Below are 57,671 nucleotides of genomic sequence, written 5' to 3'. Positions count from 1 at the left end.
CACCTAGACGGCTATCTGAGCATAAATTATAGCGACCTCGATAATAGTCATAGCCACAACTGCGACCTGTTTGACTCGAGAACGCCATACTGCCCGAGGTATCAAAAATAATCATCACCCGAGGCTTTTCATCTACCTCTATATTATGTTTTACGTAAAGCTCTATATCTTCGGCTATTGATTGAAATGTTGCCACGCAGCCAAGCAATAAAATTAGCATCATATTTTTCATATTATTTCCCCGCGCTCGCACTGATCATCTGCTGGCCAACACCCACCACAACTGTAATCCGATGCTTTGCTCGTGTACCATATTCTACTGTCGTGCTGATCTCAGTTAAGTTACAAACAATGCCTTTGGTATATTTAAATGACCGAGGGCAATCCAACTCTTTTGGGCCGTTATTTAAGCCTCGCATGACATTATCCGTGCCATGCATCCCATCAAATGTATTATTCTCAGCTAATTCAAGTTGATTAACTGACATCAAGAAACGGCTCTGACTATTGCGATTCCCCTCTTCTAGAATAACCCTCTGTACCTCTCCAACCAGTAAGTTCTCTGCTTGCTCACGCTCTTGTGCTGCATTGGTTATCTTTAAATCAATACTACTGCTACTCATTAAGGTCACAGCCACTGCAGTCACTGCAACAATCATGATCATCGCGGTTACCAGTACAATGCCACTTTGATTCTTTATATTCGCCATGCCATAGTCCCATTAAGTCTGATGGTGGTAGAAAAAACAGTACGTCGATAATTATCTGAAAAGGTATGCGTTCTGCGGTCAGCATCAAAGCCTAATGTGTAGGTGCGACTATTTAACTTCAAGCCAGGGTCCGGCTCTAGCGCTCTTACAAGCAGATAAATTTGCACGGTTAAAATACCATCATCATTTTCCCAGTTTGATGCTGTCATATCAGGCGTACTTCGATACGTGTCAACCCGAAAATCACCATTGGTGTCCAACCCAAAAACCAATCTAAAATCTTCGATACCTTCCATGACTGGCTCTTGGAACATTCCGCTAGCAGTTAAGCGTAGACGTTTCAAAATAGGAATATCTCGCTTAATATTATTTATGGTTATTTCCTCAGTGGTTAGGTAATAAACATGATGGCTATAAGGCCATACTGTTGAATTTACCGTCGGTACGTTTATGGGGCTTGCACCAGAAACAAATTCTGCTCGTTCTTGATCTGCAATAAAATAAAATCGATTACGGTTAATATCTTGGGCCTTTCCCCCATCAATAGTAACTGGATTTCCTTCTAATAACTTCAGTTGAATCACATCGGTATTTTTAACGCTGTCTCCAATACAATCTAACACGTTAGAGCCATCTGACACCTCTGCATACACAGGTCTAAAGTTTGTAGGGGTTTCATCAGGGAAACTGCCATTATTTAGCCCGCCGAAACAATCATTGTTTGGGTTTGCAACACTTTCAACATTTTCCTCAGTAAACCCCTCATCATAAAAGGTTCCCCAAAACCCGATTTGTTCAATATCGCGTTGCAAAATAGATAACGCTAACCGACCTGTTTCTTGCATTTCACCGATTGCCATCGTATCCCGGGTTGTCACCTTCATACTTACATAAGTGGCAATAACCCCTCCTAAAATCAATACCCCAATGAACATAGATATCATTAACTCAAGCAGAGAAAACCCATTCTTTTTCATTAAATCCCCCTCGCAAAAACAAAGCTATTCAGCACAACCAGTCGACGTTGATCATCATTTGTGCCGCAGTTTATCGCTTTAGTTTCATCCGTTGCCTTCATTTTTTGTCTGCCGCGCCATGACACAATCACTTCAACATCAAAACCTCGACCTTGGGTCCCTGCCGATAACTGAGGATTAATACACACCGTTGTGTCATCCAAGGTACCGGTATTCTCTCTCGCCCTAATCGCTAATTTCCATTGCTCTAAATCTAGCGCAGCAATTGCTGCACTCGAACACTGCGCACCAAAACAACGTCGTTGCGCATTTAATGGGGTCTGGCTTGTGAATGTTAACTTATAATTACTCGACAATTGCACTGAATCATTGACTCTGATCCTCTGCATAATATCATTTGCTAGCGCGACGGCTGCCGCTCGCTGCATAGAATCGAAACTCGCTTGTTTGGCTTTTGCTTGCAGCGCTACTGCGCCCAATAACCCAAAACTCAGTACCATAAATGCAATGAGTACTTCCAATAGCGTAAAACCTTTTTGACGGCTGTAAGAGGGGACCATTAAAAAACCTCAGGTGAAAATCTTTGCTATATTAAGAATAAAATATTCTAAATATAACTCAATAACCAATTCTCTGAACGGTCAAAATCTCAGATGAACGGATTGCCTATGAAGCAGGCGGCTATAAGACGAGGGAGGAAGTGTATTTAATCTTGGCTGATACTAAAAACCGCAAAGGAACATGATAGATTAACAACCGTTAGATGAGACCTTTAAGGTCTTTTGCTGCGCGTCGGCTTACAGGTAAAAGCTCAGAAAATCCTTTTAATTTTAGTAACAACCCAGATGATGATGACCTCAGGGATTCAATTGCATTGCGCCGTACTAATGTGTTTCGATGTATCTGAATAAACGCTTGAGGGTAAGTCGCTAGTAAGCTTTTAAGACTTTCATCAATAACTGCCTCTCCTCCTTTAAACCAAATATGGGTGTACTTATCTTCCGCTTTGGCAACCATTATCTGAGCAACATCCACCGAACGGGTTTGTCCTGCCAGTTGATATTGGATTTTCGGAGAATAAAATCGAGACATAACAGCTTCTAACTGTTCAAACTGTACAGGCTTTACCAGAAAGCCTGATGCAAACACGTGAAACGCATCTAATGCAAATTCAGGGTGAGCCGTTACAAAAACAATCTTAATATTATGATTCGAATCACTTAAGCGCTGAGCCACTTCTAAACCACTCAACCCTGGCATATCAATATCAAGCAATAGTACATCCGGGTTTTCTTGATTCACAAGCTCTAACACTTGCGCTCCATGCTCCGCCATACCACAGCAATCAAAGCCAGAAAGATTACCCATTAACCTTTTGGCTCTTTGTCGCGCTAGTGGTTCATCATCTGCAATTAAATACTTCACAGCTTCACCTGTTGAGGAAGAGTTAGAGAGGCAAAATAACGCTTATTTGCTTGTTTTATTTCGAGTTTTGCTTCTGGACCATAATGCAAATCAAGGCGTTCTTTTATATTGCGTTGTGCCATACCTTGCCCTTTATGTTTGGAAACATCAGTACCTATCGTATTACTGATGGTAACTTTTACGGCATGGTCGAATGCTTCAACTGAAATGCTTATTTCACCGCCGGCGATAAGTCCTTCAATACCATAATTTATTGCATTTTCAACTAAGGGTTGAACTGTTAAAACTGGCACCAAAATATCGGGTATAGTAGATGGAAGAGACCAATGGACTGACATTTTATTTCCAAAACGCCACCGCTCAAGTTCAATATACTTCTTTGATAATGCAAGTTCTTCAGTAAGCGGAACTAGCTTATTAGGATGCATAGCCCATTGCGATAAATTTGCGAGCGTTAATACTGCTTGCTCAGCGGAGTCTGAGTCTTGTTGTGTAAGTTCTGCAATCGTATTTAAACTATTGTAAAAGAAATGCGGTCTGATCCTAGCATGTAAAGCATCAAGTTCTAATCTAGATAAAGTAGCATACGTGGTAATTTTATCGCGAAAAATAGCCATGAAATGCAAAAATAAAAAAGTAACAAATAGACAAATTGCGCTATTCTTGGCAATAAAAGGCCAATCAAGAAACTCTGCAGATGTCACCTCAAATACGGCAACACTTAAGCTTAATAGGAAAGTGATTACTTGGAATACGATGACAATAACGCTGTATTCGAAAATACCTGAATATCTATTTAAGTAATGCTGTAGCAACGAAAGTACAGTAAAACCAATAGCACTTACACAGTGAACAAATAAACTTATTATGCCCAGCCGAACCCAAATAGATTCATAACTCATAGGAGAAAAGGCCAGTAATAATGCCAGAGTCTGCGAGGCGACTAGCATAGCCAGTACACCCCGTTCAGTGACTATAGCAGGGAGCAATCCATTGGTTAAATCAGGTGATTTAAACATGGCTGCATGCTTAGTTAACGCAATTCAATCGGCACAGCAAATACAACATTTTCTTCTTCACCTGGGTTCTCAATGACAGTTTCCCCCCCAAGTTCTTTTAAACGTGTAATAACCTGCTGAACTAACACTTCAGGTGCTGATGCCCCCGCAGTGACACCCACGCTGCTAATGTTATCAAACCAACTTTCACTCATACTGCTCGCATCATCAATCAAGTATGACGTCGTGCCCATTTTATCTGCAAGTTCACGTAAGCGATTTGAGTTCGAGCTATTTTTTGCACCAACAACCAGTAACACGTCAACTTTATCAGCTAAGTCTCGTACTGCATCTTGACGATTTTGAGTTGCGTAACAAATATCATCTTTACGCGGGCCATGTATATTAGGAAATTTACACCTGAGTGCATCAATCACATCCGCGGTGTCATCCACTGACAAAGTAGTCTGACTACAATAAAATACATTGCTCGGGTCTTTTATCTCTAATGCGTTCACATCTTCTGGTGTCTCTACAAGGTAAATACCACCATCATCATTGGCATACTGCCCCATAGTGCCCTCGACTTCTGGGTGACCGTGGTGGCCTATCAAGATACACTCTGTGCCCTTACGACTCGCTCGTGTTACTTCCATATGAACTTTAGTCACTAACGGGCACGTTGCGTCAAATACCTTAAGCTCACGTCGTTTTGCTTCTTGACGCACTTGCTGAGAAACACCATGTGCACTAAAAATAACAATGCTATCGTCTGGTACCTGGTGTAGCTCTTCCACAAATACAGCACCACGCGCTTTCAGGCCATTCACAACATATTTATTGTGAACAACCTCATGGCGGACATATATCGGGCTTTCAAAAATATCTAGTGCTCGCTCCACGATGCTTATTGCACGGTCTACACCTGCACAAAAACCTCTTGGGTTGGCTAGTAAGATATCCATTAGTTGCTTACCTCAAGAATATCAACTTCAAACGTCACCTTTTGACCTGCCAGTGGGTGATTAAAGTCAACAGTGACTGACTCGCCAGCCACTTCACGTACGAGCCCTGGCAAATCGGTACCATCTGGTTGAGTAAATGCAATGATACTGCCAACCTCTGCGGGTGTATCAGCTCCGAATTTACTACGGTCAACATAATAAATATTATCCGGGTTTGGTTGACCAAACGCATCGTCAGGCTCTAAATCAAATGACTTACTGTCACCAACAACCAAACCCAATAAACATTTTTCAAAGTTTTCGGTCAAGCTGCCATCGCCCATAAATAACTTTGCAGGCTTATTATGCACTTTAGTCGAATCAGCAGCAGAGCCATCCTCAAGCTTTATCGAAAAATGAAAAAGCACCTCAGACTGAGACCCTATCACTTGTTCACTCATGCTTTTTTCTCCTGAGAAGAGTCACCTTTAAAGGCATCAAATAATAATAGACCAGCACCACCTACAATTGCCATATCAGCAATATTAAACGCCGGATAATGCCAGTTTTGGTAGTAAAAATGTAAAAAGTCAATCACGTAACCATGGACAAGCCTATCGACCAAATTTCCTATCGCACCAGCCAAAACTAATGAGTAAGCACCACACAAAACCCAGTTATTTGCCGGTAATTTGCGTAGCCAAAATAGCAATAACGCACTAATTGCCACTGCAATAAAACTTAAAAACCAACGTTGCCACCCACCCGCTTCACTTAAAAAACTAAACGCAGCACCGTAGTTGTGCATGTAGGTAAAATTAAAAAATGGCAGCAACTCGATTGACTCATAAAGTTTCATACTATCCATTACTGCAGCTTTGGTAACATAGTCTACTGCAAAGAGCAGTAGACTTAGCCATAACCAAACTAAACCACTTTTTTGAGTTGAGTCGGTCACATTATACTCCTATGCAAACTGACGCTGTTCGCCGTCACCTTCAACGTTAGTAATACAACGACCACACATATCAGTATGTGTCTCGTGACTACCCACATCATCGCAATAGTGCCAACAACGCTCACACTTTTGAGCGTCGGTTGCAGCAACAGTGATAAACAAGCCATCGATTTCAGAGGCAATTGCATCTTCCGGTTTGTTACTCGCAGGTGCCATAGTCACTTTCGACGTAAGTAATACAAAACGTAGCTCATCACCTAGCTTTTGTAGTCCACTCGCTAAATCGCCATCAGTGTAAAGTGTCACTTCAGCCTGCAACGTCGCGCCAATGACTTCTTCTTTACGTGCACTCTCTAACACACGGTTCACTTCATCACGCACAGCAAGTACACCTTGCCAATATTCATTGCTTAACTGTCCTTCAGAGGCATCGTTAAGGCCTTCATACCATACATCAGTAAATACAAACTGGCTGCGCTTACCTGGTAATGCCTGCCAAATTTCTTGTGCCGTAAAGCTCATGATTGGCGCCATCCAACGGGTCATTGCTTCGGCAATATGATAAAGTGCTGACTGACATGAACGACGTGCATGGCTATCACTCTTTGCTGTGTACTGACGGTCTTTAATGACATCTAAGTAGAATGAGCCAAGCTCACCTGTACAGAAATTCATTAGCTTCTGAGTCACTACCAACATTTGATAGTTATCATAAGCTTCCAAAATTTCGGTTTGCAATTGCGCAGCTCTTGATACAATCCAACGGTCTAGCTCAACCATATCATCAATTGCCACTAAATCTGTCTCAGGGCTGAACCCGCTTAAATTCGACAATAAATAGCGACTCGTGTTACGAATACGGCGATAACGATCAGCTGAGCGTTTAAATATTTCATCTGATACCGTCATTTCTGCGGTGTAATCCGTTGATGCCACCCATAAGCGTAAAATATCTGCGCCAAGCTTGTTCATAATGTTCTGTGGAGAAATAACATTACCTAAAGACTTTGACATCTTACGGCCGTTTTCATCAACAGTGAAACCATGAGTCAGAACTTGTTTATATGGTGCATGACCATTAATAGCAACAGAGGTCATCATTGACGACATGAACCAGCCTCTGTGCTGATCTGAACCTTCAAGATATAGATCTGCTGGGCCTGTCAGCTCTTCTCGTGCATCCACTACACATGCATGTGATACACCAGAATCAAACCACACATCTAAAGTGTCTTGCACTTTCATATATTGCTCAGCGTCGTCACCTAACAGCGTTGCCGGATCTAAGTCATACCACGCTTGAATACCTTTGCCTTCAACTAAAACAGCAACTTGCTCAATAAATTCTTCAGTATTTGGGTGCAAAGCGCCAGTGTCTTTATCTACAAATAGTGCAATTGGCACTCCCCACGTACGTTGACGAGAGATACACCAGTCAGGACGCCCTTCAACCATGTTTGCAATACGGTTTTCGCCCCATTCAGGTAGCCATTGTGTCTTAGCGATTTCATTTAAAGAGTCTTGGCGTAAGTTAGCCTGATCCATACTCACAAACCACTGCGGTGTTGCTCGGAAAATAATTGGTGTTTTATGGCGCCAGCAATGTGGATAGCTATGCTGCAACGCATGGTGATGCATTAATGCGCCTTTTTCACTCAGCACTTCAATCACACTCGCATTAGCCTTAAACACGTGTTGACCGCCAAATAATGGCGTATCAGGGAAATAAACACCGTTTGCGCCAACTGGGTTTGCAACTTCTAACCCATACGCTAAACCAGCGCTGAAATCCTCTTGACCATGGCCAGGTGCTGTATGCACAACCCCAGTACCCGAGTCGGTAGTTACATGCTCAGCGACAATTACTGGCACATCGAAGTCATAAAATGGGTGTGCAACACGCAAGTTCTCAAGGGTTTGACCTTTAACATACCCTAATACGTGAAAATGGTTAAAGCCAAAACGGTCCATTGCATCTTTGACTAGCTCAGATCCTAAGATTAGACGTTGAACTTTACCTTCATCTTCCACTTGAACAAGTGCATATTCCAATGCCTCATGTACAGCAACCGCACGGTTTGCCGGTAATGTCCATGGCGTCGTAGTCCAAATCACGGTGCCTACACTGCCTTCACCTTCATGACCTTCGGCTAAATCAAACGCAGCTACTACCGCAGCTTGGTCTACAAAGTCAAACTTTACGTCAATCGCCGGAGATTGTTTATCTTGGTATTCAACTTCTGCTTCAGCCAATGCCGAGCCACAGTCAGTACACCAATGCACAGGCTTTGCACCTTTATGCAAATGACCACTTTTAATGATACGACCTAACACTCGAATTGCATTTGCTTCAAAGTCAAAGTTCATCGTCAAATAAGGTTTGTCCCAGTCACCAAACACACCTAAGCGTTTAAAGTCAGCTTTTTGACCTTCGACTTGCTTTTGCGCATAAGCACGGCATTTCTCACGAAACTCGGCAGCGGTCACTTTTTTACCAGGCTTGCCCACTTTTTTCTCTACCTGTAGCTCGATTGGCAGACCATGACAGTCCCACCCAGGTACATACGGCGCATCAAAATCAGATAGTGTTTTCGACTTAATAATAATATCTTTAAGGATCTTATTTACCGAGTGACCTAAGTGAATATCACCATTCGCGTACGGAGGGCCATCATGCAAAATAAATGGCTTCTTACCTTTTTTCGCGCTGCGGATCTGACCGTATAAGTCTTGTTCGTACCAAGTTTTCAACATTTTTGGTTCGCGTTGCGCTAAGTTACCACGCATTGGAAACTCAGTTTCCGGTAAATTCAGAGTGTGTTTGTAGTCGCTCATTTATCCTAGTTTCCGTATCGGCTACTTAAAATTAAAACATTGCTTAGCGTCAGCAACATCTGTTGCTATTTGCGCTGTTAACTGCGGCAATGTATCGAATTTTTGTTCATTGCGGAGCTTTTTAACCAGCTCCACTTGCATAAAATGTCCGTAAACATCTTGATTAAAATCAAACAGGTGTACCTCTAACAAGGCCTTGGTGCCATTTAGCGTTGGTTTTGTACCAACATTAGCCACACCTTTGTACTGCTTGCCATTTAAATTGACCCGAACAGCAAAAACCCCTTGTACGGGGATCACTTGTCGCTTTAACGCTATATTCGCAGTGCGAAAACCAAGTTCTCTGCCTTTTTTCCAGCCATGGATAACTCGGCCTGCAATGGTATATGTGTGGCCTAACATTTGATGTGCAGTATCTAAGTCGCCTTTTGCTAGCGCAGCTCTTATCAGAGTACTACTTACCCGACAATCATCGCGGCGTAAACTGGCCGTGCTTTTTACATGCATCGAGACGGACTCACCAATCTCTTTAAGCATATTAAAGTCACCTCGACGTGCATGACCAAATTTAAAGTCATCACCTACCGTTAAAGCCTTCACTCCAAGCTTTTCAACTAATATGTGCTGAACAAAATATTCTGCACTTTGCTGAGCAAATTGTTGAGTGAAACTCACACAAATCACGCGATCAATATCGAGCTTTGCTAACAAAGCCAACTTATCTCTTAATCGAGTTAGCCTTGCCGGTGCTTTATCTTTGGCAAAAAACTCTTGCGGCTGACGCTCAAATAACATAACTGTACTTGGCAAATTGTAGCGCTTAGCGTCTTGTACAAGGCCTTTTAAAACCTCGACATGTCCCAAGTGCACACCATCAAAGTTACCTATCGTTAACACACAACCAAAGTGATGGGGTCGAATGTTATGGATGCCTCTGATCAGCTGCATTACGTCATAGCCTTAATTGCGTGAATCTTCAAAGTGCCCGATTATACCCAAGTTGCCTAAAAATGCGAACTTCTGCATGATTAAGCACGCACATCTTTTATCGTTCTTAGCCTGACACCAAATACAAACATCAGAAGGAAATAAACAAACATCGCCAACACCAACAATCCAACCAGTAGCATGACTTGTTCAGGCAGTAACCATGTATGCCATAAGTATTTACTACTTACATACCATACACACCCGGCCATTATACTCGCTGATACGATACATTTGGCCGCAAACCAGAGTGTAAAGTTCGACATCACAAATACCCCCTGTAGTTTCAACTTTCGATATAAAAGGTAAGCATTACAACTGGCTGAAAGTGATGTTGCCAATGCCAGCCCCAAATAGCCAATAAAAGGAGCCAGAGCAATGTTAAATAGCATATTTAATACCAGTGTGATGATACCTATTTTCACTGGTGTTTTGGTGTCTTGGCGTGCATAAAACCCGGGCGCGAGTACTTTGATCAACATAAAACTCACAAGCCCTACCGAGTAAGCCACAACGCCAAGGCTCACAGCCTTAACATGATCTATCTCTGTGTCGGAAAATGCACCATGATCAAACAGAACAGTGATAATTAGGGGGCTTATCACCATTAACCCAGTCATTGCTGGGAAACCTAAGAAAAGCACAAAACGCACTCCCCAGTCTAAGGTAACTTGAAAATCATCCACCGCGTCATTAGCATGCAACTTTGATAAGGCTGGTAAAATCACCGTGGCGATCCCAATACCAAACAAGCCTAATGGAAACTCAATTAAACGATCTGAGTAATACAGCCATGCAATAGACCCTGTAACCAAAAGCGACGCTATTACCGTATCTAATAGCAAGTTAATTTGGCTAATAGAGACACCAAACATTGCTGGCAGCATCAGTTTTCGTACTTTTGTTACTTCAGGTGAATGCCATGCAAAGGTCGGCTTTTGCAACATTCCTAATCGAAACAGAAATGGGATTTGAAAGAGTAGCTGAGCCAAACCACCTACAAATACCCCAATTGCTAACGCATAGGCACCATTTTCAAACATGTCATGTAATAAAATAGCACAGCCAATAATTGCAATATTAAGAAGTACAGGTGTAAATGCCGCTGCAGCAAAGCGATTGTATACATTAAGTATCGCACCACTTAACGCAACTAAACTAACAAAAAATAAGTAGGGGAAAGTGAACTTTAACAATGTACTGGCAAGTTCAAACTTTTCAGCGTTTTCTCCACCATGCCACCAATCGATAAACCAACCCGTCCCAAACAACGCCGCAATTATTGGAGAGCCAATGACCCCAACTAACGTAACACACAGTAAAATTGTGCCTAATGTTCCCGCTGCTTGGCCAACAAATACCCTTACTTTATCATCACCATGCTGCTCTTTAATTTCAGATAGCACTGGGACAAACGCTTGTGCAAACGCTCCTTCCGCAAATAGCCGACGCAAAAAGTTAGGGATTCTGTTAGCAAATAAGAATACATCAGCAGCTAATCCAGCTCCAAGTAAATTAGCAACTACTGCATCTCGAATTAAGCCCATAACCCTTGAAATCATCGTCATGGCGCTTACTATCATGCCTGATTTAAACAACCCCTTCGCCACATTTAACTCCAAAAATAAAAAACACGTAAATTATGCCATAGTCTTTTGCTTATGTTGATATCATCAACTTGAGCTTTGCCTGAATTAGAAAAATTTCTATATCTAACACTAGGTGTAAGAATCAAGATTTGATACACTACGGGCATTAATCACTGGATGCGAGAAACTCACACCGTATTTTTGTGGTTCATGTGCCTGTTAAAGTTGATCGCCAAACGCTAAAAGCCAAGGTTTTCGTCACTACAGGTTACAATTACGAAGAGACAAAGGTCGTGGTGGTCAATATATGTTGACTTTTGCCAATAAAACAGGCATATTCCTCGGCCATTAAATTAAGCTTATTTTAAGATTGTTAGGAGCACACCTTGGCTAACATCAAGTCTGCAAAAAAACGCGCTATCACTAGCGAAAAACGTCGTCAACACAACGCAAGCCGTCGTTCAATGATGCGTACTTACTTCAAAAAAGTACTAGTTGCTATTGAAGCTGGTAATAAAGAAGCTGCAACTGAAGCTTTCGCTGCCGCTACACCAATTCTAGACCGTTACGCAGCTAAAGGTCTAATTCACAAAAATAAAGCAGCTCGTCATAAGAGCCGTTTAAATGCAAAAATCAAAGCTCTATAATCTTTGATTTTATTGTGAATTAAAAAACCGACGAAAGTCGGTTTTTTTGTACCCGGTATTTAAGTTAACTCAAGTTCTGGATAAAACTTCTTCAACATTGCCGCAATTTTCTTTGGTGAGAAAGGTTTAACCACAAACCCCTTCGCCCCTCGCTCAATCGCATCTTTAACATTATCTACGGTTGAATGCGCAGATACCATAACGACATTAATATCAGCATTAATTTGATTTAGCTGGGCAATAATTTCCTTTCCATCACCATCAGGCAATTCAATATCCAAAAATACAATATCAAAGTGCTGTTCTTCACAGGCCTTGATACACTGGGTTGCGGTAGACGCCTCCCTAACGTGGTCAATACCTAAATGCATGAGTGTTTGGTGCAAAAAACTACGAACTGTTCCTACATCATCGACTATTAAAATTGAGATTTGCTGTTCCATTATCCTTTCCCGTAGGCTGCCAAACTAAAATAAGCTATTATAAACATAATAGATCTATTATAGAGTCCTGCAACCAAAAGGCCATACACAGGTATGTCAAAGCAAGCAAAAAAACAATCTTTACTCGGGCAAACGCAGCGTAAACAGTCAACCCGTAAACCTGCAAAGAAAAACAAAGCACCAACGCCTTCAGCACAAACGTCTATCGCTTCAGACGTCCCCTCTTCCGACGTTAAGAGTAAGAAAAAAATATGGGTTGGTTTATCGCTTGTGACGTTACTCATTATTCTTTTTCCTAAACCTCAACTGATAACTTACGAAAAGTTAGGGTTAGTCGCACAAAGTATCTACTGGTCAGGTTTGCCTGGGTATGATCCTGTCCTTTTAGACTCAAAGCTCCACCCCCGCTCAGCATTACATCAAAACATTCTTTACTTATGCGTTGATAAAAATAACCCATCTACTTGTCAAAGATACCAAGTCATAGAACAAAAAGGGGTTATTCCCGCACTTCTTAAACTCATTTTAGATTAAAAAAACTAATCTGAAATATATAAAAATAATCGCTTGATGCATGATTAAAGGATCACCATAATGGCGCTCCTTTAATCAACTATGGAAAACCAAACAGACCATGCCCAACGAGTTCAACTGGCTCTTAAACACCATCTTGCTATTATTAGGCTTTGGCGCCTTTTTTATCAATCATTTAACTTTATTACGTGTTGCCGCAGTAGCAGCGTGTAGCCTGTTGTTTCTTTCGTTTAGTCTGGACTTGGTAAATACCAGTGTTGTTTCTAATTTAAGCCTCATACTAATTAATACATTTTATCTATTTAAAGTGTATACATTCGGACAACTAAATCTAAGTCAGTAGTCAAGCGCTGTGAACTAGGTTAAAATTATGGCCATACTCACCTACCAAAGGGTTTTGTATGGCTATGACCGATGAAGAGCTGTTTTTAGCGTCAATGGGAGATGTGACTCCTTTAGCTCATGACAATCAGGCTGAGTTAAGCAAAATAAAAGCCCAGCCGACAATTTCTCAATTAGAGAAGCGTAAAGCTGCTGAGCAAGAATTAGCGTTTGATGTTAACTTCCTCTCTACAGAGTATGTGGATTTACTTGACCCATACGATTTAATAACATTCAAACGACAAGGTGTACAAGAAGGCGTATTTAAAAAGCTGCGCTTAGGGAAATACCAGATCGATGCCACAATTGACTTACATGGCAAACGCTTCAATGAAGCAAGAAAGACGCTTTTTGAATTTATCCTCGATTGCCATAACAATAATATTAGAGTGTTATTGCTGCGCCATGGTATTGGGCTAAAAAGCAAACCAACCCCTGCAATCTTAAAGAGCTACATTAATAAGTGGTTACAAGAAGTGCCGCAAGTATTGTGCTTTCATTCTGCACTGCGTTGTCATGGTGGAAGCGGTTCAACATACGTATTACTGAAAAAAAATGACGAACAAAAAACACAAACCAAAGAAATCTATGCAAAGCGTTAAGTCATTACCACTTAACGCTCAATGCCTATTTATTCCGTCATGTAGCTTGAGTAAATAAAGCAGAAACACCTAGCAGCACAACCGATAATACGACTAATGATAATTTCACCCCACTATGATTACTCTTCATCATCTACACCTTATTATTATTATATTTGATCACACCACATTACTGAATGTAATCAATTCTCTCAAGCTGTTTTTTTATACAGCAAATTAATTTTATTGTAACGGCATCAATAGCCTAAATGCTTGTCTACCGTATTCATTAATGCATTTTTATTGACACAAGCAGTAATATTGTAAACTATCTGCTCACACACAGAACTCATACTCGTCACTGCTGCGCAATGAGGCGTCAATGTAATTAATGGATGTTGCCAAAAAGCATGTCCACTTTCGAGCGGCTCATGATTAAACACGTCGAGTGTTGCTCCAGCTAGTTTTTGGTTATCTAATGCCCAGAGTAAGTCTTCTTCAATAAGATGCTCTCCCCGCGCAACATTTATCAATATGCAATGGTTTGGTAATTGCTCAAACACTTTTCGATTTAAAATACCCGTCGTTTCAGCTGTCAATGGTAATAAGCACACCAAATAATCGAGTTCAAATAAAAATGTCTGGAGTTCATCGATACCTGCAAAACAGTTGATACCACTAATATTTTTTTTCGTTCTAGACCATGCGCTCACTGAGAAATCATTCGCTTTAAGTTTCCTAGCTGCAACTTGCCCCAACTCCCCCAACCCTAAAATGCCAATATGATTATGCTTGAAAGCACGCTTAGGTTTCCAAACCGTTTGATATTGCTTATGTGCATACTCACGTATTCGTAACTTGTGCGCCATTACATGACCCAGAATATACTCAGCCATATCATCAGCCAGATCAGTATCAACAATACGTGTTACCTCTACGTGCTCTGGAATTCGCTGCAATGCGATGCCATCTACGCCTGCACCATAAGACTGCACCACTTGTAAATTTGGCAGTCGATCCCAGATTGATTCTGGGGCATTCCAAGCTATTACAAACTGTACCTTGTCTAAATTTGAACAATTGGGCCATTCATGTATTTCGACACCTGGTAAAGAAGTTCGTAGATTTTGCATTAATTTCGTATTGTCTCGACCTTCAACACACACAAGTACTGACATGTCACCCTCTCTCTATTAACAAAATTTTATTGTAATCAAACCCCCCTTTTATTCATAGTGTGTCAGATATGACAACTGTCATATAACTGCCAGAACATTGCAACAAGGTTGTAACAAGATGTTTTTACTCTGTGCTTACAGTGTACACAACGAGAGTTCACAATGATCAGTGTCGATAAAGTCATCGAAGCAAATTTACCACAACTTGAAAACTCCCCAAAAGTGAAAGGCTTAGTAAAAAAAGGGTTAGGCTATTTACTCCACGAACAAGAATTCATTGCTTTTGCTGATGCATACCCGCACTTGCAGGGAATTGAGTTTGTCGAACAAGTTCTAGATGAACTCGATTTTGACGCCCGATATAAGCCAAAACAGATAGAACATATTCCAAGTGAAGGTAGCATTGTCATTGTCGCAAACCACCCTATTGGCTCCTTAGATGCATTAGCGCTGATCCGTGTTATAGCCAAAGTGCGACCAGACCTAAAAGTCGTTGCCAATCGAATGCTTATGTCGGTTACACCTATGCATTCGTTACTGTTACCCGTCGATAACTTATCTGGAACCAGCCGTCGTACTGAACTTGCCAATATTCAGCAACACCTAAATCAAGAGGGTGCATTACTGATATTCCCAGCAGGTGAAGTGTCTAGATTAAGTGCCACCGGTATAAAAGATTGCAAATGGAACTCTGGTTTTTTGCGCATAGCTAAAAAAGCGAACTGCCCAATCTTGCCAATTTTTATAAAAGCCAAGAATAGTCCGCTGTTTTACGGCACTTCCCTTATTTACAAGCCTCTAGCAAGTTTGCTTTTAGTAAAAGAAATGTTTAAGCAACGCCAAAAATCATTAGAGTTTGAAATTGGTGCGAGTATCCCGCCTGAATCTTACTTAATTGAGAATTTAAAAGATAAAGAAATTGTCAGTCTCATTCGAAAACAGCTTTATCGACTCAATAGCAAAAAATCAGTACCGCTAAAAACGCAGACCCCGATCGCGGTCCCTGAGTGTAAAAAAGAGTTAAAAAAAGCCATAGAAACCTGTGAGTTGTTGGGTCAAACCCAGGATGGAATGCAAATCTACTTATACAATTACCAAGGAAGCTCCGTTATTTTTAGAGAACTCGGTCGACTTCGAGAGATTGCATTTCGTGCAGTGGGTGAAGGCAGTGGGAAAAGACGCGATATAGACCGATATGATATGCATTATCAGCATTTAGTCCTGTGGGATACCGAGCAACTAGAGTTAGTTGGTGCCTATCGCCTTGCCAGTGCTAAACACATAATCGAAGAGCACGGTCAGCAAGGTTTATATACCGACAGCCTGTTTAGTTATACTGAAAAAATGCAACCATACTTTGAACGAGGCTTAGAGTTAGGCCGAAGTTTTGTGCAACCAAAGTATTGGGGTAGGAAAAGCCTTGATTACCTTTGGTATGGCATCGGTGCTTTTGTAAAACGCTACCCAGAGCATCGTTACCTTTTTGGTGCTGTCAGTTTATCAAACTCTTTACCTGATGAAGCAAAAGCTATGTTGGTTTACCATTATCAACATTACTTTTCGCGCCTAGCAAATCATGCCCAACCGAACAATGAATACACCTTATCAAATGCACAAATGACGCATTATAAAAGTTTATTTCATGGTTCAGACATCAAAGAAGATTTTGCAGAGCTCAAACATATTCTCGCCAATATGGGGGCTCAAGTTCCCACGCTATTCAAGCAATATACTGAAATTTGTGACTATGAAGGAGCTAACTTTTTAAGTTTTAGTATTGACCCAGATTTTAATAACTGCATAGACGGATTAGTCTTAGTCGACTTAGAAAAACTTAAACCCCAAAAAGCAAAACGTTATTTAGGGGAGTAATGACAGTACTATGGGGTGAGCAGAGGTTATATATTTCACTTCTGCTCAATCACATAGTCACTGCGCCCATATTGAGTGTCTGCCCCAACTTCGCAATGTTCTGTTACATTTTTCGGTTTTTTGAATGAATAAATAAGTAGTGTTAACTGGTCTTTGTATATTAAGCTGCCCCTAACTCAACTACTCACATAACTATGCTCAAATATATAATACAATTAGGTTTATTAGTTTTTACGTTCACCGCAGTATCGACATATCAAGAACTTGGTATGTTAAAAGAAAATGGAAAAACGAGCGCGCCTTTCTTCTCTTTACCCAAACTCGATGATCCGCAACAACGGATTGACTTAACATCTATTAAAGGAGAACAAACTGTTGTGTATTTTTTCGCACCTTGGTGCAGCATCTGTAAATACAGTATGCCAAACCTAGATAAGCTCTATAAAAATAACGAGCTCAATGCCATTGCGATAGCACTTGATTATCCAGATATACAGAGTGTTCACCAATTCTCTGAAGCGTTAAGTTTATCAATGCCTATCTTATTGGGCGATAGTACTACCGCACAAAACTTCAAAGTAAAGGCTTACCCAACTTACTATGTAATTGACGAAAACCTCAAAGTGGTAGAGCGCTCTGTCGGTTACTCTAGTGAACTCGGTATTAAAATCAGACTGTAAGAAACTGTAGCAACACTCTACAGTTTCTTACCCAAACCTAAAACACTTATACACTCCATTTGGTTACACTGCTGCTGATATTCATTGTTGATTCACTTTTTGCACAGGGACCAAAATAATGTTCAAAGTAACGAATGCTAAGCTCTCACTTGCGCTTTCCCCCATCGTCATATGTATGGCACTCCCAAGTTACGCGGCCGAAGCCGACCAAACTTCTATGGAGCATATTGAAGTATTTTATAAACGCAGTAGTGTTACCAGTGAAATAACCGAAAACACTGAAAAACTAGTCACTATGCCTGGTGCAATGGGTGACCCGTTACGTGCCGTATTCTCTTTACCTGGAGTAGTTGCTGCTGGAGGCTCGATGAGTGAACCTGCGGTACGCGGTTCATCCCCAAGTGATAATATATTTGAAGTCGATTTTATGCCTGCCGGATATATTTTTCACGATTTTGGCAGTTCCATTTTCAACCGCCACATAATTCAAGATTTCCAACTCTACTCTGCTGGGTATGGTACAGGTTATAGTAATGCCACCGGTGCCGTGTTCGATGTGACTTTACGTAATCCAAAGTACCAACCCATTACAACAACTCTTGACTTCACCATGTTTAATGCTGGTATTTTTGTCGAAGGCCAAGCAACCGACAATACCGCCTTTTACTTCTCTGCTCGAAAAAGTACATTACCCTTATTTTTTTCCAAGGGCGAGGAGCTTGAAGATGATGATGGAAAACCTTCAGGGGTAACCATTAATGAGGCACCGGATGACCATGACTATCAGGGAAAATGGCTATGGGATATCAATAACAATAATACACTTACTTTCAATTTCACAGGCGCTGAAGATTCTGCCGCAGCAGGCTTTAATGAGCGAGCCCAATTAGCACAAAAGACCCCTGAATTCCAAGGTGATGCCGTATATATCCGAGAGTTCAATAGTCAAAATTTACTCTGGGATCATTACAACAAACGTTTTCATTTAAGAGTTGCGGTTGGCGCCTTAGATCACTCAGGCCGACTGGAGTATGGTAAACGTGCTAGCTTAAGTAACGGTTTTTTTGAGCAAGAGTCTGAAAAACAATTTACTTACAAAGCCCAATTAAACTACCGCATTAACAAACAACATCGGCTAATTACTGATATGGCTTATTTTGATAATGAAACAACATACAGCTATGACTCTTTTCAATACCTCTGCACAGAACTTGACCCTGATTGTGACATAAAAAAAGGTGAACGTATTACTGGTAAGCAGAAATTTGGGGTCGACTCCGGTTTTATCGGATTGACACACGTCTGGCAAATAGGAGACAAATGGCAAACTGAATTAGGTGGTCAATGGCAACACAATAAGTACACCGATGAAAGTTTTGTATCTCCTCGGCTGGCGATAAATTATTACGTAAGTGATCAAAGCACCATATCTGCCAAATTGGGCCGATATAACCGAATGCAAGATATTGATCATATCGCCCCAGATGTTGGTAATCCTAATCTTAAATCTCAAACCGCTAACCATGCAACTTTAGGATTTAGTCAACAACTAGACAACGAATGGTCATGGTCTTTAGAAGGGTATTATAAAACAATGACCAACTTACCGTTGGCCATTGACGTACACGCGCAAGATGCACACCTTCTTTATAGTAACCAAGTTGAAGGTCAGGCATATGGGTTAGACTTACTAATTAACAAGAACAAAACAGACAATTGGTATGGTTGGATTTCTCTTAGCTATGCAAAAAGCGAGCGGACCGATACACGCCACCATATTACCAAAGACTATTACGCAGATACACCAGTGGTATTTAATGCTGTGTTACAGTATGAAATCAATGAATTATGGCAAGGTGGATTCAACTTTACAGCACGCAGTGGCCAAGCTTATACGCCGATTGTCGGTGTCCGTGAAAACCCTGACTTTGATAACCGCTTTCTACCGGTCTACGGTGATGCATTCTCCGAGCGGCATGACCTATATCATCGCCTAGATATTCGTTTTGAGCGTAAAACAGAAGTATTCGGCCTAGATGGTAAATTAATACTTGAATTGATGAATGCGTATGGGCAAAAAAATGTCAGCAGTATCGACCTAGATTATGACCGAGTTAAGTCGGTAAACGACCTTTATATTGAAGAAGAGGAAGACGACTTTGAAATACGTCCTTCTATTGGCTTTAGCGTCACATTTTAATTTAGGCATCTAGCATGACTATCGTGTCAGGGTTTTAATCTCAAAACCCTGACACATTTACTATTACGGCAAATTCATAAAATCGATTGCGCCTATCGATAAAACTGCCTTTCACATTTATGAAAAAACCTTACACTGTATCCAAGTCAACAAGAATTTATATAAGAGAGTATGAAGCTATGTTTACAGTGATTTTTGGCCGTGATGGCTGCCCATTTTGTGTCCGAGCTAAAGAAGTAGCAGAGCGCTTAAAAAATGAACGTGACGACTTTACCTATCGCTACGTCGATATTATTAAAGAAAACGTCAGCAAAGCGGATTTAGAAAAGTCAGCAGGGAAACCTTGCCCTACTGTACCTCAAATTTTCATTGGTCAAACCCATATTGGTGGATTTACCGATTTTGAAGCCTATGCTAAAGCAGAATTAGGCCTGTATAATTAAAAGTTACGAACTTACCGCACATCAAGCAAAATTAGGGAGTTCGTAAACCTGATGTTAAATACCTCAAACAGGGTTGATTAAAAAACATACAACATCAAGCACATATAAATTAGTTCTAATTTATACAAGCATTTGCTAGTCTTTTCCTATACAATGCGCGCCTCTTTAAAATCGTTGAGGCGCATTAATGTCAGAACCAGTTACGTTTAAATCTTTAGATCTTTCTCCTGCAATTTTAAAAGCAGTCGAAGAGCAAGGATATAAGACACCATCTGAGATCCAAGCTCAATGTATACCGTTATTGCTAGAAAGAAAGGACGTACTGGGACTAGCGCAGACGGGTACAGGTAAAACTGCAGCATTTGCATTACCATTATTAAACAATATTGACCCGGCTACGAAACAGCCACAAATTTTGGTGTTAACACCAACTCGCGAACTAGCCATTCAGGTGGCTGAAGCGTTTGAACAATATGCTAAATTTACCAAAGGTGTTGAAGTACTCGCACTTTATGGTGGTCAAAGCTATGGTATCCAACTAAGTGCTTTACGCCGTGGTGCACAAATTATTGTTGCTACGCCAGGCCGCTTAATTGACCATATTAACCGTAAAACAATCAACTTATCTGATCTTAAAGCGTTAGTATTAGATGAAGCTGATGAAATGTTACGCATGGGCTTTATCGATGATGTAGAAAACATCATGGAAAAGACACCTGAAAACAAGCAAACTTGTTTGTTCTCAGCAACAATGCCTAAGCAAATACAATCTATCTGTTCTAAGTACTTAGATAATGCTGAGCAAGTTCATATCTCAGCTCGCAACTCGACAGTATCATCTGTAGAGCAGGTTTTTTGGCGTGCAAGCGTACACAAAAACAAAGCGATTGTTCGCTTTTTAGAAGCTGAACAGTATGAAGGTGCAATTGTTTTCGTTCGTACTCGTAACGATACAGTTCAACTTGCTGAGCTACTTGAGCAACAAGGTTTTTCTGCTGCACCACTTAATGGTGACATGAACCAACAAGCGCGTGAGCGCACTGTTGAGCGCCTTAAGAGTGGCTTACTAGACATCGTTATCGCAACAGACGTTGCTGCTCGTGGTCTGGATGTAGATCGCTTAAGCTTAGTTATCAACTACGATATTCCACAAGACAGTGAAGCTTATGTTCACCGTATTGGCCGTACAGGTCGTGCTGGTCGTACAGGTAAAGCCATCTTATTTGTGAAACATAATGAGCGTTACTTACTACGTAACATCATGAAACACACCAAATCAGAAATTGCAGAAGTTGAATTGCCAAGTGCACAAGTCGTTGAAGAAAAGCGCATCGCTGCACTTCAAACTAAGCTAACGAATGCGCTTGAACATAAAGATATTAACTTCTTCAATGAAGTTGCCGCAGGACTTGCAGAAAAGCTTGAACTTTCTCAAGAAGACCTTGCTGGTGCAATGCTTTGCTTGGCACAACAACAAACACCTCTGAAAGTTGAAGATATTAAAATTCAACAGCGTGAGCGTCGTGACCGTGATGACCGTCGTGACAACCGTCGTGGCGAACGTAATGACCGTCAAGGTCGTGAACGCAATGGTCAAGGCCGTGAACGTAATGGTCAAGGTCGTGAGCGCTCAGAACGTGGTCCTCGTAATAGCAGTCAAGGCCCTATGGATACGTACCGTATCGAAGTAGGTCGTGATCATGGTGTTCAGGTTAAGAACATTGTTGGTGCCATTGCGAACGAAGCAGATATCTCTAGCAAGTTTATTGGTGATATCCGTTTATTTAACGAGCACAGCACCGTGCAGTTACCTCAAAACATGCCAAGTGATGTATTGAACCACTTCAATAACGTTGTTATTTGTAAACGTCCTATGAAGTTGACTAAGAGCACACACAGTGCTGACCAAGGTGGTTCTGAGCGTCGTAATGACCGTGGTGGTGACCGTAAGCGCCCAAGTGCTGATAAACGCGCCCCTCGCCGTGACAGTGAAAATAAAGAACGTCGTTCTGTTAGCTTTAGCTAATAATATTCACTTCGATAAAAAGTCGCTTTCATAGCGGCTTTTTTGTTTCTTCTCCCCATGCCCATGATAACTTTCTAATATATCTCATTACCTTCGAAAATCTTACCAGCCTAGCACTCAGCGTACTTTATGCTACAGTTAGGGCTGTTATTTTTTGGGCTAAAGAATTATGCTTGCGATATACCGAGCTTATCATTTCATTTTAAAGTGTATTGTCATATTTATCGGCATACCTAACCCATTGCTGCATCGTAATAGAGACGGCCTCACTACCGCGATAAGCGCACTCAAACTTAAAAAAAGTAGTAATGTATTACTTGTAACGGATCAAACATTACACCAACTTGACATAACCAAAACGATTATCACAGCCCTCCATAATCAACATCTTAATGTAACTATATATAACCAAGTTTTACCAAACCCCACGATTGAGAATGTTGAAACAGGTTTTACGCTATATCGACATAACAGATGCCAAGCAATCATTAGTGTTGGTGGGGGATCCGTGATTGATTGTGCCAAGTTAATAGGTGCTAAAGTGGCAAGGCCAACAACGCATGTTAAAAAATTCAAAGGATTATTTAAAGTATTGAAGCGCCTACCGCCCAATATTGCAATTCCAACAACGGCCGGTACCGGTTCAGAAACAACCGTTGCGGCGGTCGTTAATGACCCACTCACTCGTACCAAGTATGCAGCCACCGATTTTGCTCTTGTTCCCCATCATGCGGTTATGCTGCCAGAACTGACGATTAGTTTGCCTCCTCACATAACGGCTACAACAGCTATGGACGCATTAACACACGCAATTGAAGCATTGTTAAGCATAAACTGTATGTCGTTCAGCGAGCAACGTGCATTGGCAGCCTGTGCACTCATATTTGAAAACTTACCAAAAGCATATACCAGCCCTAACAATATTGATGCTCGAGCATCTCTTCTTGAAGCTTCATTTTATGCGGGCCAAGCATTTACTAGAACGTCTGTTGGCTATGTTCATGCTATTTCCCATCAACTGAGCGCATGCTATAACACACCACATGGTTTGGCCAATGCTGTATTACTCGTTCCTGTACTTGAGTGGTATGGCCCTCGCGTACAACGACAATTGGCCCAAATAGCGAGGTACTGTCAACTAACATCAATTGACTACCCGATTGAACGTCAAGCAGAAGACACGCTAACAAAAATAAAACAATTATTGGCGTATTGTCAGATCCAAAGTTGTTTTACCGAAATAAATATACTCGACATTGAAAAACTCACAAGAAGTGCGCTTGCAGAAGCTCACCCTGATTACCCCGTACCATTTTTCATGGAAGCTGATGAATGTGAGGGTATTATAAAGCAAGTCACTGCGACAACTTAAAGCGCTCAATTAACTTAATGATAGAACTAGCAAATTGACTTAATGATTCACTATTTTTAGCCATATGCTGCATCTCATCTGCGTTTTCTTTTGCCGTACCCTGCGCTTCACTCATCACAACTTCTATCTTCTGGCAATCCGTTGCTTGATTTAACGCCGCATCCGTTACGCGAGTGCTCATATCCACGACTTCTGTTAATGCCAACTCAATCTCAACGCTTGCAGCCGATAAAGCCTCACTTTGCTCTACACTGACCCCAACTTCTTTGCGCCCTTGTATAATCACTTGCAATGCTGTTTCTGTATCTTGCTGCAAAGTATCAATCATCTGGTTGATCTCTGTCGTTGATGATTGCGTTCGAGATGCTAACGTGCGAACCTCATCTGCAACGACTGCAAACCCACGGCCTTGCTCGCCAGCACGGGCTGCTTCAATTGCCGCATTTAATGCCAATAAATTAGTCTGCTCTGCAATCGATACTATGGTATCTAAAATGCTTCCTATATTTTGACTATGCTCAGATAAGCGTTCCATCACAGTTACCGCATCACGCATTTTTTCACTTAAAGCAGTCATATGCTGCTTGTTATTGTTCGCTATGAGACTTACTCGCGTGCCTTGTTCATTTGCCGTTCGAATACCCGTTAAGCTTGAATTTGATTCATCGCTGACCAATTGCGCACTGTTTGAAATAGAGCTGCTTAACTCAGCAGCATTATCCATCCGCTGCATTTGTGTCATCGCATTACCGGCAATCAAATTACTCCTAACTTGAGAAGATTCAGACAAAACTTCAAGTTCATGAACTTCTGACTTGATAGCCTCCAGTAAACCTTTTAAGTTATTTTTAACGGTGTTTATATTATCTATTAGCGCTCCAAATTCATCATCTTGTCGTTTTTTAACTTCTCTAGAGAAGTCTCCATCGGCTAAATACCCCAGCATTTTATTCACAGCAGCCAAAGGCCCTAGCATCGCCTTTGTCGTGTATATGGCAATAAACACAGCCAAACTTACAAATACCCCAGCTAACAACAAGGTCACTCTTTGCGCTTGCTCTATTTTTTCCTGCGCTATGTTCTCATAAAAAATAAACTGGGATTTTGCCGCCATTTGCAATTGCTTTAACGATTGTTGTGCCAACTCCATCGACTTTTCAGCATCAGCGTAAACATTTAACACATTATCTTGCGACGATAACTTTGATTGAAGCGTTTGATAGATACTTTGAGGGCCATCAAGTAACACGGTAAAATGCTGTTGAGCTTGAATAAATTCACTAAACTGTGTTTGCGTATTTAATCCGGTTGCTTGTCGCTGCAGAAATCGAAAATTATCTTCCATATTACCCAATAGAAAACGCATATCATCCTGATGCTGAGCAAGGTTGACAAGTGATAATGCCAAAATACCTTGGGCATTATTGCTCAATGTAAATAACATATCATCAATCCGAATACCGGTGCCTACAACCTCATCTCGCAGCTTAACGTTATCAGTTTCAATCAACTCTAAATCAAGCATAGCGCTACTGGCTTGCTCATAACTTTGTTGCAATTGAGAAAACTGGCTATGATACTCGGTGAGCTGTGCTATTACAGTTAACTTTGCCTTAAATAAAGCATTTCCGTGTTGTTCTAGTAATGAAATTTGTTCAATTGCTGCTTGAATAGGTTGACTAAACTCTGTCCGGCCCTGTGTGAGAGTTTGCAATTCATGCTTTTTTGCTTGGTATGTATCCATATACATTACAAATATTTTTTTAGAACGATTTAACGCCGCTACGTCGTTTTGTGAAAAAGCTTGTGTAATAAGTTTACTGAGCATTACTTGCTGCAACCGCAATTCATCCGCGATATGTAAGATTGGAACCGCCACCGATTTAACCTCGATATTCGCAGCCGATATTTGCCTTAAAGCCACGTATGCAAGCGCACTCGCCACTACCAGTAATAGCCCAAGGCCTGAAAAGCCCGAAATAATCTTCTGTTTTATCGATAACTGTTTAAACATGGTTTAATTGTGCTTTAAGCAACACCCTTTGTAAAAATTTAAGCCCCACTAGGGACTAATATCCCACAAATGATTTAACATTAGAATAATTACTTTATTTATCACGCCGCTGTACGTCTCATAAATATCAATAATAGTTTTCCCACATACACAAAAAGTGGCACACACTCAGCATTCATACAACTTTTTGTGATAATTTAACCCTCTATTTTTTCTAATTAGGAAACCAGATGCGTGAACAAGTATTAAAGGAAGCAAAATCACTATTACGTGTCAGTACAATGGGTGTGCTTTCAACACATTCTCATACCATGAAGGGCTATCCGTTTGGCTCAACAGTACAATTCATAAACAGTGACGCTAATCAGGCTTATCTGTTTATTAGCGATATTGCCCAACATGCAAAAAACCTTTCGCATAACAGTGCATTGTCGTTAACTGTTTTTGATCAAAAAAGCCAAGATGATCCGGAGAATTCTAGGTTAACTCTCATTGGTGACGCAACCAAATTACCTAGATGTGAAAGCATAATACTCATACAGCAATTTATCGAAAAATACCCGTCGGCCAGTCAATATATGGACTTAGCTGATTTCCATATCTGGCAAGTTGACGTTACTCGCGTTCGATTTATATCTGGATTTGGTAAAATATTTTGGCTTGAACATGATGAGTGGCAGGCTTACTGCGCATAGCAAAACCAAGGTATGTACAAATATTATAGGAGTCGTTTTGCTTTATATTTTTTCAGGTTTACCAGGTACAGGAAAGTCGACCTTATCACAGTTTTTAGCTCAATATCTTAATGCAACCTATTTTCGAATTGATTCAATCGAGCAAACGATGCGCAACACCAAGATTGAAAACCTCTATGATCATGGCTATCACATTGCTTTTCAATTAGCTAAAGATAATTTAAACATCGGTCAAACCGTGATAGCTGATTCAACTAACCCTATTTACGCTTCCAGAGTCGCCTGGTGGCAAGTAGCTCAAACATGCCGTGTTCCTCATCGCGATATTGAAGTAATTTGCTCCGATTTAAAACAGCATCGTCAACGCGTCGAATCTAGACAAAGTGACATCCCTCACCTTAAACTTCCGACTTGGGACAATGTATGTCAACGAGAATATGAAGTATGGCACAGTCAACGCATCATCATTGATACTGCAAATAAGACGCCTGAACAGTCTAAGAAAGATTTATTACTTGCCTTACAACTCACATAGATAATCTGTCTGCAAGAATCCCTTTCTTCACATAGATGAAATTCAGAAAATTTTAATTTAAAACAATAAATTACTGTGTATTCGTATTATTTTGATAAACAAAAAATCATGTAACAACTAACTCTCAAGCGAGTACCAGATTGATCGGTAAAACTCAGTATCAACATGTTTAAAGGAAGGGCTGGTTAGATACTAAAGGTTACAAAAAACTAAGGCGCAACCAGTGTGCGCCCTAATCTGACCACATCCATGCTAGGTATCCGATACCTTGCGTGAAGCCATCCTATTCATCATCCCCTGAACGGGTATACATCCTGAAAACCCGATCATCATCCTTGTCTTCATCCTAAAACACTTCCTGTGCTCCCTTTGCCATCTTGGCTGTCCTCTTCCCGCTAATCCATCGGGTGTTCCTTGCGCTCCTTGCGCACTCCTACCTATCCTTATTGCGCATATCCCATACGCACCGCCACCTTGGCATCCTCTACACCTAATCCTTCTAGCGCTCCATTAACACATCCTGTGTTAGTCCTTCCTTTTTATAGCTCCGCTATAATCTCACATCCTATGAGTTCCTAAACCTTCAATCCTTGTTCCCTTTGCTCCTTGCAAATCAAAACCAAATATCCTTATTCTTACAATCCTTTCAAGTAGCTGCTGCCACTTCGCCTTCCTGACATGACTAAGTTTACGCTTACATCACCAAACGAAAAGGCTAAAAAAGTAATATTTTTGCATACTTTTTTTTGAAATAATCAACAACTCTATTTAAAACAACAATGTAGAATGATAATCATTGTTAATAACCCTGTTACAAAACACTTTTACCTACATCCATGTGAGAAAAGTCCTACAAGCCATCTTCCATTATGTCCGTCGTTTTTGCTTTAAACATAAGCTCACCACTTACCTTGTTAAACTCTAACGTTTTTATTTGCTGATACCCATGACCTAAAAAAAATGCTTTTTGTTCTACATTGGTCACAAAAACTGCCATACCTGAAGATGCTTCATTGCTCAGTACTAAGTCATCTAAGCCTGAGAGCAAATAATGTCCTAACCCTTGACCTTGTATATGCGGGTCAACAGCAATAAATGCTAAAAAGTAATAATGACCATACTCGTCAAGTGAAGCGCGAATAGTATCTTCTTTTTCAATCAGCTGTTGAGTTTGTAAGTACCCTGCACTCATCATTAACTTTAGTCTCCAATGCCAATAACGAGATGCTTGAAGATCACTTTTCGCTTCGAAAATACACGCAACTGCAACCAAGCGGTCAGCCTCAAATAAACCAATCATTGGTTGACGTCCTTGACCAAAGCTGGCCAACTCTTCTCTTATCAATGCCCTTAATTTAGCTTCATAATCCAGCTCTTTCTTCGACTCTAGCATCGTTCTTAATATAGAATCATCATGGTAAGCTTGGTATAATAGACTTGCGGCAACGCGCGTATCTTCTGGTGTTAGGTATTTTACCGCTAATTGGTCTTGTTGTAGAACTTGCATATCATACCTTCTTTATTTTTATCTGGTTGAGGTAACTGAAAGGTAACGCTATACCCAATATAGTTTCAGAGTATTTTTTAGGCAAATATTGACGCGATTCATGATACATCGTTAGGGACCACCTCTTAATTTTTTTAGGTTAGCAGACGAAATCAACACAAACGGTCTGCAACCTTAAGTACACCGCCTTAAACAATTAAATGAGTAATAACACATTGTTCATAACAATGTGTTATTACTGCAATACCAGCTGAGTTGACGCTTTGTATAATTGTGCTGAGAATAGATAAATTGTGGTATCATTCCCTTTTATTCGGGAGACAATCATGCATAGTGCTGTACTTCATGCGATTACATCTTTACTCAATGAAGGTAAAACCCCCACAGTAGCGCTAACAAAAGCAAGGTTATCTGAGCCTGTCGCTATGCCACTCATCATTGCTGGAATTACAGCATATAAAAATAACCCTAAATGCATTAATGAAGTAACTCACACAAAGCAAAATGACACAGTTCAGTCAAATGATAATCAACTTGACCGTATTGAAAAAAAGCTTGATTTACTCCTGTCCCTTTTAGAAAAGAACTAATTATGTTTGTTGCTGATTTAACATTTGATTGTTACCAAGACACCACTTTAGATAATGCAGAACAAGCGATTAACCGCTTAGTAAATGCCCTGCGCTTTAATGGACAAATTATTGGGGACGAATTCCCTACAGTCCTAAAAGATGGTTATTTCATTACGCGTGTTATGTGTCCATTAGAAGATTCACTGCACCCTTTGCACCACAGCCCTTTTGTTAAACATGCCATTGAGCAGTTGCAGCAAGCGGGGTTACTTGCTCCAAAAGTCAAAATTATTGGCCAAGATATTCACGCTAATGGCGCTGATATATGCCAATCTCCTTCTAGTTATATTCTCTATACCACTTATGTTCATACATGTAGCCCATTATACTGTGGTGACGATTTTCTCCCTGTTCCGCTATATAAGATCCCAGCGATTGCCAATGGCGATTATAAAGCACTGATTAAATGGCAAGAAGATTGGCAGGCATGTGATCAAATTCAAATTAATGGCGCGACGCGCTGTGAATTTCCCGCTTTAACTGAAATATCGAGTCCAGACAGTGATTTATTCCGTCGAGGCATGGACTTGTCAAAACGAATTCGTCATTTAACGCAAAAGAACGTCTATTACTATTTATATCGTGTCGGCGGTGAAAGTCTCGAAACGGAAAAAAACCGAAAATGCCCCTCTTGCGATAACGAATGGGCACTGCCTGAACCTTGGTTTGGCATTTTTGATTTCAGATGTGAACAGTGCCAACTCGTATCTAATATCTCTTGGGATTTCCAGTAAAATTAATAGGATAAGCCTTGCAGAAGCTCTTCTAGCGAGGCTGCTAGCACATGATGGGGCTCTTTGCCGACATACTCAAGGCATACTTCTCCCGTATTCAATTTTACTGTAATTAGCAAATCATCCTGTTCTGTTAAGCCAATAAATATAGTATCGGTTTGCTTGAGCTTTCGCTTCATCAACACATGACCGGTAATATTTTGTTGCAGCCTTTGAAAGTCATCATGATTCCACGCCTGCAGCAATTCAATTTGATGACCTTCAAATTGCGCTACCACATTACCCGCATAAAATTGGCTGTAAAATATATTTAATTGCTCTGGGAACTGGCACTCTAATGCTAGCGCTAAGGCATTTAAATTATGTTCCTCTGCCACAGGCTTTGCCTGCCACTGGATTTGCCCATCAGCCATTGGTTCACCCACTTCACACTCACTAGGCCATGTTTTATCATAATACATACAGGGTAACGTCTCATGTTTGCTTTGATATGCCTGCGCGTAGTCTTTATGTACTTGCGTTAAAATCTGCTTTATCACCTTACTGCCAACTATTATTCGATAGGTTATAATGAGCCTCATTGTAACCACAAATGGTGAAACATGACAGATTACGCCAATGCCCCAGAACTAAAAGCCTCTGTATTAGGTAAAACAACAAATTATGCACAGCAATATGACCCAAGTTTGCTCCACCCAATCGCACGCAAGTTAAATAGAGATCAAATCTCAGTTGACGAAGCCGCTCTACCATTTTTCGGTGAAGATACTTGGACTGGATATGAACTCTCATGGCTCAATGAAAAAGGGAAGCCACAAGTTGCGGTCGCAACGTTTACATTTCCCTGCCAAAGCAGTCACATTGTTGAATCTAAATCTTTTAAGCTATATTTAAATAGCTTTAATCAATCTAAATTTGTAGATCATAAAACGGTATCTGAAACATTAGAAAAAGACTTATCAATCGTCACAAACTCTGACGTACAGGTTATGCTATATACCGCCGATGAGCACGCTTGCATACCTTTTACACCAATGCCCGGACTGTGTATTGACAGCTTAGACATCGAGGTCACACATTATAGCCCTCTTTCTGGTTTACTTAAACGCGCATCAAATGACATCATTTCAGAAACATTACATAGTCATTTATTAAAATCGAACTGCTTAATTACCTCGCAACCTGACTGGGCCTCCATTATTATTGAATACACGGGCGTAGCTTTATGTCATGAATCATTATTACGCTATCTAATCTCTTTTAGGAGCCACAACGAGTTTCACGAGCAATGTGTAGAGCGCATTTATTGTGAACTCCAGCGTACATTTAACTTTGAAAAGCTTGCTGTTTATGCGCGTTATACTCGTCGCGGTGGGTTAGATATCAACCCTTTCCGCTCCAGTGAACAAAACGAAACGCCGTATAATATTAGAACTAACCGCCAGTAATTTTTTCAATTGGTACACTGATAGAGCACACATCGGCATAATTTGGCCGCTCAATAAACCATGTTTCAGGGCGGCTTTTTCTAGCTTCAATCAATGCGTTAAATTCAATATGCTCAGTATTAAACACTCTGAATTTTGAGGTGTCTTCACTTTGAATATCGCTTAATACTCTCGCTTTAGTAATTAAATTAAATGCCTGCCCCACTGCGGGATTTCGCATTAATCGATAAACATGCTCCATGCCATCAAGCACCCGACCGAATACCGAAATATTACGATCTAAATAACGTGTCGGAGCCAAAGTTATATAAAACTCTGTACCGCCACTATCCACATCATTCTCACGAGCCATAGCAAAAACGCCTGTGCAGTGCGTTTGCCAAGTGTGTTTTCCGTCAGCGGACTGAGCTACTGCAAAGCCATTTAAAAAGCCAGTAACTGGTGCATAACCATCTATCATTCTTAGTGAAGTAATGGGTAATCTAGCTTGGCTTGTTAAATAAAACTCCGCAGGCAATGACTTTTCGGCAAACTTCAATCGCTTTGTGCCTTTTTGATCTCCTCCTTGTGCGACAAACCCTTCCACAAAGCGGTAGATGTTCAAGCCGTCATAAAACTGCTCTCGAACCAGTTTTTTCATATTCAGTACATGCACAGGTGCAAGCTGAGTATTGAGTTCAATATACACAGCACCTGTTGCCAGTTCAAACTTGATGATATTCTCACTCTCTACAGTACGCCATGCGTCAGAAGGTGCATTCTCGACAATCTCATGAGGCGCACGCTGTACAATAGTCGATGCGTTACTCATAGTCGCAATCATACTCATAGAGAGAGTAATGAACGCAATACAGTCCTTTTTTATAGACAACATATCACTTAACTTCCTTTATTATTTTTATACCAATAGATGGGGTTACTTAAAGGCGCACTTGGTGGGAGCAATGGATTAATAAGATCGATCTGTTTGCGAGAAGAAAAATTAGCATCTTGAAGCTGCTCGGCAAAATAACGATTGAACAAAATATCAAATTGCCCATCAGCTTGTGCTGCTTCCAAACCCATCTTCAGTTTTTGATGCAATTCAGTGTCTGTTTTAGCAACAAAAAAGTATACGGCTGATGGATAATAATAAATATGATAGGGGTCAATCTGAATTCCTGATTCTGTGTCTAAATACACACCGTTCAATACATCCATTGGCAAAACATCAAATCGTCCAGAGCGCAGCATTTCATACGCATTTCCCTCTCTTGGATATGAGACTACTTTTAAATTATTTTTCCTAAAAATATCCAAATCTGGCCAATCATCCCGCAACCCAAAATGGAGTCCATAAAAATCGCCAATGGTGTTTAGTTTTTTCATCCGTGCTACATCTGACTTTCGGATCAAGCCTAATCGGTAACCCAACACCCCTTTCACTAAGGGTATTCGAATCGCTCGAGCGAGTTTTTCCCTCTTTGAAGAGGTCACAGACCAAAATACATCAATACCATTGTCTTTACCAAGTAACCTTATTGCCCGTTTTTGGGTGGGAATATCATTCACAAACTCTAATTGCACACCCTCCTCATCATAAGATAAGGCCAGTTTCAATAATGCTTGGATATATGGATCAGCCCCGACTGTAATTCGCACTGTGGTCTTCGCATGCGCAAGGCCAATAGATAAAAATAATGCCATTACTACTAATACAAACCGCATTACTCACCTCTATCAAATTTATACAGCAAGTCTATACTATCGTATAAACCACTCGTTGCCTCAATATACATTTTAGAAAACACACGATAACGCACCGCTATTTCACTTAAAGAGTCAAAAACACCAACGCGATAACTCACTTGCACATTGGGAGCGATATACCCAGAAACTTCAACCTGAGTATCATCCCCACTGCCTTTTGCTGTTAGGCTAACATCTTCAAACCCGAGCTTCTTACCTGTTTTTGCCACAAAACCTTCACTTCGATCTATACTTTTCGACAATAAAAACTGCGTCAACATGGCACTATTACTGCTCTCGCCAGACCCTAACGGCTCTCCATTTAATAAGTACTCTAACGCTTTTGCTTGATCCATCGATGGCTCAGAAAAAATTGTTAATGTGGGGTTGTTAATATTCCCTGTGAGCTCTACACCCGCTTTTACCCTATCTGCCGTCACTTCAGGGTTACGAATAGCGCTAATATTTAAATAAGGTTTATCCAATGCACCATTAAATCCGATTTGTCCTGTTTCAATGAGTAGGTCCTGTCCAAATGCTCGGTATTTGCCTTCTTGCAATTCCATTTCCCCAGTTGCTAACAAGGGGCTAGCAGGTTCTTTTGTCAGCATAATCTCACCGGAAATATAGCTATCAAGGCCAAGTGCGACAACTCGAAAATCATCAAGTACTTTCACTGTAACATCTAAATCGTAATCGAATGGAACCAAATTTTCTTGTTCACGTTGATCCCCCACAATATATTGGTCTTCGGATGTTTTGATCACGCCTTTTGGTAGTTGTGCAACCTCAACTCGACCATAAGGTAAAACGAGCTCACCTTTCACATGTGCTTTGCGATTCGCAAAATTAACATTCAGCAATGGGGATAAGCTCACCTCAATACCCGGTTGAGGTGAAATTAAAAATTCTTTACCTGTTGCACTAATATCTGCGGCAAATGCTTCGTACCATTCTAGATTTCCTGAAATATCTAAGTGACCACCATGCACTGCATTTAGTTGCCCTGCTAAATTAGCTTGATGCTCTGCTAAAGAAATGACTAAACTAGATTGATGCAATGCGACGGGACTCATTGGACTGGCCATTTCAAATTCCGATAACCGTATTTCTCCTCCCATTTTTGGGTTATCTAAACTACCTAACAACGTGACATTTCCCGTCATAGCCCCTGAGAGTGAAACCGGTTGCATCATTATTTGACTCAGTAATGGCGTGAATGGTGTAAGCTGTAATTCTTTAATTTTTAATTTTGCACGAGTCGAACTTCGGTCCGTCGTCGCCATCGTAATATCGCCAAGTAGTTGGCCAAACAATGAAGAATCAATGTGCCAATCTAGCGCGACCTGGTGCTTGTCACTATGCAAAGATGCATGCAGCAATTCAATAGGAAGCTGAGTATGATACTCTCCGCTAGGTGTTATTAGCTGCATATTTTTAACTGCTAACTTGCCATCTGCTCGGTGTAATTCATCAGCTTGCCAGTTCACCTCAAGCATGCCGTTTGCCTGTCCAGTTAAAGCCCATTCACCGACCAGTGAATTAAGATCTGCTAATTGAAATTGCGAAAATGACAAAGCTGCTCGCCCACTTCTATTACCATGACCTTCTTGTTTAGCCTGCATGCATACTTTGCTTTGCTTAATAACCCAACAGTGTGGCATGACGAAGCTCGCTTCTGTCGATAAAACAATACCCGTCGGCTCCGCCAACATAATAGGGAGCCCTTGATAGTTTAACTCGGCGGTAGCAAGTTCAGCTTCCCAACGCGCACTTTTCAATGAGCCATTGAGCTCGATATCGGTCTGAATAGACCCTTGAGAGTGCACTGTTAGCGTATGCTTTTGCCTATTTCCATCAACAGTTAGCGCAATATTATCAAATTTTTCTTCCTCGGTAACAAGCTCTGCCACACTCACCTTTATCGCACCTTGCCATTGTTGAGCTAAGTTGATTTCACCGAATATATTGGCATTATTCAATTCAAATTGCTGATGACTTATCCGCGTAGCATCACTGTTCAAAAAAATATGTGGGCTTTTATGTGTACCTAGCACTCGTAATGTGCCGTGCATTACAGCGTCTACTGGCAAGAGCTTATCGCGTGTATGGTCAAGATTAAACAGCCCATCTAATTCAACCTGTTCTGCCAATGTCCCTTGTAAATTGAATACACTTTTTCCATAACGTAAAGAAAGTTCATCAATAGAACCATAACCATGCTCATTAACTTTTAACTTAATATCCGCTTTAAGCGCTTTTTCCTGAACGATACCTGTGAGAGATAGCTGCTGTACAAACAGCTCCCAAGCGTTATTTTTTTGCATAATTTGGGTTTTAAACTCACCGCTCAACTGTGTATTTATATCATCAATAAACACCCCTAACGGCAACGCCTTAAGGCTCCCCCGGATATCAATCATCAGCTCATTGTGCCATTGAACTTTTGCGCTCACATTAGCTTGCGCCTGCTCTATCTGCAATTGAGCTTCTGAGATATCGATATGACCCATAGACCCTGTTAGCTGGACCTTACTTTCAATGCTCCCCAGTAGAGATGCACTGGCTTTACCATTTAAGTCGATAACATATTGTTGTGCATTCCCAGTGCCAGCTAAATAAATACGGCCAGCAGACACATCTCCAACTAATTCTAACGGTGTTATGAAATCGCTTTGTTGCTCAATCACCCCATTAATTTTAAATGGCCAATTTAATGTCGTCATGTCAACTTGGCTATTTACTTTACTGGCGACTCCTCCTTGAGTTGTCACCCCTATATTCAAGTCGTTCAAACTCCCGTTAGTTTGAAGAGACAACAAACCATGTGGGGATGTTAACGTGGTAAAGCTACTAATGTTCCACTGTTCTTCTGTATCCAAGTTGATATTTGAGCGTAAAACGAACTGCTGATAAGCCAAGGTCATATCACGTAACAGTACTGCTGTGCCGTGCAATTTGCCCGATAACGCAATATCAGAAAGAACATGTTGCTGACTGCTTTTCTCTATCACCACATTATCGATGTTAAGTTGTGTGATCTTAACCGCCATTGGTATAAATAGTTCAAATACTTTAAACACAGGCAAAGCCGTCATTTTCGGCTCATCTCTTGGCGCTGACTGCTCAGGTAATATTGCCGAAACATTATTCAAATGCAAAACATGTACTTTCAGGGTATTATTAATCCAATCCGCGACAAGATGGGTATCTGTTAACAGCACCTTTGCTTCTGGCGTTGTGACTGATAATTTTTTAATTGAAAGCAATTCTAATACGATATCAACAGGTGCCGAAATTTGCTCCCTCGCTTCAACGTTTATGGACTCCCGCGTCGATTTATTTTCAGTGCCACTCAGTTTCTGGTTATGTAACGTCATATCCAGTTGTTGTGCTACAACAGACACACAGACCGTTGCGCAACTAAACCATGACAATTCTATGTTTACATTCTTGCCTTCAAAATCAAACTGCTGTGTTTGATAATCTATATTAATATCACCACCAGAGAATATGCGTCTATTGACAACACTCACTTCAAGCCCCGGCACTAATTTGCTTACACTCGCCAATAACAAGTGGTTACCTGGTACAGTAAAGAAAATACTGACGACAATTACGATGAGTACTGCGCACGTATACGAAAAACGGTATTTTTTAAATTTATTCAACATTAAATTTCTGGGCCTATTACTATACTCAAGCGGGTGCTTTTACTATCTTTACTCAATCCCCAAGCATGGTCTAATCTGATCGGCCCTACGGGTGTTAGATACCGCAGACCAAAACCGGCACCAACAGACCATTTTTTTAAAGGGCCATTTGCGACAGCACCAGCATCTACAAATATTGCGGTGCGCCAATTAGGCAAAAACTGATAATTGTATTCTGCTGTCGTGGTTACCCTATACTTGCCACCAATCAGGGTACCGTCATCTTCTCTTGGGCCGATACTTTGATATGCAAAGCCACGTACACTCTGGTCTCCACCTGCAAAATATCGCATATTAAACGGAACTGCTTTGATGTCATCAACCAAAATTCCACCCACATCAATGCGACCATAAAATAGATGCTTTGTATCATAATTTCGTAGCCACGCATTGTTCCAATTTAACTTAAGTAATGAAGTAGATGAAATGACTGAATCGCTGGCAACCTCAATAGAAAATAATTGCTCATTACCCCAGTATGGTAACGCTCCACCCTGAGATTGTTTCTTAGCATAACTCACCCCTGGAATAAGCATTTCAGTTTCGAGCAGCTCGGTGTTTTGTTGTTTAGTCGTTTCATGCTCTCGCTTGATAAAAGCAGTGCGCACCCACCCATGTTCAGTTAACCATTGACGCTGAAGCTGAATATTCCAAATAATCGTTTCTACTTTATCGTTAATTTCATCTTGACGCTGATAACCACCTAAAACCCGCCAAATGTCATCATTTGGGTTGCCCACTGGAATAGTATAACTAGCTGTAATATCTTGTAATTGCTGCGATAATGATAAGTTACTCTCTACGAAATGACCATCTTCACTGATCCAAGGCTTAGACCACTTAAACCTTGCTCTCGCGCCTAAGTCAGTGCTATAACCTCCGCCTACTTCAAAGCTATTTCCCGGTTTTTCGTGCACATCAATACGTATCGGTACTAATCCATTGTGACGACTTTTTAATAAAGGATAAACTTTGACCGACGAAAAGTACGGTGTTGCATTCAGTGATAAGTTGAAATCTGACAACAAGTGAGTACGATATTCTGAATTGCGCTTAAAAGGTGATAAATTACGAATATATTGTTCCGCTTTAGGTGCGCCGCTCACCTTAATATCACCAAAGCGATATCGAACCCCTGTATTGATATGTAAAATCACATTCGCTTGTCTACGCGCTTTATCTATTTGCAATCGGCTTTGAGCCCATTTAAAGTCAAAATAGCCACGTTGTAACAATGTGCTTTCTAGCTGCGCTTTGGTTTGCTGGTATTCATCGTGCCTTACAGCAGCGCCATTTTTCAAAGGAACCGTTGAGACTAGCTTTTGAATAACAGGGTCTCGCTCAGCATCGTCCCCAATTATGCTTATCTCTATATCATGCCAGTACAACCGTTTTTTAAGGTTTATTGTCACCAACAAGGTTTGCTTTTCATCAATCAATTGCAACTTAATTTCACTAAAGTAGTAACCTAACGCCTGTAACGCTGTTTCAACTTCTTTTCGCGCAAGCGTATAATCTGCAACACCAAATGGCCGCGCTAGAAAAGGCTGTAAAAAACCCGTAACATTTTCTTCTACAGCTTGGTCAACCCCTTTAATATTCAGAGTCTGCAGTTGTGTGCCACTTTGCGCATTAGTCGCATTCCCCCACAAAGCATTAATCACCAAAAAACAAACAAGTAACTGCTTTAACACTTAATGTAGTTCCATCGTTATGACCAAAAAGTAATACTATCATACGATAGATCAACCCCCTATGAACAATATCGCATTGTCTCTGTGAAAATTTACAGATCCCTCTTTTTATTTTATAACGGATCACCGACAATATAGATAATTAGTTAAAGTGGATAAAAACATGCAATTTCCGGACGATGATAATGGCCAACTGCTCAGTGAAATCGCTGAAGCCGGTATAGATTTAACACAATTTCATAACGTCGATTTTTTCATCTTATTTGAGCAAAAACTTCAAGCTGATAAATTTGCTCAAGTTATTGCCAATGATGAACTCAGCCCCACAACGCAGTTACAACAATGTCCAGATACTGGTATTTGGGAAGTTGTGACATCAGTAAAAATGGTGCCAGTTCATGAATTATTAGGTCAAACAGAGCAATATATCGAAAGTATCGCCAATGCCCACGAAGGTTATGGTGACGGTTGGGGTATTATGGCACCAGAATAAACATAGCGGGATGCAAGGATGCAGCCAACACAACATTTGATGCGCTATGATTTATCAGCTTTTCTATAACCCCCTTCATAATCAAAGATTTTTTCACTGACTTGCCAGCCATATTTCTTATGCTGTTTTGCAATAACAAAGTCTGGGGCTAATAACTCATTACCTGCAGCCACAACCTCTTCTGCATAACTCCAGTTAACTTGAGAATGGCATCCTTTAACACGTCGACTATAGTGTCGATGAAATACATAGCGACTTTTTTTATTAGAAAAATCATAAACTTCATCACAACAAGCACCATCCTCATCATAATAGCTTACTTTTATTAGTTGCTCTTTGAGTTGAATAACAGATAAACCTGAGCAACGCAGCACCAGCGCGTTTTTTAAATTGAGTGCAGCACGTAACTTATCATCAGGATCAGCCATTACAGCACCACACTGGTTGCATTGACGCGCAGCTATATCATTCTCCGCGCCACAGCTATCACACTCCTTAAACCTAAAGCGGAAATCACATTGTTGCTGTGACTGTCCATCATCCAATAGCCCCTGGCAACGACGTCCATAATGCTCGATCAGCTTGCCACCGTCATCCACTTTCCCCCAAAAAACATTCGCAAAGCCACAACCAGGGCACAGAACTTGGACAGGCTCACTGTCTGGGTTTGGTCTCTTTGAGCCGACTTCTGGGTGATAAAGGTTAAAATCATTTCCTGCATAATCCAACACAATACAATCTTGCTTATTATCTGCAAGCCTAAGCCCTCGTCCTATTATCTGCTGGTATAAACTAACGGACTCCGTTGGCCTTAAAATAGCAATTAAGTCAACATGTGGCGCATCAAAACCCGTAGTTAATACAGAAACATTGATTAGATATTTAATTTTCTTGTTTTTAAATTCTTTTATTATCTCATCACGGGTTGTGTTCTTTGTGTCACCAATAATTAACTTCGTATTATTTTCTGGTAAATAACCTGTAATTTCTTTCGCATGCATAACCGTTGCAGCGAATATCATCACCCCTTGGCGATTTTGACTACTTTCAATTATATGGCTAATTATACTTTTTGTGGCACGCGTTTGAGCTGATAGTAATTTATTCATATCTGATTCAGCATAACCACCAAGTGCATTTGTATTTAAAGCTGAAAAATCATAGTTTGCTGATGCTGGATCAATTTCATTTGGAGGCGTTAAATACCCATTTTGAATCATGTAGCGTAACGGTAGTTCATATATACATCGTTTAAAAGGTGAGTTTTTTGCACCGCGAATAAATCCGTGATAATGCTGATAATATATCCAACCCATTCCTAAACGATATGGTGTTGCTGTTAACCCCAGCACTTTTAAATCCGTATTAAAGCGTTTAATTTGCTGGATCACCTGTTGATATTGGCTGTCATCACTTTCACTTACGCGATGACATTCATCAATAATTATCAATGAATAAAAATCTTGTAATAAGTCTAAGTTTTTTGCAATCGACTGAATACTCGCAAATGTAACTTGCTTTTCAAGTGACTTCTTTTTTAGTCCAGCAGAGAATATACTCGCTTGCAGATCTAAGCTCATATATTTCTCAGCATTTTGTTGTACCAGCTCTTTAACATGGGCTAAAACGAGAATTTTATGTTTTGCTAATCGTGCAAGTTCCGCAATCACTAAACTCTTACCCGCACCCGTAGGCAAAACAATTACTGCAGCATCATTACATTTCTTAAAGTGGGATATAGTATTATTAACAGCGTCTTGTTGGTAAGGCCTAAGCGTGTAAATGGTACCTCCTAGCAGCTTAGATGCCACAAAAATAAACGCTCGCTTATGCTAAGCGAGCGTAGAAAATAATATAACTAAGCTAAATTAGATCGTATAGTCGTCTAAGTTAACGTCAGCAAAAGCTTTTGGTGTTTTCCCTCGGCCTGTCCATTCAAAAACTTGACCATCTTTTTCTATACGATATTTAGCTTTTACTTTTGCGCGCTTGTCCGATTGAACGCCACCGACTAAATCTTCAAGGGTTAACCCTTTTTCCTTGATAAGTGCTAATACTTCGTCTTTTACTTGCTGTTGTTCACGCTGGCTATCTATTGCTTCGTTGATTAATTCAGCAGCTTTCTCTAGCTCGTTAAAACTCGCAGACTTAATAAAAGATTTAATTTCACGCATTGGCAGTTCTCTTGTATTGATAAGGATATAAATTTACCTACAAACGGTAATATATTAATCAGAAATAAAATTAACTGATCTCTTTATTATTTTTACATATAAAAATAATAAAGCAAATAATTATAAGTGATTTGATATAATAATAAGAGTAGTTAGGAAAGAATAAAATGATAAAGGAGTAACAAGGCTGTTACTCCAATTTAAAGCAGGCTTATACAGCAACTACATTTTCAGCTTCTGGACCTTTTTTACCTTGCTTAACATCAAAAGATACCGCTTGGCCATCAGTCAGAGTACGGAAACCGTCACCAGAAATAGCGCTGAAGTGTACAAACACGTCAGGACCATTCTCTTGTTCAATAAAACCAAAACCTTTAGATTCATTGAAAAACTTTACTTTACCTGTTTTAGAAGTAGACATACCTATTATTCCTGTAGATCAAATCAAAATTAACACTTGCCAATATGGCTTCCTCCCTGAGTTTGCTTATCAACACATCGGAATAATAAATACAGCAGATCATACTAATGTTACCAAGTGTAAGTACCTAACCGGTAACTACAAGTACATTATTCTTTACCGCAACTTTTACATCCATTGAATTGCAAAAACTCAAAGCATAGCTAGCCTAACATATAAACTGGCTTTCTGTACAAACCAAGTCCCATTTATTCTAAAATAAAACGACTTAGGATAAAAAAAAGCGCACTTTTTGGGTACGATGCTATTAAAAACTAATGACTATTCAGTAATTAACCAATCAATCATATCACCAGCTTTGATAGGAACCACATCAGCTCCGCCTAACGGGTAACTTTCTGGTACTTTCCAAGGCGATCTTGTTAAAGTAATAGTGTCGGTGTTTCTCGGTAAGTCATAAAAGTCCGGGCCAAAATGACTTGCGAAGCCTTCCAATTTATCAAGTGCATCAACAGCTTCAAACGCTTCAGCATAAAGCTCTAAAGCAGCATGAGCCGTATAAGCACCAGCACACCCACACGCAGCTTCTTTTTTATCTTTCGCATGCGGTGCCGAGTCTGTACCTAAAAAGAATTTTTGACTACCACTTGTTGCTGCTTCAATTAACGCTTGTTGGTGCGTGTTACGCTTTAATATTGGTAAACAATAATAATGCGGTCTGATCCCACCAGCAAGCATATGATTGCGATTATATAATAAGTGGTGCGCCGTTATTGTGGCTGCGACATTATCCGAAGCTCCTTTAACAAACTCTACAGCATCTTGAGTTGTAATATGCTCTAACACCACTTTTAAATTTGGAAACGTATCGACGATTTTAGACAATTTAGTTTCAATAAAGATCTTTTCACGGTCAAAAATATCAATTGATGAGTCTGTTACTTCACCATGTACTAATAAAAGCATACCAACTTCTTCCATTGCTTCCAGCACTGGATAGATATTCTCAATGTCTGTAACACCTGAATCCGAATTAGTCGTTGCACCTGCAGGGTATAATTTAGCCGCCACAATATGGCCACTTGCTTTTGCTTTTTTTATCTCTTGCGGTGTTGTTTTATCTGTAAGGTATAGCACCATTAAAGGCTGAAAATCACCTTGAGGTTCAGCAGCTAAAATACGATCTCGATAAGAGAGTGCGGTTTCTGTGCATGTTGCTGGAGGCACCAAATTTGGCATTATAATAGCGCGCCCCATATAGCGACTAATATCTCGTACCGTATCTTTTAACTGTACGCCATCGCGTAAATGTACATGCCAATCATCTGGGCGAGTAATAGTGAGGGTAGTTACTGTGCTAGTCATTGCTCTTTTCCACTGCTGAATTTGCCCGATCATAGGCAGTTAAGGGCCGTTAGTAAAGTATTTCACATCCGCTTTATATTTAAAGAAGGATGACTGTTTGCATAGTTTTACAGGCTAAATAACTTTTTCACTTAAAAACATGTTGTTTCACTCTTAAGTACGATAAATTATGCGCACTCTCAAATATGAGTTATGAGCATGCTTTCACACAAAAAACTAGAATCAAAAACCGAACAGCTCAGCATCATAAATCAATTCTCATCTTCATTACTGCAGATCACACAGTTAGATGAGCTATTTGATTATGTAACTTCTCAAGTAGTTAGCCGACTGGGGTTTGTCGACTGCGTTATTTATCTATCAGACGAACATAGTGAATATTTAGAAGAAGTCGCCAGTATGGGACTGTCGCATCAAAATACTAACTATCAAATAACCCAAACACGTATTCCAATAGCACAAGGGATCACGGGTTACGTTGCAAGAACAAGAAAAGCATTTGTTTCTGCTGATGTATCTAATGAACCCAAATATATCGCAGACTCAAGGCCTGCTTTATCTGAGCTATGTGTGCCATTGATTTATGAAGAGCAACTGCTTGGCGTGATCGACTGTGAGCACCCTGAACAAAACTATTTCACTGACGGACATTTACAAATCCTATCTACTGTCGCTCACTTACTCAGTGCAAAAATAAATCAAGTTAGAACACTTAATCATTTAACACAAACTGTAGAGCAGCTAAATCAGGCACAGCAACTAGAAAAATCACTACTTAAAATAGCGAATATTGCGTATCAATCTGAGGATTTAGATGCATTTTATGATGATTTGTATTTAATAATTAATAGCCAGTTACCGGCCGAGAACTTTTTTATTGCTTTATACGATAAGCAAATTGATGTATTGGAAATTAGCTATTTAATTGAAAGTGAAGTTAAATGCAATGCATCTCAGAAAGTATCAAAAGCTCAATTAAAGGATACAGCCTCCTATTTCATTATAAATAGCGCCCGCCCATTATTGTGTAACCATCAAGAGTTTGAGCAGCATATTGCTTCTGGGGACTTTAAAATGGTGGGACGCTCTCCACGTTCATGGTTAGGCGTGCCATTTACGGTTAATACCCAGTATCAAGGTGTCATAGTAATACAAAGCTACCGAAACAATAAAGCCTTTAATCGTCACCACTTATCGATTCTAACCTATATAAGCCGTCAAGTTAGTATGGCTATTGATAGGCAATTATCTCGACAAGCTTTAGAGCATAGAGCCCTACATGATGAACTCACAGGGCTAGCAAACCGCTATCTCCTGCTAGAAAGGATCAAGCATGCCATTTTATCTCATGAAAGAGCTTCTGAGCCAAATTTGCATTGCCTACTGTATTTAGACCTAGATCGATTTAAAAGTATTAATGATGCATTAGGTCACGACGTTGGCGATCATTTTTTAATTGCTATCGTTAACGCTATCCAATCAAGCATTAGGCGTACAGACACGTTTGCACGTTTAGGGGGGGATGAGTTCGCCATCTTTATGGAAAATGTACAAGATAAGCAACAAGTTGAAACTGCATTAGAGCGAATAAACAGCGCCATTGCAAAACCGTTGCACATTGATGGTCACATTTTACAGGCATCTGGCAGTATTGGAGTTGCATTTACCAATGAAGCAACCGACAGCGCCATTGGGTTACTGCAACAAGCTGATGCCGCCATGTATGAAGCTAAATCCTCTGGTAGAGGTCGCGTTCGTTATTTTAATAATGCAATGCGTAAAAAGCTAAAACGTCAAGCTGATATCGAAAATGACCTGCAGCATGGGATTAAAAATGATGAATTTGAACTCTATTTTCAGCCTATATTTACGCTCAATCAGCCTCATATCGTTAGTTTTGAAGCACTGGTTCGTTGGCACCACCCAAAAGCCGGATTAGTTTCCCCTGACGATTTTATTCCCATAGCGGAACATACAGGTCAAATCATCGACTTAGATTTGCACTTGCTGCACGTTGCTGCTGCACAATTACAACAATGGCGACGTGCCGGAAACCCAACAATTAGAATCACCGTTAACGTCTCATCTCGCCACTTTGCGAGTTTAGATTTTGTCGATTTTATGCGTTCATTGTACATTAAGTATCAACTACCTAACGGTACTCTATGTCTTGAGATCACAGAGTCAGGCCTGATCGAAAACCTGACACTTGCGACACGAATAATTCACGGGTTAGCGCCTTTAGGCGTTAAGTTATATCTTGATGACTTTGGCACTGGTTATTCTGCATTAGGTTACTTACACCAATTACCTATCCATACGTTAAAAATTGACAAAAGCTTCATAGATAAACTGACGAACAAAGAAAACCCTCTGGTTGATGCAATTTTGTCTCTCGCCGAATCGCTTAAGTTAAATGTTGTCGCGGAGGGAATAGAAAACCCAAAACAATGGGCGTTATTAAAACGAAAAGGCTGTCAATTAGGACAGGGGTATCTCGTTTCAAAACCTTTACCAGCACAAAAAGCAATGGCACTATTGATAAAACATACGGAAGTAGCGCTGTCTATATAAAAAATATATACGTTATCCTATGAGCGCGGCGCATCGCTTTCTTAGTCAAAAAGCCTCTGTAACTATAGAGGCTAGCTCTTCATTAATCATGTTATTAACCAAACTCGGCTCTCCGTGCTATCTATCACGCCTCCGACTCCCATCGTATTTTTAAACCGATACCATACAATTCACCGCTTTTTATCTATTAATGATCAAAACCAGCATGTGGTGATTGAATTGATTGCAACTCATGCCCCACCAAATACAACATGAACAAAATTAATTTGAATTTTTTGCAAAAAAGTTAAAATAAAAATGACAACGCTGTCAAAATTGGTGCTATAGTGATTTTGTTATAAATTAATCACTGCACGCTGGTTTTATAGACGGCCAACCTCTATTATGGCGATGTTAACCATGCTGCTTGGTCATAATTTGAGTTTCACTCACTATATAAATGAGATTTATTGAAGATGATAGACATAAAACACCTAAAAACCATATCTACTCTGAAAGAAACAGGCTCATTAGTTAACACTGCGCGTGAATTATTTTTAACGCAATCTGCTTTGTCACATCAAATTAAAGATCTCGAAAACAAGCTTGATTGCCAATTATTCGAACGGAAAACTCAACCCGTAAGATTTACGCCTCAGGGCATGCTGCTATTAGAGTTAGCTGGCGAAATTCTGCCGAGAGTCGAAGCAACCAAATGTCGGCTAAAAGAAAGCTTAAATCAACCTATTTCTCAATTACGGCTTAGTGTTGAATGCCATGCTTGTTTTCATTGGCTGTTGCCTACTATTAAAGAGTTCAACAATTTTTGGCCTGATATAAAAGTCGATTACGAAAGAGGTTTTAGCTACGATGCAATTCCAGACCTTATGGACGACGAATTGGACCTAGTACTGACATCAGACATTCGCGAGCCAGATAAACTAGAATATGCACATCTATTTGACTTTAAGTTGAAATTAATAGTTGCACCGGATCATGAGCTGGCGAAAAAAGCCTATGTTACTGCGCTTGACTTAAAAGATGAAACTATCATCTCATACCCCATTCCAAAAGAACGCCAAGATATTTTCAAGCACTTTATACAAAATGCACGGTTTGATGGAACTTTAAAAACAGTCGATCAAGGCTTATTAATATTCCAACTAGTTAGTGCCGGGATGGGCGTGGCGGCATTACCTGATTGGTTAGTAACACCTTATGAAAGCCAGGGGTTAATTAAATCAATTCCATTAGGTGCGTTGGGTTTAAATAGGCCCATGTTCTTAGCAATGAAGAAAAATATGAAAGATAACCCTGTTTATCGTCATTTTTTAAACACCTGCAAGCTTAACAATGTTCGCTAACCTGTTCATATCAACGCCACTCTAATACACTATAACCCAACATCCAAGGTTGGGTTCTCATATGTTCGAATTAAAAAATATTATTGGCAGCTTGTTAATGCCTCTGCCATTTACACTCCTACTCATTGCTTTTTGCTTATTCTTTATAAATAAAACTCACATTAAATCATATTTAACCTGTTGGGTTCTGATATTGTCCCTATGGTCTATCAGCACACCTCATATCGCAGCTTTAATCATTACGCCCCAGGAAAAAGCGCTAAAACCATTTAAGCTATCTCAATATGCGCATTTAGATAAAATTGTGGTTTTGGGCTGTGGGGCTTACCCAAATTCTCAATTGCCAAGTAATACACAACTTAACGGATGCGCACTCGCAAGGTTAGTTGAAGGACTCAGACTCGCAAAGCACTATCCGCGGGCAGAGTTAATTGTTTCTGGGGTACATTCAAACACCACATTAATGTCAAAAGCTGCTATTTCTTTGGGGGTTAAAGCGAACCGTATTAAGCAGAGCCCAAAAGCTTTAGATACCAAAGATGAGGCCAGACTCTTAGCTCCCCATTTAGTTGATAGGCAAGTCGCATTAGTGACTTCGGCAAGCCATATGGCCAGAGCCATTGATTTATTCCAAGCGCAAGGTGTTTCAGTTATAACAGCCCCAACACAATTCTACTCATTTTCTAAGCACACTTCATCAAGACAATTTATCGCCCAAGCTAGCGTGTTACATGCAGTCACCACACATTGTCATGAATGGTTAGGTAAGCTTTGGATTTCACTCATTAGAGCGCTCGACCCTGAAGCTCTATAGCCCCTTTTTGTTGATATAACCCCATCAAACGGGGTTATCTATATCAACAAACGTCACATCCAAGCCATACTGCCTACCTAAATACTCACCAAGTGCTTTAATGCCATAACGCTCTGTTGCATGATGGCCCGCAGCAAAGAAATCTATATTTTGTTCTCTAGCACTGTGTATCGTTTGCTCTGATGCTTCACCGGTTAAATACGCGTCTATTCCTTGTTCAGCAGCCAAATCAATATAACCTTGACCACCACCTGTGCACCAAGCTATGGTTTCTATTTTCTTTGCTCTAGGCGCACAAACTAGCGGCTCCCGCTTTAACACCTTTGCTATTTTTTGCGCAAACTCATCAGCCATTATAGGCGTTTGTAACCGTCCTCTAACAGCAACACTATTCGGCCCACTCTCTAAGCCACCTTCCACCTCCATATCCAACAAGTTTGCAAGTTGCGCATTATTGCCAAGTTCAGGATGAATATCGAGTGGTAAATGATAACCAAATAAATTAATGTCATGCGCTAACAAACTGGCAATACGACGTTTTTTCATACCTGTAATTGTTTGTTGTTCTCCTTTCCAAAAATAGCCATGATGAACCAAAATCGTATCCGCACCGAGTGAAATTGCCTCATCAATCAGCGCTTGACTGGCGGTTACCCCTGTCACTACCTTATTAACTACGTTTGAGCCTTCTACTTGTAATCCATTCGGTGCAAAATCTTTAATTGCACTCGGTTTAAGTAACTCTGTTAAAATTTGTGTGAATTCTGAACGCTTCATGACGTACCCACTACTTTGTAGAAAATAATCGCAAATTTTGGCGTCAAATCGAGCTAATTGGAAGCAAAAATCGTAAAAAATTGAAAAATTGCCCAAATATGGGTATAACTACTCTTTAAATCTTAATCCCGCATATCCGCGTATAAAACGACTAGGATCTACGATGAGTAAACTAGATAAAACTGAAGTATTAAGCGCTTTTGAAGTGGCTTATGAAGCTGCCCATGGTAAAAAGCCAGAAATTGAAACCAAGCCAGGCTGGTATAGCATTGATGGTGGCAAAAACATGCGCCTTGCTGACGTTGCAGCACTCACTGAAGAACTATCTTCAGGTTCAGCGACCCCTAGCACAGCTGCGCCTGCTAAAAAAGCAAAAACAAAGAAAGCCGTTGCACCAGCGACAACTAAGAAAGCCCCTTTCATCGTGATCAAAGAGAATGAAGAAGGTTACACCGCTGAAGAGCTTTGGATTGTAGAATTAGCCCGTAAAGACCATGATTGTCGTTTACCGCGTGGCGTTGTTTAACTTTTAAACAACCCTCTATTATCTCAAAAAGACCGCTTAATAGCGGTTTTTTGTTGCCCCTTTCCCGCTCTTTATTGGACTTACAACTACAAGCATCACGGTCAATATGAGTAACTCTCCATATGACTGATGATCCATTAAACGCATGAACACCGCCATTTGGCCAAATCATTGCCATTGCTTAATTATACTTATTGTAATCAACTAATCGTCTTAAATGACTCACCAATTTTACAAGCTAAAGCTCCCACCGACTGCATCGATTCTTTCATAGAACAACCAAAACACCTATAAATAAATCTTCGGTATTATGGGGCACTTTTCGAGTGAAAATACACTCTATACATAGCATGGTGAGTATCATAAATTACGACTTCAAGTTTTAATAAATAAGTTTAACAATTATATATTACATGTGGGGTTTTCAAAAAACCGAATCTGAGGGTGACGATTTAATTCTTTAAACAGCAAAGCTCCACCCTAAATTGCGAGGGTGAAGCTTTAACAATCAAAATAATTATTTACCTCCTTTGGCTCTGTAGAAGGCGATATCTGTCACAATTCATAGCTTCAGCTATTTTAAGCCAACAGATATTAATTGAAGCTTTGGAGTAACCATTGACGATTTTTCTTTCAACAACACGCGCCCAAATATCCGAAGTGGGATCCGGCCTTTGCTATCTTGTAACCTTACGTCATACCCAAACTCACTAGATACCACTTCGATTTCGTAATTTTGCCAATTTTTTATCGTGTTTTCCGTTTTAATTTTTTCTATCATCTTAGCTTCTGCCTGCGCCAACAGGCTTTGCTTATACTTACTTGAAATCTCCCAACTAGTATTTTCAGGAATATTTATATCGAATGCCAACCCAGCATGCGACACTGCCATATCGTTCGCATTTAACTTTACAGCAGGCATAACATCAGGTGTTACTATCCATGCATCGCCCACTTTTTTACTAAATGCAATCCGCTTTGCAACCAACCTATCATTGGCACCAAATGCCTCAGAGTAACGCTCATCTTTAATTTGGTATACTTGCCAACCTATTCCTTTTTTAGATGTGAGCTGCTTATCTATGAGAGATGTTGCAAGGCTTACCGCCCTCTCCTGAGGCATCGAGAAAATTTTTGCTTGGGCTGGCACAATACTAGACGTCAACAAACCCGTTACGTCAAACTTATTTTCTAAAGATATGTAGGGATAGAGTGTATAGTACTGATTTGAATTCTTAATCGGTGCAGCACGCTTAGAAAACTCTTGAACAATATATGACCAATGTGAGCCGGTGCTTTTTATTAATGAAAGTTCTGTACTATAGAGCTTTTCACGTGCATCTGGACCGAAACATATCATGCCACCCAATGCACTTTTATCTCCGGCATCAATTGCATCAAACCACGCATCTTTGTTTTGAACTCCGACACGATTCCACTTATTCCAGAATGAACTACCGTAATGCCCCCAATCATTTTGGTAACCATTAACGCCATAAATACAATTCACCCCCTTAGCTCTGCTAGCCCATGTTTTATCTGGTGTTTGTAACACAGATAAGGATACTGGACTCGACTGTTCAACCGCAGAAGTAAACTTATTATTTAATATGTTCGCTTTCTTCTTATTTGAAGAGCATTCACCTTTAATTACACTACAGCACCCACTTATAAATAAATGCCTTAAATTAACAGTACCTGGTGACATTTGACTAGAAAAAATATGACAAGAACCATTTTCTTCAACACTAAGTGGTGCCAGCCAATTATTATTATAAGTACCTGAATGATTGGACATAAAGGCATAATACGCCGACTCAAGCCCATCATAACCACTCGGAGAGTTTGCACTTGAGTAATGCGAGCGACTTGTCCAATCACTTTTTTTAACCTGCGTGTTTAAATCCAATGAATTTTTAATTGCCCAACTAGGGCTTGCCGTAATAAACCCTGACGCATCAGAAAGGGTGTGTTTTAGGCTACTATCCGTACAAAATCGAGAGAGTCCATATGAGTTTATATACACGCCACTGTGCGCCTGATTGTGCTTTTCTTTTTTATCCACTAAATCTTTTGTCAAAGTTACAATATTATGCCATTCAACATCTGCATTTACATCAATCTGCGGTAGCTCATGAGCTGTTACCAACACACTATGACCAGAAAATAATAACCCTATTCCAAAGAGCTTAATATGCTTACTCATTTTCATTCCTTTAGTTTTTTCATTGGTGTAATACCACAGACTCTTTTAAACTAAAGCCTATCACTCCATAATTGTTAACTTACTGTACTTTAAGTGTTTAAATTGATATTTATCTCTTACAAAGAGTAAAAAATACATCAGAGTAAATTAATAGCGTCCACACTGAAATAATTTAATATAAATTCATAATAAATAAACATCTTTTTAAAACCTCACTTATGATACATGAAATGAAAAATATCATAATAAAATTTCACAGGAACTTTCAGTGCATTGATTTTAAATGGAAATAAGTTGTTTTAAATAAAATATAAGCGATTAACATAGAGATGTACTGCGAATAATATTGAAAATTTGGCATTATTAATTTAAAAAATTAGCATAAAAGAACAGACCTTGCAGATCCAAGTACTTAGTCGCTCATCGGCCAACAACCGACTCCTATCTAAACAAAAATTTAACTCGCAATATACACTCAAAGCCATTTCGTAATACGAGGTAATTTAACTATAAACCTTAGACCAACGTCGGTATTCAACCCTATTGCAACTAGCTCAAAAAACAGCCACGCTAACAGCGGAATAACATATATATGTAAAGGAAATATACAATGATACAAAGAACTTTGTTGGCATTTTGCCTAGGCGCAGTATTTAACAGTCACGCATCTCAATGTCCGCGATTTCCCTACCTATGAACAGCCACACCCAATTGAAAGCAGTAATCATCTCTATCTGTTAAAACGGTTGCATGAACTATTACCCAGCGAAATCGGCTTAGGCACCGATGTGGAGGCGGGGTTTTGGAGTGGACCAAATTATCACGCTGACTTAGATATTTATGCTGACTACATTCGCTTTATGGCATACAACTTTACGGGACAATGGCCAGGGTCGTTTATTGATCACCACAGTGCGTAGCTATATACGAAAATGGGTTTGGAGTCGAATATTCCAGGCATCAATAGCATGGCGCAAAAATACTCGAGAGAGAAAACTCTACTCGGTCTCCCCTTTTACCACAAAGGTTTTGTGAATGGACAAAGTGATCAAGTAAACATCGTTACCACAGATTACATTGTCGAAAATTTAGGTCTTGATTTTAATTCAGGTCATGCTATTGACGATAATATTCATTGGTACTGGGAAACCCCAAAACTCATTCAAAAGAAATCGCAATATGTAAAAGACAATAACTACCCTGGTGTATTTATTTGGGAGTTACATCAAGACAGCAGAGATTCAGAGCATCAACTATTAAATGCCATAGCTCAAGTACTGCCAAAATGTGATGCGTGCAACTCATCATGGCAAGGATACCCGACCATTTACACTCAGGGAGATACGTTTAGCTTCAAAGGAAACAATTACCGCGTTGAGTCTGGTCCTATTTATGACATCACGCCGGAAACACAGGGCCATCAACATCGATTTAGCGATATAGGTGATTGTAAAACGAACTCTACATTTAACAAGCAAACTCTATAACAACGATATATGGGAGAGCCAAAAGCTTTCCCACTGCTGCCCTTGAACTAAAAAACACCTACGCCGTATGGCTAATTTTGATAATAGTCAGATTTTATAGACGTCTTATACCCGTCACTTCGTATTAGAGTTACTCACTGTTCGAGGATCCTTTTTAACTGGTCAAGCCCTGCTTGCAAATCATCACCTATCTGCTTTTCAAAATCGATAAACAAAAACGTCAAATTCATTGGGTAATTCATATGCCCTTGAAACCCCCACTTAACCTCAGTGGTTTCACCAATACGTTTAGTAAGCATGTACGCGGGTTCTGTTGCTTCAAATGGCGCTAAAAACCGGAGTTCATAGTCAATCCGTTGCATCGGTGTTATACCAACAATTTCTTGTTCCCCTGTTCCTACGTCTGGGTGTTCACTGTGCCATGCAGATACAAACCCCACTTGCGCATCAATGCCCCGATAGTCCTTTTTCATATTCGGGTCAATATTAGCCCAACGACTGTATTTATCTTGATTCTTTAAATATTTAATATAATTAAACACCACTTCAACCGGTTGCTCTATTACAACACTTCGTTCCACATGATATGAATTCGCAATAAATAGCGCCAATATGAGTGGCGCTGCTAGTAAGAAAAATAATATGGTAAAAACAGGTTTAAGCATCATTGCCTCCAAATTTTTTATCTATCAGAAAGTTATGAACACACCTGAATAAATTAGCTTAAAACACTGTAAAGGCAATTACATTTAGGTTAATCATATTATTGCCTCTCAAATCGGTTCGCGTGCTAATGTTTCAGTTACTAAAAGTAATACTTAAATTTAACTTCCAAATAGTCATCATCTCGTAAGTCATAACTTAAATCCTGTTCAATAGGATTAGCAAATACCCTTGCCTCTACCGCAACATTCCATGCAACACTCCATGCATCAGTACACCGAGTACCTGCTTCTGATTTAGCGTAATTAGCACCAACTAGAAAACTGACTTAGTCGCATTTTTCCATCCATTTATCACTCCTTATAACCATTAACAATGGTTAAGGTGAGCTGTTAGCTGGCCATAGCTATGAATATCACTCCCATCTATTTTAAGACTATGTAATAATAAGTCTCAAAGTAATAAAAACAGATAAATTCTATGGAGTTACAGTTTTCTCAATACCAATACTCATGTGATAAACGCGTACTGTATAGAAATGGTGAGCTAATTGTCTTAAAACGAAATCAAACGTTATTACTTGAATACTTCTTACTAAACCCAAGCGATATTCACAGTAAAGATGACATAATGAATGCTGTTTGGCGAAATAAAGTCGTCTCTGAACAAGTTGTCTTTCAGACTATAAGTCAATTGCGAGCAATTTTTGGAGAGGCTGCTATCAAAACCTATTCAAAGAAAGGCTATAAGTGGCAATATGCAGTATCCAATCCTATCGATAATAGCCTGAATCACCCATCTGTTGAATACACAAAAAATAAAAAATCACCATATTATTTATATACAGCAATAAGCTGCAGTTTTATTTTTCTTATCTTGTTGCTCGCCTCTCAATGGCAAACCCCAGCTGCACAAACGCCACTATATATCGCTACGAATGCTCAAGGTACTGATGGACAAAGCAAGTTGCTGCTGACTAATACCAGTGTTTTTGCAGATAACGCGCACTTTTCAATTAAAACTATCAGCCTTAGCGATATAAATCAGCAGCATTTTTTATCGCCGCAGCAAGCCTGGGAAAACGCACAGCTACCACTCAATAACTGGCTCCTATGGGGTGATATGTACCCTTCTGAAAAAGGCGTGTTTTTACACTATGGTCTATCCAATGACACACGTCATTGGCAAGGTTATGCATTTGGAGAAACAACTGAAAAAGCGCGTTTGGCATTAGACGAACAACTTAAGCAACTACATGATTTATCGTTTTTTTCTTCACATAAACCACTTAGCTTAGCTGAGCTAGAAACAATGCATAGTCACGCACCAAATAATGCGCAGATAACACTATTACTGGCAAAGCATTTAGTTTACGCTAAGCAGCCTGATGTCGCCATGGTGCACCTAGATAGGTTGCTTACTGACAGAGGGTATGGAAAAAAAGCCTATCGAGCACAAGCTCAGTGGCTAATTGGCATGATCTACAAAATGCGCAAGCAACATCAACAAAGTACTCATCGATTAACATTATTGAGAAAAGAGCTCGAACATACTTCGCTTTGGCCTTTACAATATGACTACTTCAATACCAGTGCATGGCTTCATTATGAACAGGGCAATACAGAGCAAATGTTTAATGTGTTATAGGAAGCTATATCTTTAGCCCAACATCAACAGGCGCCCTTGGCACAATTTGAACTTCACATGCTATATTCAATTCTAGCAAAAAAAGTAAACAATACTGCCCAGCAGTATGCTCAGCTAAATAAAGCCCAAGCTTTATTGATAGCCCATAATTTAAGCGATTCTAATAAGGCTATTATATATTTTCATTTTGCATTGTTCACACAAGATAATGCACTTGCTTTGCCCTACTTAAAGCGTATTTTAACCATTCCCAAAACCGCGAATAACTACTGGGTACTTGATAATGCCTTAGAAATGCTGGTGTCATATTATATTGAAGTACGGGATTTTAAATCTGCTCATGCATTATTCAATGATACAGTAAAACAGCCTGCTCAATTGCAATTGAAAGCCCAAGTGTTATTAGTTCAAGACTTATTTGATGACGCTCGCCTGCTGTTTCAAGAAGCATTTAATACAGCCCGCTTGACCCATAATAGGCTCGTATCACTCAATTCTGCTCTTGCGTTATATCAATTGACACACTCAATCCCTGAGCTCAAAAGCGAGTATTTGGCATTTTTACAAACCAATGCTTCACCATTATGGCTGAAACAACATGGTGTTACCTCGGCAATTGCGTTAGAACATTAATTCTTGTCGAGATTTAGTCGGTACTTTGTATCCTGTTGCTTGCGCAAAACGCTGAAATTCAGCTACGGTTACTTCATACGTGCCCATGTAAAATTGGCGACCCGCTTCTTGGTGAAGCATTGAAATTAAACCGGTTCAATAGGGGTGATTGTGCTCTGCTGTTTCATTATTAGTAAGTGAGCACCAACTAATGGCATGACTGAAATACATATTCTCATAATTGCATCTCTTTTAAACTTATAACTGCTCTATCTATGTACGTCGCGACATACCTTACGTACAAAACTATTTTCTAATGAAATAGAAAAAATAAAATGTATAGTCACTAACAACACTGACCTAATTATCATCTTTAATAATAGCCATCTGTTATTTAAAGCTTTATTTTAAAAGCTTAACGCTCAAACACACTCTGAAAATCAACCTACTCAAGCCCCCCCACTGACCAAGTATCTTGCCCCCATGCGACAATTCAGTGCAAACCCTATATAAATTTCCTATAAATGGTGCAAACGAGTCCGATATCATAAAACAAAAATACGTAACTAATTGAAATATAATAAATTTAAAAGTTGGTATGGTTTTTTCTTATAAAGTTCAGACATTTACAATATAGGCGAACGTTATGTACAATTTTTGTCAAACTTTACATCTGCTATGGCACTTAGAGATCAGCATTTGGCAAATTCATGATAATCACACCCCAGTCAAAAAATGGAGTGCTCACAATGTATCAAAAACAAAATGAAAACGACGCAATGTACAACGCGTTGCATGAGGTGTTAAATAAACACTTGCCTATTTGCAGTGCTGCAGATAAGTACAACCTACCTAGAGTGGCTATTTACCGTGCAATTCGCGCTCAACAGACCAATACAACATCGCGTATAAACCATTTGCATAACGCAAAAGTTAAGTTAGAAAAGCACATAGAGCATATCCAATCGCAGCTTTCAACTCTAAAAGACACGCAGACATCATGAACTCTCATATAAAACGACTCACATCTCTTGCACAATACAACATAGCATTAACTCATTTACTTGCTCAGTGTATTAAAAGCGGTGCATCTTTAGGGTTAATACCTGTAATAATACACAGCCACTCAGTGCTTATTGGGAAGCCGTCGACATGCAGCTCACAAGTCGTATGTTTCTCGGATATTTTTGCGATAATACGCTAGTTGGTTGCGTTCATTATACTCGGTGTCTAAAACCGAATGGGGTGCATCGAGCCGAAGTGGAAAAACTACTTGTTCACCCTCAATATCAGCGTCAGGGGATTGCCTCTGCTCTAATGCAATCGTTAGAATGTGAGGCTACAAAGCAAGGGATTGAATTGCTCATCCTAGATACACAAACTGGCGATAACTCAGAAAAGTTTTATCAAACGATCAATTACATAAAATGCGGGGAGATCCCTCACTTTGTGCGAGACAGCAATGGTCTCTTTTTCAGCACCAGTTATTACTTTAAAAAATTACTTTCCACCAGCTAAATCAATGAAACTACCCGTAGCATAGCTGGCTTCATCACTTAATAACCACGCAATAGCATTGGCAACTTCTAATGCCGTACCGCCACGGCGTAATGGCAGCTGAGGTGCTAACCGTGAAACACGAGCCTCTTCTCCTCCATCACGATGTATATCAGTATAAATACATCCTGGCCTAACACAGTTAACACGCACGCCATATTGTGCAAGCTCCAAAGACAACCCTGTTGTAAAAGTATCTATGGCGCCTTTTGACGCGGCATAATCAACATACTCATTAGCGCCACCCAATCTGGATGCTGCCGATGATACATTGACTATTGCACATTTTGACATATCTTCATGCTCTTTAAAGTGCTTAATTACTTCTCTAGCACAAATAAAATAAGGTGTAACATTAGACTGAAAAATGTGATTAATTCGCTCAGCAGTCATACTTTCAACTCGCTGCTGCTGCGCTAACACACCAACATTATTTACTAAATGTGTAATTGGGCCAAACTTCAATAGCACCGATGAAAATAACGCTTCAACTTGCTGTTCATCACTTATATCAGCTTGAAACTCAGCGGCT

General features: G+C 40.0%; 56 protein-coding genes (2 of these 56 running past the window's edge). 26 read left to right on the top strand and 30 right to left on the bottom strand.

Translation table 11 applies throughout. The features are described from left to right. The 12 genes from J8L98_RS08655 to murJ all read right to left on the bottom strand — a co-directional run. Window positions 1-232: the 5' portion of a PilC/PilY family type IV pilus protein gene (locus tag J8L98_RS08655; protein ID WP_210996101.1), read on the bottom strand. Its footprint begins 2,843 nt before the window's first position; 232 of the gene's 3,075 nt are visible here — the first part of the coding sequence; the start codon lies at window positions 230-232; its stop codon lies off the left edge, out of view. A gap of 1 nt (window position 233) precedes the next feature. Then, on the bottom strand, window positions 234-710 hold the full coding sequence (locus tag J8L98_RS08650) for a pilus assembly protein PilX (RefSeq protein WP_210996100.1): 477 nt from the start codon (window positions 708-710) through the stop codon (window positions 234-236). Further along, on the bottom strand, window positions 698-1,687 hold the full coding sequence (locus J8L98_RS08645; protein ID WP_210996099.1) for a PilW family protein: 990 nt from the start codon (window positions 1,685-1,687) through the stop codon (window positions 698-700). Before J8L98_RS08645 ends, J8L98_RS08650 begins: the two co-directional genes overlap by 13 nt. Then, a complete protein-coding gene (pilV, locus tag J8L98_RS08640; protein WP_210996098.1) occupies window positions 1,687-2,247 on the bottom strand; it encodes a type IV pilus modification protein PilV in 561 nt (186 codons plus the stop codon). The genes J8L98_RS08645 and pilV overlap by 1 nt, the downstream gene beginning before the upstream one ends. Before the next feature lie 199 nt (window positions 2,248-2,446). Next, window positions 2,447-3,112: a LytTR family DNA-binding domain-containing protein gene (locus J8L98_RS25160; RefSeq protein WP_210996097.1), complete on the bottom strand. Its 666-nt coding sequence runs from the start codon at window positions 3,110-3,112 to the stop codon at window positions 2,447-2,449. Further along, entirely contained in the window at window positions 3,109-4,131 is a 1,023-nt protein-coding gene (locus J8L98_RS08630; protein WP_210996096.1) for a histidine kinase, read from the bottom strand. The genes J8L98_RS25160 and J8L98_RS08630 overlap by 4 nt, the downstream gene beginning before the upstream one ends. Window positions 4,132-4,145: 14 nt before the next feature. Next, on the bottom strand, window positions 4,146-5,075 hold the full coding sequence (gene ispH, locus J8L98_RS08625; protein ID WP_210996095.1) for a 4-hydroxy-3-methylbut-2-enyl diphosphate reductase: 930 nt from the start codon (window positions 5,073-5,075) through the stop codon (window positions 4,146-4,148). Beyond that, on the bottom strand, window positions 5,075-5,515 hold the full coding sequence (fkpB, locus tag J8L98_RS08620) for an FKBP-type peptidyl-prolyl cis-trans isomerase (protein WP_192506724.1): 441 nt from the start codon (window positions 5,513-5,515) through the stop codon (window positions 5,075-5,077). The genes ispH and fkpB overlap by 1 nt, the downstream gene beginning before the upstream one ends. Beyond that, the gene (gene lspA, locus J8L98_RS08615) at window positions 5,512-6,012 is read right to left on the bottom strand and encodes a signal peptidase II (RefSeq protein WP_192506723.1); all 501 of its coding nucleotides are present in this window, start codon (window positions 6,010-6,012) and stop codon (window positions 5,512-5,514) included. Before lspA ends, fkpB begins: the two co-directional genes overlap by 4 nt. 9 nt (window positions 6,013-6,021) lie before the next feature. Next, entirely contained in the window at window positions 6,022-8,847 is a 2,826-nt protein-coding gene (ileS, locus tag J8L98_RS08610) for an isoleucine--tRNA ligase (protein WP_210996094.1), read from the bottom strand. 21 nt (window positions 8,848-8,868) lie between these two features. After that, on the bottom strand, window positions 8,869-9,795 hold the full coding sequence (gene ribF, locus J8L98_RS08605; protein ID WP_192506721.1) for a bifunctional riboflavin kinase/FAD synthetase: 927 nt from the start codon (window positions 9,793-9,795) through the stop codon (window positions 8,869-8,871). 80 nt (window positions 9,796-9,875) lie between these two features. Beyond that, window positions 9,876-11,444: a murein biosynthesis integral membrane protein MurJ gene (murJ, locus tag J8L98_RS08600; protein WP_348771899.1), complete on the bottom strand. Its 1,569-nt coding sequence runs from the start codon at window positions 11,442-11,444 to the stop codon at window positions 9,876-9,878. Window positions 11,445-11,809: 365 nt separating this feature from the next. Between murJ and rpsT the strand changes: the two genes are divergently transcribed. Continuing rightward, complete coding sequence (rpsT, locus tag J8L98_RS08595) at window positions 11,810-12,070, top strand: 30S ribosomal protein S20 (RefSeq protein ID WP_010362279.1); 261 nt, start codon at window positions 11,810-11,812, stop codon at window positions 12,068-12,070. 59 nt (window positions 12,071-12,129) lie between these two features. Here the strand turns inward: rpsT and J8L98_RS08590 are convergent, their stop codons facing one another. Continuing rightward, window positions 12,130-12,513 (bottom strand): response regulator, encoded by a 384-nt coding sequence (locus tag J8L98_RS08590; protein WP_010362280.1) that lies wholly within the window; start codon window positions 12,511-12,513, stop codon window positions 12,130-12,132. A gap of 93 nt (window positions 12,514-12,606) precedes the next feature. Here J8L98_RS08590 and J8L98_RS08585 point away from each other — a divergent pair, with 93 nt between their 5' ends. The 3 genes from J8L98_RS08585 (at window position 12,607) to smrA (ending at window position 14,030) form a co-directional block, all read left to right on the top strand. After that, window positions 12,607-13,047, top strand: coding sequence for a hypothetical protein (locus tag J8L98_RS08585; protein WP_210996093.1), 441 nt, complete (start codon window positions 12,607-12,609; stop codon window positions 13,045-13,047). A 100-nt stretch (window positions 13,048-13,147) separates the two neighbouring features. Then, entirely contained in the window at window positions 13,148-13,390 is a 243-nt protein-coding gene (locus tag J8L98_RS24835) for a hypothetical protein (protein ID WP_225738292.1), read from the top strand. A gap of 58 nt (window positions 13,391-13,448) precedes the next feature. Next, window positions 13,449-14,030, top strand: coding sequence for a DNA endonuclease SmrA (gene smrA / locus J8L98_RS08580; RefSeq protein WP_210996092.1), 582 nt, complete (start codon window positions 13,449-13,451; stop codon window positions 14,028-14,030). Window positions 14,031-14,266: 236 nt separating this feature from the next. Here the strand turns inward: smrA and J8L98_RS08575 are convergent, their stop codons facing one another. Then, window positions 14,267-15,187 (bottom strand): glyoxylate/hydroxypyruvate reductase A, encoded by a 921-nt coding sequence (locus J8L98_RS08575; protein ID WP_210996091.1) that lies wholly within the window; start codon window positions 15,185-15,187, stop codon window positions 14,267-14,269. A 162-nt stretch (window positions 15,188-15,349) separates the two neighbouring features. On the opposite strand from J8L98_RS08575, the gene J8L98_RS08570 reads away from it, so the two are divergent. From J8L98_RS08570 to J8L98_RS08545, 6 genes are all read left to right on the top strand, one after another. Beyond that, window positions 15,350-17,059, top strand: coding sequence for a GNAT family N-acyltransferase (locus J8L98_RS08570; protein ID WP_192506717.1), 1,710 nt, complete (start codon window positions 15,350-15,352; stop codon window positions 17,057-17,059). 269 nt (window positions 17,060-17,328) lie between these two features. Beyond that, window positions 17,329-17,739 carry a TlpA disulfide reductase family protein gene (locus tag J8L98_RS08565; protein WP_225738291.1) on the top strand — a complete coding sequence of 137 codons (411 nt, stop codon included), beginning with the start codon at window positions 17,329-17,331 and terminating at the stop codon, window positions 17,737-17,739. Between the two features lie 118 nt (window positions 17,740-17,857). Continuing rightward, window positions 17,858-19,939, top strand: a complete 2,082-nt coding sequence (locus J8L98_RS08560) for a TonB-dependent receptor (protein WP_210996090.1) — start codon at window positions 17,858-17,860, stop codon at window positions 19,937-19,939. 179 nt (window positions 19,940-20,118) lie between these two features. Then, window positions 20,119-20,382, top strand: coding sequence for a GrxA family glutaredoxin (locus J8L98_RS08555; protein WP_192506714.1), 264 nt, complete (start codon window positions 20,119-20,121; stop codon window positions 20,380-20,382). Between the two features lie 187 nt (window positions 20,383-20,569). Then, window positions 20,570-22,408, top strand: coding sequence for a DEAD/DEAH box helicase (locus J8L98_RS08550; RefSeq protein ID WP_210996089.1), 1,839 nt, complete (start codon window positions 20,570-20,572; stop codon window positions 22,406-22,408). A 169-nt stretch (window positions 22,409-22,577) separates the two neighbouring features. Continuing rightward, window positions 22,578-23,780, top strand: coding sequence for an iron-containing alcohol dehydrogenase (locus tag J8L98_RS08545; protein ID WP_210996088.1), 1,203 nt, complete (start codon window positions 22,578-22,580; stop codon window positions 23,778-23,780). Here J8L98_RS08545 and J8L98_RS08540 read toward each other — a convergent pair. Further along, the gene (locus J8L98_RS08540; protein WP_210996087.1) at window positions 23,764-25,794 is read right to left on the bottom strand and encodes a methyl-accepting chemotaxis protein; all 2,031 of its coding nucleotides are present in this window, start codon (window positions 25,792-25,794) and stop codon (window positions 23,764-23,766) included. The genes J8L98_RS08545 and J8L98_RS08540 overlap by 17 nt on opposite strands. Before the next feature lie 230 nt (window positions 25,795-26,024). On the opposite strand from J8L98_RS08540, the gene J8L98_RS08535 reads away from it, so the two are divergent. Both J8L98_RS08535 and J8L98_RS08530 read left to right on the top strand, forming a co-directional pair. Next, window positions 26,025-26,489 carry a pyridoxamine 5'-phosphate oxidase family protein gene (locus J8L98_RS08535; protein ID WP_210996086.1) on the top strand — a complete coding sequence of 155 codons (465 nt, stop codon included), beginning with the start codon at window positions 26,025-26,027 and terminating at the stop codon, window positions 26,487-26,489. Window positions 26,490-26,526: 37 nt separating this feature from the next. Then, window positions 26,527-27,024, top strand: a complete 498-nt coding sequence (locus J8L98_RS08530; protein ID WP_210996085.1) for an AAA family ATPase — start codon at window positions 26,527-26,529, stop codon at window positions 27,022-27,024. Window positions 27,025-27,874: 850 nt separating this feature from the next. Here the strand turns inward: J8L98_RS08530 and J8L98_RS08525 are convergent. Then, window positions 27,875-28,531: a GNAT family N-acetyltransferase gene (locus J8L98_RS08525; RefSeq protein ID WP_192506708.1), complete on the bottom strand. Its 657-nt coding sequence runs from the start codon at window positions 28,529-28,531 to the stop codon at window positions 27,875-27,877. Window positions 28,532-28,857: 326 nt separating this feature from the next. On the opposite strand from J8L98_RS08525, the gene J8L98_RS08520 reads away from it, so the two are divergent. Together J8L98_RS08520 and J8L98_RS08515 are read left to right on the top strand one after the other, a co-directional pair. Then, window positions 28,858-29,121: a hypothetical protein gene (locus tag J8L98_RS08520; RefSeq protein ID WP_192506707.1), complete on the top strand. Its 264-nt coding sequence runs from the start codon at window positions 28,858-28,860 to the stop codon at window positions 29,119-29,121. Between the two features lie 2 nt (window positions 29,122-29,123). Next, window positions 29,124-29,897, top strand: coding sequence for a Zn-ribbon-containing protein (locus tag J8L98_RS08515; protein WP_210996084.1), 774 nt, complete (start codon window positions 29,124-29,126; stop codon window positions 29,895-29,897). Between the two features lie 2 nt (window positions 29,898-29,899). Here J8L98_RS08515 and syd read toward each other — a convergent pair whose 3' ends face one another. Next, window positions 29,900-30,436: a SecY-interacting protein gene (gene syd, locus J8L98_RS08510; RefSeq protein ID WP_318782596.1), complete on the bottom strand. Its 537-nt coding sequence runs from the start codon at window positions 30,434-30,436 to the stop codon at window positions 29,900-29,902. A gap of 63 nt (window positions 30,437-30,499) precedes the next feature. Here syd and queF point away from each other — a divergent pair, with 63 nt between their 5' ends. Next, a complete protein-coding gene (gene queF / locus J8L98_RS08505; RefSeq protein WP_192506704.1) occupies window positions 30,500-31,345 on the top strand; it encodes an NADPH-dependent 7-cyano-7-deazaguanine reductase QueF in 846 nt (281 codons plus the stop codon). On the opposite strand, the gene J8L98_RS08500 is transcribed toward queF, so the two are convergent. Genes J8L98_RS08500 through J8L98_RS08485 form a run of 4 tightly spaced genes read right to left on the bottom strand, consistent with a single transcriptional unit; the run spans window position 31,332 to window position 38,480 of the window. Continuing rightward, window positions 31,332-32,219, bottom strand: coding sequence for a peptidylprolyl isomerase (locus tag J8L98_RS08500; protein WP_210996083.1), 888 nt, complete (start codon window positions 32,217-32,219; stop codon window positions 31,332-31,334). The two genes, queF and J8L98_RS08500, sit on opposite strands and share 14 nt — an antisense overlap. 5 nt (window positions 32,220-32,224) lie before the next feature. Further along, entirely contained in the window at window positions 32,225-33,052 is an 828-nt protein-coding gene (locus J8L98_RS08495) for a transporter substrate-binding domain-containing protein (RefSeq protein ID WP_210996082.1), read from the bottom strand. Continuing rightward, complete coding sequence (locus tag J8L98_RS08490; protein ID WP_210996081.1) at window positions 33,052-36,747, bottom strand: translocation/assembly module TamB domain-containing protein; 3,696 nt, start codon at window positions 36,745-36,747, stop codon at window positions 33,052-33,054. The genes J8L98_RS08495 and J8L98_RS08490 overlap by 1 nt, the downstream gene beginning before the upstream one ends. Then, a complete protein-coding gene (locus J8L98_RS08485) occupies window positions 36,747-38,480 on the bottom strand; it encodes an autotransporter assembly complex family protein (protein ID WP_210996080.1) in 1,734 nt (577 codons plus the stop codon). The genes J8L98_RS08490 and J8L98_RS08485 overlap by 1 nt, the downstream gene beginning before the upstream one ends. 163 nt (window positions 38,481-38,643) lie before the next feature. Here J8L98_RS08485 and J8L98_RS08480 point away from each other — a divergent pair, with 163 nt between their 5' ends. After that, complete coding sequence (locus J8L98_RS08480; RefSeq protein ID WP_192506699.1) at window positions 38,644-38,973, top strand: ribonuclease E inhibitor RraB; 330 nt, start codon at window positions 38,644-38,646, stop codon at window positions 38,971-38,973. Window positions 38,974-39,017: 44 nt separating this feature from the next. On the opposite strand, the gene J8L98_RS08475 is transcribed toward J8L98_RS08480, so the two are convergent. The 4 genes from J8L98_RS08475 to pyrC form a co-directional block, all read right to left on the bottom strand. After that, window positions 39,018-40,784, bottom strand: coding sequence for a DEAD/DEAH box helicase (locus J8L98_RS08475; protein ID WP_348771898.1), 1,767 nt, complete (start codon window positions 40,782-40,784; stop codon window positions 39,018-39,020). Window positions 40,785-40,841: 57 nt separating this feature from the next. Continuing rightward, on the bottom strand, window positions 40,842-41,147 hold the full coding sequence (locus tag J8L98_RS08470) for an H-NS histone family protein (RefSeq protein WP_192506698.1): 306 nt from the start codon (window positions 41,145-41,147) through the stop codon (window positions 40,842-40,844). 211 nt (window positions 41,148-41,358) lie between these two features. After that, complete coding sequence (locus tag J8L98_RS08465) at window positions 41,359-41,568, bottom strand: cold-shock protein (protein ID WP_010362305.1); 210 nt, start codon at window positions 41,566-41,568, stop codon at window positions 41,359-41,361. 321 nt (window positions 41,569-41,889) lie between these two features. Next, window positions 41,890-42,933, bottom strand: coding sequence for a dihydroorotase (gene pyrC / locus J8L98_RS08460; protein ID WP_192506697.1), 1,044 nt, complete (start codon window positions 42,931-42,933; stop codon window positions 41,890-41,892). Between the two features lie 198 nt (window positions 42,934-43,131). Between pyrC and J8L98_RS08455 the strand changes: the two genes are divergently transcribed. The 3 genes from J8L98_RS08455 (at window position 43,132) to J8L98_RS08445 (ending at window position 47,664) form a co-directional block, all read left to right on the top strand. Next, window positions 43,132-45,507, top strand: coding sequence for an EAL domain-containing protein (locus J8L98_RS08455; RefSeq protein WP_210996079.1), 2,376 nt, complete (start codon window positions 43,132-43,134; stop codon window positions 45,505-45,507). Window positions 45,508-45,962: 455 nt separating this feature from the next. Next, window positions 45,963-46,850, top strand: a complete 888-nt coding sequence (locus tag J8L98_RS08450) for a LysR family transcriptional regulator (RefSeq protein WP_210996148.1) — start codon at window positions 45,963-45,965, stop codon at window positions 46,848-46,850. Window positions 46,851-46,911: 61 nt separating this feature from the next. Continuing rightward, window positions 46,912-47,664 (top strand): ElyC/SanA/YdcF family protein, encoded by a 753-nt coding sequence (locus tag J8L98_RS08445; RefSeq protein ID WP_210996078.1) that lies wholly within the window; start codon window positions 46,912-46,914, stop codon window positions 47,662-47,664. A 24-nt stretch (window positions 47,665-47,688) separates the two neighbouring features. Here J8L98_RS08445 and J8L98_RS08440 read toward each other — a convergent pair whose 3' ends face one another. Then, window positions 47,689-48,441 carry a Nif3-like dinuclear metal center hexameric protein gene (locus tag J8L98_RS08440; RefSeq protein ID WP_210996077.1) on the bottom strand — a complete coding sequence of 251 codons (753 nt, stop codon included), beginning with the start codon at window positions 48,439-48,441 and terminating at the stop codon, window positions 47,689-47,691. 163 nt (window positions 48,442-48,604) lie between these two features. Here J8L98_RS08440 and J8L98_RS08435 point away from each other — a divergent pair, with 163 nt between their 5' ends. Continuing rightward, on the top strand, window positions 48,605-48,967 hold the full coding sequence (locus J8L98_RS08435; protein WP_210996076.1) for a hypothetical protein: 363 nt from the start codon (window positions 48,605-48,607) through the stop codon (window positions 48,965-48,967). A 574-nt stretch (window positions 48,968-49,541) separates the two neighbouring features. On the opposite strand, the gene J8L98_RS08430 is transcribed toward J8L98_RS08435, so the two are convergent. Next, complete coding sequence (locus J8L98_RS08430; RefSeq protein WP_210996075.1) at window positions 49,542-51,173, bottom strand: hypothetical protein; 1,632 nt, start codon at window positions 51,171-51,173, stop codon at window positions 49,542-49,544. Window positions 51,174-51,919: 746 nt separating this feature from the next. Between J8L98_RS08430 and J8L98_RS08425 the strand changes: the two genes are divergently transcribed. Together J8L98_RS08425 and J8L98_RS08420 are read left to right on the top strand one after the other, a co-directional pair. Then, window positions 51,920-52,093, top strand: a complete 174-nt coding sequence (locus J8L98_RS08425) for a hypothetical protein (RefSeq protein WP_210996074.1) — start codon at window positions 51,920-51,922, stop codon at window positions 52,091-52,093. 48 nt (window positions 52,094-52,141) lie between these two features. Further along, window positions 52,142-52,660, top strand: a complete 519-nt coding sequence (locus tag J8L98_RS08420; RefSeq protein WP_210996073.1) for a glycoside hydrolase family 18 protein — start codon at window positions 52,142-52,144, stop codon at window positions 52,658-52,660. Window positions 52,661-52,794: 134 nt separating this feature from the next. Here J8L98_RS08420 and J8L98_RS08415 read toward each other — a convergent pair whose 3' ends face one another. After that, entirely contained in the window at window positions 52,795-53,328 is a 534-nt protein-coding gene (locus J8L98_RS08415; protein ID WP_348771897.1) for an SRPBCC family protein, read from the bottom strand. 475 nt (window positions 53,329-53,803) lie between these two features. On the opposite strand from J8L98_RS08415, the gene J8L98_RS08410 reads away from it, so the two are divergent. Both J8L98_RS08410 and J8L98_RS08405 read left to right on the top strand, forming a co-directional pair. After that, a complete protein-coding gene (locus J8L98_RS08410; RefSeq protein WP_210996072.1) occupies window positions 53,804-54,970 on the top strand; it encodes a winged helix-turn-helix domain-containing protein in 1,167 nt (388 codons plus the stop codon). Window positions 54,971-55,027: 57 nt separating this feature from the next. Next, entirely contained in the window at window positions 55,028-55,603 is a 576-nt protein-coding gene (locus J8L98_RS08405; protein WP_210996071.1) for a hypothetical protein, read from the top strand. On the opposite strand, the gene J8L98_RS08400 is transcribed toward J8L98_RS08405, so the two are convergent. Beyond that, window positions 55,592-55,723 (bottom strand): SUMF1/EgtB/PvdO family nonheme iron enzyme, encoded by a 132-nt coding sequence (locus J8L98_RS08400; protein WP_210996070.1) that lies wholly within the window; start codon window positions 55,721-55,723, stop codon window positions 55,592-55,594. The genes J8L98_RS08405 and J8L98_RS08400 overlap by 12 nt on opposite strands. A 608-nt stretch (window positions 55,724-56,331) precedes the next feature. Here J8L98_RS08400 and J8L98_RS08395 point away from each other — a divergent pair. Then, window positions 56,332-56,586, top strand: coding sequence for a helix-turn-helix domain-containing protein (locus J8L98_RS08395; RefSeq protein ID WP_210996069.1), 255 nt, complete (start codon window positions 56,332-56,334; stop codon window positions 56,584-56,586). Between the two features lie 148 nt (window positions 56,587-56,734). Continuing rightward, on the top strand, window positions 56,735-57,100 hold the full coding sequence (locus tag J8L98_RS08390) for a GNAT family N-acetyltransferase (protein ID WP_210996068.1): 366 nt from the start codon (window positions 56,735-56,737) through the stop codon (window positions 57,098-57,100). On the opposite strand, the gene J8L98_RS08385 is transcribed toward J8L98_RS08390, so the two are convergent. After that, window positions 57,083-57,671, bottom strand: the 3' portion of a protein-coding gene (locus J8L98_RS08385) for an SDR family NAD(P)-dependent oxidoreductase (protein ID WP_192506685.1). It continues 167 nt past the right edge of the window; only the last 589 of its 756 coding nucleotides appear in the window; the start codon falls outside the window, past its right edge; its stop codon occupies window positions 57,083-57,085. The two genes, J8L98_RS08390 and J8L98_RS08385, sit on opposite strands and share 18 nt — an antisense overlap.

Origin of the sequence: Pseudoalteromonas sp. MMG013 (assembly GCF_018100885.1) — a bacterium.
Taxonomy (GTDB): Bacteria; Pseudomonadota; Gammaproteobacteria; order Enterobacterales; family Alteromonadaceae; genus Pseudoalteromonas; species Pseudoalteromonas aurantia.
The sequence above is the reverse complement of the archived record's forward strand: the minus strand, read 5'-3'. Positions and strand labels throughout refer to the sequence as shown.

What these genes read in the sequence shown, in the direction of transcription:
- J8L98_RS08650 (WP_210996100.1), bottom strand. Translation starts at nt 710, where the DNA reads ATGGCGAATATAAAGAATCAAAGTGGCATTGTACTGGTAACCGCGATG.
- J8L98_RS08645 (WP_210996099.1), bottom strand. Translation starts at nt 1,687, where the DNA reads ATGAAAAAGAATGGGTTTTCTCTGCTTGAGTTAATGATATCTATGTTC.
- pilV (WP_210996098.1), bottom strand. Translation starts at nt 2,247, where the DNA reads ATGGTCCCCTCTTACAGCCGTCAAAAAGGTTTTACGCTATTGGAAGTA.
- J8L98_RS08630 (WP_210996096.1), bottom strand. Translation starts at nt 4,131, where the DNA reads ATGTTTAAATCACCTGATTTAACCAATGGATTGCTCCCTGCTATAGTC.
- ispH (WP_210996095.1), bottom strand. Translation starts at nt 5,075, where the DNA reads ATGGATATCTTACTAGCCAACCCAAGAGGTTTTTGTGCAGGTGTAGAC.
- fkpB (WP_192506724.1), bottom strand. Translation starts at nt 5,515, where the DNA reads ATGAGTGAACAAGTGATAGGGTCTCAGTCTGAGGTGCTTTTTCATTTT.
- ileS (WP_210996094.1), bottom strand. Translation starts at nt 8,847, where the DNA reads ATGAGCGACTACAAACACACTCTGAATTTACCGGAAACTGAGTTTCCA.
- ribF (WP_192506721.1), bottom strand. Translation starts at nt 9,795, where the DNA reads ATGCAGCTGATCAGAGGCATCCATAACATTCGACCCCATCACTTTGGT.
- J8L98_RS08590 (WP_010362280.1), bottom strand. Translation starts at nt 12,513, where the DNA reads ATGGAACAGCAAATCTCAATTTTAATAGTCGATGATGTAGGAACAGTT.
- J8L98_RS08585 (WP_210996093.1), top strand. Translation starts at nt 12,607, where the DNA reads ATGTCAAAGCAAGCAAAAAAACAATCTTTACTCGGGCAAACGCAGCGT.
- J8L98_RS24835 (WP_225738292.1), top strand. Translation starts at nt 13,148, where the DNA reads ATGCCCAACGAGTTCAACTGGCTCTTAAACACCATCTTGCTATTATTA.
- smrA (WP_210996092.1), top strand. Translation starts at nt 13,449, where the DNA reads ATGGCTATGACCGATGAAGAGCTGTTTTTAGCGTCAATGGGAGATGTG.
- J8L98_RS08575 (WP_210996091.1), bottom strand. Translation starts at nt 15,187, where the DNA reads ATGTCAGTACTTGTGTGTGTTGAAGGTCGAGACAATACGAAATTAATG.
- J8L98_RS08570 (WP_192506717.1), top strand. Translation starts at nt 15,350, where the DNA reads ATGATCAGTGTCGATAAAGTCATCGAAGCAAATTTACCACAACTTGAA.
- J8L98_RS08565 (WP_225738291.1), top strand. Translation starts at nt 17,329, where the DNA reads ATGTTAAAAGAAAATGGAAAAACGAGCGCGCCTTTCTTCTCTTTACCC.
- J8L98_RS08560 (WP_210996090.1), top strand. Translation starts at nt 17,858, where the DNA reads ATGTTCAAAGTAACGAATGCTAAGCTCTCACTTGCGCTTTCCCCCATC.
- J8L98_RS08555 (WP_192506714.1), top strand. Translation starts at nt 20,119, where the DNA reads ATGTTTACAGTGATTTTTGGCCGTGATGGCTGCCCATTTTGTGTCCGA.
- J8L98_RS08550 (WP_210996089.1), top strand. Translation starts at nt 20,570, where the DNA reads ATGTCAGAACCAGTTACGTTTAAATCTTTAGATCTTTCTCCTGCAATT.
- J8L98_RS08545 (WP_210996088.1), top strand. Translation starts at nt 22,578, where the DNA reads ATGCTTGCGATATACCGAGCTTATCATTTCATTTTAAAGTGTATTGTC.
- J8L98_RS08540 (WP_210996087.1), bottom strand. Translation starts at nt 25,794, where the DNA reads ATGTTTAAACAGTTATCGATAAAACAGAAGATTATTTCGGGCTTTTCA.
- J8L98_RS08535 (WP_210996086.1), top strand. Translation starts at nt 26,025, where the DNA reads ATGCGTGAACAAGTATTAAAGGAAGCAAAATCACTATTACGTGTCAGT.
- J8L98_RS08525 (WP_192506708.1), bottom strand. Translation starts at nt 28,531, where the DNA reads ATGCAAGTTCTACAACAAGACCAATTAGCGGTAAAATACCTAACACCA.
- J8L98_RS08520 (WP_192506707.1), top strand. Translation starts at nt 28,858, where the DNA reads ATGCATAGTGCTGTACTTCATGCGATTACATCTTTACTCAATGAAGGT.
- J8L98_RS08515 (WP_210996084.1), top strand. Translation starts at nt 29,124, where the DNA reads ATGTTTGTTGCTGATTTAACATTTGATTGTTACCAAGACACCACTTTA.
- queF (WP_192506704.1), top strand. Translation starts at nt 30,500, where the DNA reads ATGACAGATTACGCCAATGCCCCAGAACTAAAAGCCTCTGTATTAGGT.
- J8L98_RS08500 (WP_210996083.1), bottom strand. Translation starts at nt 32,219, where the DNA reads ATGTTGTCTATAAAAAAGGACTGTATTGCGTTCATTACTCTCTCTATG.
- J8L98_RS08495 (WP_210996082.1), bottom strand. Translation starts at nt 33,052, where the DNA reads ATGCGGTTTGTATTAGTAGTAATGGCATTATTTTTATCTATTGGCCTT.
- J8L98_RS08490 (WP_210996081.1), bottom strand. Translation starts at nt 36,747, where the DNA reads ATGTTGAATAAATTTAAAAAATACCGTTTTTCGTATACGTGCGCAGTA.
- J8L98_RS08480 (WP_192506699.1), top strand. Translation starts at nt 38,644, where the DNA reads ATGCAATTTCCGGACGATGATAATGGCCAACTGCTCAGTGAAATCGCT.
- J8L98_RS08470 (WP_192506698.1), bottom strand. Translation starts at nt 41,147, where the DNA reads ATGCGTGAAATTAAATCTTTTATTAAGTCTGCGAGTTTTAACGAGCTA.
- J8L98_RS08465 (WP_010362305.1), bottom strand. Translation starts at nt 41,568, where the DNA reads ATGTCTACTTCTAAAACAGGTAAAGTAAAGTTTTTCAATGAATCTAAA.
- pyrC (WP_192506697.1), bottom strand. Translation starts at nt 42,933, where the DNA reads ATGACTAGCACAGTAACTACCCTCACTATTACTCGCCCAGATGATTGG.
- J8L98_RS08455 (WP_210996079.1), top strand. Translation starts at nt 43,132, where the DNA reads ATGCTTTCACACAAAAAACTAGAATCAAAAACCGAACAGCTCAGCATC.
- J8L98_RS08450 (WP_210996148.1), top strand. Translation starts at nt 45,963, where the DNA reads ATGATAGACATAAAACACCTAAAAACCATATCTACTCTGAAAGAAACA.
- J8L98_RS08445 (WP_210996078.1), top strand. Translation starts at nt 46,912, where the DNA reads ATGTTCGAATTAAAAAATATTATTGGCAGCTTGTTAATGCCTCTGCCA.
- J8L98_RS08440 (WP_210996077.1), bottom strand. Translation starts at nt 48,441, where the DNA reads ATGAAGCGTTCAGAATTCACACAAATTTTAACAGAGTTACTTAAACCG.
- J8L98_RS08435 (WP_210996076.1), top strand. Translation starts at nt 48,605, where the DNA reads ATGAGTAAACTAGATAAAACTGAAGTATTAAGCGCTTTTGAAGTGGCT.
- J8L98_RS08430 (WP_210996075.1), bottom strand. Translation starts at nt 51,173, where the DNA reads ATGAGTAAGCATATTAAGCTCTTTGGAATAGGGTTATTATTTTCTGGT.
- J8L98_RS08420 (WP_210996073.1), top strand. Translation starts at nt 52,142, where the DNA reads ATGGCGCAAAAATACTCGAGAGAGAAAACTCTACTCGGTCTCCCCTTT.
- J8L98_RS08415 (WP_348771897.1), bottom strand. Translation starts at nt 53,328, where the DNA reads ATGATGCTTAAACCTGTTTTTACCATATTATTTTTCTTACTAGCAGCG.
- J8L98_RS08410 (WP_210996072.1), top strand. Translation starts at nt 53,804, where the DNA reads ATGGAGTTACAGTTTTCTCAATACCAATACTCATGTGATAAACGCGTA.
- J8L98_RS08405 (WP_210996071.1), top strand. Translation starts at nt 55,028, where the DNA reads ATGCTATATTCAATTCTAGCAAAAAAAGTAAACAATACTGCCCAGCAG.
- J8L98_RS08400 (WP_210996070.1), bottom strand. Translation starts at nt 55,723, where the DNA reads ATGCTTCACCAAGAAGCGGGTCGCCAATTTTACATGGGCACGTATGAA.
- J8L98_RS08395 (WP_210996069.1), top strand. Translation starts at nt 56,332, where the DNA reads ATGTATCAAAAACAAAATGAAAACGACGCAATGTACAACGCGTTGCAT.
- J8L98_RS08390 (WP_210996068.1), top strand. Translation starts at nt 56,735, where the DNA reads ATGCAGCTCACAAGTCGTATGTTTCTCGGATATTTTTGCGATAATACG.